The organism is Paenibacillus sp. NPDC056933 (assembly GCF_042674385.1).
In the GTDB taxonomy this organism is placed as follows: Bacteria; Bacillota; Bacilli; order Paenibacillales; family Paenibacillaceae; genus Paenibacillus.
Genome location: NZ_JBHUQN010000001.1, coordinates 530,881 through 588,551 on the forward strand (window position 1 = coordinate 530,881; position 57,671 = coordinate 588,551).

The following is a 57,671-nucleotide window of genomic DNA, read 5'->3' on the forward strand; positions in this document are numbered from 1 at the left end:
GAGATAAGGCAAATTTCTTATGGGATAAGTCTGTATCGGGAGTAAAAAGTGCGACTGGCTGGACAAAAGATAAGGCAAATTTCTTATGGGATAAGTCCGCATCGGCATGGAATCAGTTAACAGAGTGGTACAACGGTATAAATTTTAAAGAAAAGTTTAATGATTTTTTTGATTTTACAGGTACATTAAATGATTTTAAAGACTTTGGCGAAAAGCTTATTGAGTTTGGAAAAAAGAGAGGATGGGGGGTCCATTCCAAGATAGAAAACATGTGGTCAAGCCCCATAGTAAAAAAAATCAGGTCGTTTGGAAAACGAGCATTTCCAATCCTTGATATCGGGTCTTCTATTAATGATGTAGCTCAAGCTCCTACAATAGATGAGAAAATTATTGAACTTAATAAAGCTGTATTTAGCAAAGTTGGTTCTGCTGGTTTAAGTGCTGTAGGAGGATTCTTAGGTACATTAATTCCGGCACAGCCGGCGACAGTTCCTGCATTAGCTTATGGTGGTTCCTTGCTTGGTGACTATTTAGGAGAAAAGTTAGGCGAATTGAGTGGTAGAGGTTTGACAAAGATCTGGCCAAAAACTTGGTGGCCCTATAACAAAGAAAAAACTTCCAAAATCAATTCAACTAGAAATTTAAATCTGAATAACGGAAAAACACAAAACTTGGTGGGCTCTATTAATAAAAAATCTCCATCGCAGCACATTAATGTGACTTTACCCACAGGAGCAATCCAAATTTCAAATGGCAGTCACAAGGTTGATTACAATGGTATGGTTGCACAGATCAGTGCTCATTTTGTGAAAGAATTAAGAAGAGCCATGGAGAATCGAAAAACGATTATGGCCTAAGCAGAAAGGAGGCCTGTCATGACTGTATTTAAGGATAACGTGGAAGGTATCAAAATGGAATTTACCCTGATCGACGGGAAAACGAAGTTTCAATTTCCGGTGAAACCGGAGGAACTAACAATTTCACGTTCCAAAGGGTACGAAACGATTAATATGCTGGAGTATGGCGAGTTTGATTTTGCACAGGGGGAGAAGGTGAAGGAGATCACCTTCTCTTCTTTTTTTCCCAAAGAATATGATGCGTCCTATTGCATGTACGAGCCTTTGCCTGATCCGCGGGTAGCGATGAATATGCTGAATACGTTTCTGGTATCGAAAAAGCCGCTGCGCTTTATCATTACGAACACGGGAGTAAATGTGCCCGTGTATCTGATCTCTCACAATACGACCTTCCGGGGCGGCGAGAGCGGGGATATTTACTTTGACATTACGCTGCGAACGTGGCGGGATTCCAAAGTGGAGAAGGTTGGCGGTGCAACATCAGCGAGCAAGTCGGGTTCTCGTACCGATCTGAAAACGAGCAGCAAGACCTACACCGTCAAATCCGGCGATTCCCTGTCCAAAATAGCAAAGCTTGAGCTGGGCAGCAGTTCCAAATGGAACGAGATCTACAAGCTCAACGCGAAAACCATCGGCAGTGATCCGAATCGGATCAAGCCGGGACAAAAGCTGGTGATGCCATGACCTACAAGGTCATTGTCGACGACAAATATGACATCACCAAGCTGGTGGAGACGATTACGCTGAAGGACTCGCTCGACCAGATTGCGTATCAGGCCAACATCCGGCTGGCCGTGTCTGCATCTTCAGGTTTGCCTGCGATATCACCGGGTAAGGCGGTGCGGATCAGCGGGGTTCCTTTTGGCGAAAAATCAATGGTTCACTTGCTGCACCCTGCCGTCATCTGGGAAGCGGAAAGCTCGAACAGCGGTACCAAGCGGCTGTCCCTGACCGTCTACGACCGGATGATCTATCTGGAAAAATCAGAGGATGAGTTCCTGCTGCCGAAAGATCAGACTGCCACCCAGCGGCTCAAAACGTACGCCAAGGAATGGAAGATTCCATACGCCGAGCTGCCGGATACCAAAACGAAGCTGGGCAAAGCGGTGTATCGGTCGCAGACGATTTTTTCGATGATGTTTGCTGATCTGAAGGAAACGGTGAAGTCCGGTGGGGACATGTATCATCCGCGGATGACGCCGGGTGGGTTGCAGCTGTTCAAGGTGGGCAGCAATGCGAAGGTACACGAGCTGGATCGGCTGATCGATCTGACCCAGATGCGAACGCTCGAAGGCGCGGTTACCAAAGTTAAAGTAATGGCAGCGTCGGAGTCTACGAGTGGCAAAGAGGTTCCTTCCAAAGTGCTGGCGATTGAGCAGGACGGTGTAGCCGAACTGGGCACGCTGCAAAAGCTGATCGAGGACGATCAGGTCAAAACAGCGACCGCCGCCAAGAAGCTGGCGAAAAGCCGTCTGACGGGGATTCAGGAGACCTTTACGATATCTGCACCGGATGTGAATACGATTCGTGCTGGAGACGCGGTGCTGCTCAAAGGGCTGAAACTGATCGTCATGTCGGTTAGCCGTGACCTGTCTGCTGGACCCGGAACGATGTCGTTGGAGCTGGGTACTGCCGAGTTGGTAAAAAGGAGGTTTTACCTTGAATAAAGATGATCCGTACGGGCATTTTGCCGAGGTCATGCGCGGCGCGATGAGTACGCATACCCGTCAGGCCGTGAGTGGCATGGGTGCGGTGCTGGGTACGATGACATCGTCCGGCGTGAAGCTGGATGATTTCAAGCACGAAGTGCAGGATTATCTCGTGGCCGAGCTACCGGGCACGCTTGGACTGCCGGAGCGCGAAGCTGCTGGCGCGATTTCCGGTATACCTGACGTGGCAAACGGCGCAGCGACGGGCACGGGACGGTTTCTTTTGCAAAAAGGGGAAGTGGAAGAAGCGGTGTGGTCTCTTGGAAAAGGGCTGAAAGCGGGAGATCGGGTGCTGGCGATGCGGGTGAATGGCGGTAACGATATTGTAGTGCTGTGTAAGGTGGTGAGTGCGAATGCCTAGTTTGTTCCCGGAAACGGGTCTGGTATGGGGAGATGAGGAAGATCTGTCGGGTGCGGCTTCGGAAGAGGTGCGATTTGGACGGAGCTGGCGATTCGATTACGATGCAGGGGATTTTGTGCTGACCCCAAGTGGCAAAGTCGCTGCGGCAGGTGCTCGTGAAGCCTGGGTGCAGTGGTGCATCAAGGCGGTGAAGACGCCACGGTACAGGCATGTGATTTACTCTCGCAATTATGGTTCGGAGCTGGAAGAACTGGTGGGCCAGGGTGACAGCCGGGGTGTGATGGAAAGTGAGATCACCCGGATGGTTACGGAGACGCTGCTGGCTGATCCACGCACGGATTCGGTAGACCAGTTTACGTTTGATTGGAATCGGGAGCAGTGCATGTTCTCGTGCCGGGTGGCAAGTGTACAGGAAGAGATGTTTATTCTGGAAAGTGAGGTGATCTGACAGGATGGCTGAGATTCCGCGTTATTTGGAGGACCAGACGGAGGAACAGATTATGCAGCGCATGCTGGATCGTCTGCCCGCGGATCTGGACAAGTCGGAAGGTTCTTTTCTGTGGGATGCAGAAGCTCCTGTAGCTTTTATGCTGTCCGAGGCGGCATTGTGGGCACAGGAACTGCTTCGGCGGGGATTTGCGAGTACGGCGGCGAGCAGTGATCCGAATTTTCGTTCAGAGGAGCTGGATCTGCGGGCAGGAGAGCATGGCATTACGCGCCGGGCTGCTGTAGTGGCACAAGGTACGGTGAAGTTTGCTGGTACCCCGGGGAAAGTGGTGCCTGCGGGCACGGTTGTGGCTACTTTGGCAGATGAAATCTCCGGTGAGGCTTCGCTCGAATATGAAACGGTTGGTCGTGTGGAGTTGGGAGAAGATGGTCTGGGTAGTGTTGGCGTCCGAGCGCTCGTTGCCGGAAAAGAAAGTAATGTGCCTGCGGGCACCGTGACCGTGCTGTCCACACCAGTGAGTGGCGTTACCTCTGTAACCAACGTGGAGGTGATCAAAGGCGGTGCGGATATCGAGGCAGATACGGCGCTGCTGGAACGATTTTATGCCAAGGTCCGCAACCAGGGAACCAGTGGCAACAAAGCCCAGTATGTACAATGGGCCAGTGAGGTGCCAGGCGTTGGGGCAACACGTGTCATTCCGTTATGGAAGGGGCCTGGGACGGTGGGTTTGTATCTGCTGGATACGGACAAACGTGCGGCAGGCAGCGATCTGGTGGCGGCTGTGCAGAAGTACGTGGACCCGACACAGGATGGACAGGGTGAAGGCGTTGCTCCGGCAGGTCCGGTGGTGACCGTGATGCCAGCCGAGGAAGTGCCGATGAACATTCAGGTGAAGCTGACCCTTGCAAGTGATGCAACATTGGCCGATGTAAAGGCGCTAATCGAACGCGGGGTGACCGCGTATTTGAAGCAGTTGGCATTTGCCGATCCACTTGTGCGTTACACTCGCATTGCGGCGATCCTGCTGGATATTCCACCGATTATCGATTATTCGGAGCTAACCGTGAACGGTGTGAGCGACCAGAATATCGAGATGACAGCGAGTCAGGTGGCGGTGCTGGGGACGGTGGATGTGCATGAGTAGAGGCGTAATGGAGGATGAGAATGCAATTCGTGAATGCGGAGACCGAGCAAGTCTGGGAGAAGATACAAGCGTCGAAGTGAAAGGAAGGGAGGGGACAGGGCATGAGTGCTCCTTCTGCTGTAGATGTTGGATTGACGAGTGAGAAAGGGCGGGAATTGTTCTCGTATTTGCCGAGTTATTATGAGACGTCCCGTGTTATGCAGGCCGATATGCAAGCCAAAGGAACCGAGATGGACCTGCTTTATCAGGCACTGGATGAGACATTGGATCAGTTTTTTGTCCGCACGGCGACGTGGGGATTGGACTTTTGGGAGCAGGAGCTTGGCATTGAGACGGATCGTCTCAAACCTGTGGATCAGCGGCGTGCTGTGGTGGAGTCGAAGCTGCGCGGTGCCGGGAAGTTTTCAGGGAGACTGGTTGCGAACGTGGCTGAGGCATATGCCGGGGGTAAGGTGGATGTGACGTTTCAGCCGGAAGCGTGGAGTTTTACAGTGAGCTTTGTGGATACGCTGGGCATCCCGCCCAATATCGACGATCTCAAGCGGGCGATTGACGAAGTGAAACCGGCCCACATGGCTGTGGAGTATGAGTATCGATATTTGGTGTGGGACGATTTGGACAAGAAACAGAAAACTTGGGATGAACTGGACGCCGCGTCCTTGACGTGGGATGAACTGGAGGTGTGGGCGTAATGCCACAAGAAACAGATCGACTGAAATTGCCATTGCCCTTGGGGAACGAGAACGTAAACCGGGAGAGTATTAACGGGATTTTTGAAAAGATTGATGCAGGTGTAGCGACGCAGGCGGATTTGAATACGCTTCGTGAAGCGGTGAGCCAGATGGATATTCCCGATGCGTCTTTGACGCAGAAAGGGAAGGTGCAGTTGTCGAGTGCAGTGGATAGTAGTGCGGAAAATATGGCCGCTACTCCCAAGGCAGTAAAGGCTGCAGTGAGTGAAGCTTTATCGGCAAAGCAGCTTGGAGTTGAGCAAAAAGCGAATGTGGTTGCCGCGCTTAACTCCATTGGTGTATCGGCATCCACATCAGAGACATGGGCACAGCTAATCAGTAAAATGGCTGGTGTGATCCGGGCCACGGGCAATGCTACGGCTGCACAGGTATTATCGGGAGCGACGTTTAGCAATGCTACTGGTAATGGTCGAACGGGTACAATGCCCAATCGGAGCGCCCAAAGTGCCCATCAATTGGCTAAATTGACAGAGGTATGGCTCGGAGATCGTACATTTTTCATGCCTCCTGATGGCTATTACGATGGTCAATCGTGGGTATATGCCCTTACGCCCGATCTGAGTCCGAGTAATATCCGTAATGGTAAAAATATCTTGGGCGTTGCGGGTGCGTTGGTCGAAGGCAAACAATTCGCTTCTGGCTTTACCTATGCATCTAACAGTCCAAGAATAATAACGGTTAATGGTCTTTCCTTTCGACCAAAGACCGTTATCGTGACTTCTGGCCTCCCATATTTAGGGACGTTTATGAGGGGAATATATTCGGAAGACATTAATTACTACACAATATCTAATGATTGGTTTGTACCAGTGCCGTTAAATATGTATACGGAAGTATCAGCAAATCCTAACGATAACCCAACCAACATTAGGCCTTTAGACATCTCAATCACGTCTGACGGCTTTACAATAAACATTGGTGGATATAGTTCAAACCAACCGAAGATAGACTATTTATGTTTTGCATAAGGAGGAAACGGCATGAAAATCGGCCCTAAGATTTATTACGACAAAGAAACAGGAAACGTTATCGTAAACACAGGCCATCGTTCCGGCGATGTCGTTGAGACAACACGCGAACAAGACTTTGCCGCGTTTGCTGCGTTGGCAGAGCGTGTGCCCGAAACAGTTGATATGATCCAGTTGGATTATGACGCATACTCTGCGGACTACGCCGAGGGCGGCATTATTACACGTATTGATATGGAAACAATGGAACCCTTATTCACTTATCCTGACCCAGTTGACCCAGAAACGCCGCAGGAGCCGCGTCCGGCTCTCAGTAAACAAGTGGAGGCATTGGCGCAGGAAACACACTCTTGAAGGCACAGAGCAGCGCCTTGACTGAACGTGCAGATTTTGTAGAGGATGTTATTGCAGAAATGGCAACCCAGGTATACACATGATCCGGCGTTTCATTACATGGTTATTCATGAAGGGAGGTGACACAGATATGAGGGCTATGTTTTCTGCTCAACGTGTGATTTTGGGTAAAACCGAGTAAAAAGCGGTACCGACTACACTGCAACCTGACGTTAAAGAGATTTTGACCGACAGCGTTTGGAATTTCTAATCACTGAGTAACAGGCGTTCCTATATGGAGCGCTTTTTTTATGCTCTCTGGAGTGGTCAGAGGGCTTTTCTTTTTGAAAGGGATGAAGGCCATGTTTAACAGAGGGCTTTTAACCGCATAGTCTTAACCGCCAAATATCCGTTTTCGTGTTTGGCCGGGCAGTTGCTGACATTTCAGGATATGCTGTAGCTGCTGTAACGATTGAAATGATGGGATACCCTATGGAAATGGGGGATCGCACTAATGAGCAGTTCGGCAACGTATTTTTTCGGAGGCTGGTCAGGAGTGCTCGGTGTATTGCTCGTGTTCGTCATCCTTGATTACCTGACGGGCATCGCGGCGGCGGGAGTGAGTGGCAAGCTGGAGAGCAATGTATTTATTTTTGCAATGGTATCGGTGGCTCATCTGGTGGACGGTGTTCTGGGAGACGGACATTTGTTCAGGGATGCGGTCGCCTTTTTTTATATCGCAAATGGAGCTCCTGTACATCATTGAAAATGGAGGAAAACTGGGTGCGCCGATTACATCTTTCACACGACCAGTGTCCAATCGAACGTATATTTATAACACGTAAGATCGGATGCTAGTCTCTGTAAATAGGAGACCTAACTTAATTTCAATTCTCACCATATAAAAGGAGGTGAACCATGACCACAAACCAATTAACGACTGCCATCGCGACCACTCTCACAAAGAATTTCCCTAACATCCCGATCCAACCTGCAACTGGCAGCACAAGTTCCGTACCAGACGCCAAAGGCATCACCTACCGCCTGCTGTCCGCCCAACTTACCCGGGAACGCAGCGATCGCTTCGTGCAATCCCATGCCTTTGAGATCCGCTGGCTTGATGCAGGCAACATTCCATCCACCCTGCCGGACGAGCTCTTCGAAGCGCTGGAAACCATCGAAGTAGAGGGAACCCCCTATCGAGCAACGGAGCTGCGTTGGGAGACCGAGGGCACTACACCTCGATTGCTGGTGTACTACACGATGCGAACCAGCAAAGTGTCGGAGTCCGCCCCTGCCATGCAACAACTCGAACAGCGCCCAACCGCACTTAAAGCCGCGAAAGAATAACTATATAAATTGAACTAAACATTTACACGAGAATGGAGGGACAGAAATAACCTGAAGAAGCGGAGCTAAAAGCTTTCTGAAAGAAAGCTGCTTCGGAAGCATGAACTCGCCTTTATCCCCGGATTTTCCCCTTTGAAAAAGGGAATTAAAAAAATCTGGGGATAACAGCGATCGGAAGGTTGTTCTGTCATCGGAGTGGCAAATGTAAATATTTTTTAGTTGAACTTTAAATAATCAAATGAGGGATTTACATGAAAGGAATGGGAGGCGTATTGGCGATGTTTACAAAAAAGGAACCGGAGCGTAAGAGCCCCGCAACCAACCAGAAATACAGCAAAGCACAGTTCGCTGAATCCAGGCAATTGAGCCGAATGGAGAAAGACATTTTGGCAGCGGTGCTGCTGGAACAACATACGTACTCCATGGAAGAAGCACAGCAACACATCCAACAATTTATGAATGGGGAGGCACAATAATGGCTGGAGGAACATGGACGACTCAAAACAAGGTACGCCCTGGCGTATATATGAATTTTGCATCGGAGGGCTCATTGCCGGGTACGGTAGGTGAGCGAGGAACGGTGGCTTTGGCATTGCCATTGTCATGGGGACAAGCGGGCACGATCCTGACTGTACAAGCGGGTGAAGATGTACAAGCCAAATTAGGCTATGACTGGACAGCTCCCCAATTGCTGCTCATCCGTGAGGCGTTGAAACGGGCACAGACTTTGCTTCTCTATCGTCTCAATGCGGGTACAACAGCCAAAGCAACACTGGACAAACTAACGGTGACAGCTCAACACGGCGGTGTGCGTGGTAACGATTTGGCAGTTGTAATCTCAGCTAATATCAATGATCCAGACCAATTGGATGTCTCCACTTTGCTTGCGGGTAAGGAAGTGGACAAACAAACGGCATCTACCATCGAAGAACTGGAAGCCAACGCATACGTTACATTCACTGGTGCAGGAGCCCTCACAACTACAGCCGCGCTCCCACTAACAGGTGGACAGGATGGTACAGCAACCAACCAGGAGCATGCGGATTTCCTTACGAAACTGGAAGTACTGGATTTTAACACTGTCGGTCTGATCTCGGATGACGCCACATTGAAATCGGTCTACACCGCCTACATCAAGCGTTTGCGCGACACTGAGGGCAAGAAGGTACAACTGGTGCTGGCAGATTATCCGGCTGCGGATCACGAAGGAGTGATCAGTGTCAAAAACGGCGTTGTGCTCGCAGACGGTACCGTTTTGACGCCGAAACAAACGGTAGCATGGACGGCCGGCGCAACAGCGGGAGCCAATCTCAATGAATCCCTGACGTTCCGTGCCTATGACGATGCCGTGGATGTTAACGGCCGACTGACGCACAGCGAGTCGGAAGCGGCACTGCGCAATGGTGATTTCGTCTTTACGGCGAGCAGCAACCGCGCGGTGGTGGAGCAGGATGTGAATACGTTCCGTTCCGTAACACCGGATAAGGCGCGTCATTTTGCCAAAAACCGTGTTGTTCGTGTGCTCGATGGCATTGCCAACGACATGAAACGGATTTTCGAGTCCTATTTTATCGGCAAAGTCAACAACAACGAAGATGGGCGCAGCCTGTTCCGTTCCCAATGTGTCACCTATCTGAAGCAGCTTCAGGATATCGGGGCGATCCAAAATTTTGATTCCAAAACGGATATCACCGTTACTCCGGGAAATGAAACCGACAGCATCCTAATCGAAATTCAGGTTCAACCAGTAGATTCCGTTGAAAAAGTATACATGAAAGTGAAGGTGGTTTAAGATGGCATTTTTGAAAGCAAGTGACACGATCTCCGGCCAGGAGGGCCGCGCATACGCAACGATTAATGGACAGACCGAAGAAATGTTCTATGTGAAGACACTGGAAGCAACGGTGGAGAAACAAAAAGCAGAGGTCAAAACCCTTGGCCGCCGCGGTGTACAGCACAAAGCTACTGGTTGGTCCGGCTCGGGTTCCATGACGATCTTTTATACCACATCCCGTTTCCGTGAGTTGATGCTCCAGTACATGCAGAATGGCGTGGACACCTACTTCGACATTGAAGTGACCAACGAAGATCCTTCATCTACGATTGGCAAACAGACGGTGACCCTCAAAGGCGTCAACCTCGACAGTGTGATCATGGCATCCCTGGATACCGAATCCGAGGCGTTGGAGGAAGAAGTAAGCTTTACCTTTGAAGATGTCGATATGCCTGTATCGTTTAATCTGCCTAAGTAACGTAGAACTTGCAAACATATGAACAATAGATCTATAACGAGTTTGACTTTAGCAACGGGTTTGTAAAATAAACCTATTCAACTTGCCTGTGTTACGGGCTATTTGTCGTGTCCAAATTCTCGTGCAAGTTCTCTTCTTTTGAAGAGAATTTGCACATTCTCAGCACAGTACACTTGCTCTTCGCAGCTTCTTGCGGCGGGGAGCCTAACTTTAGAGGAGGAACTATACATGAGTGGATTGAGTATGTTTTTTGCACAAAATGCAGCGGCGGATACAACGGAGGAGTTTATTGTATCTTCCCGTTTCAAGGATGAGAAAGGCGAGCCGGTTGCCTGGAAATTGCGCAGCATGACCGAAGATGAGAACCAGGAGTGCCGTAAAGCAGCAACGCGCAAAATCAAAGGCAAGAACGGTGTATACACACCTGACATCGATGCCAACGATTACATGGCTCGCCTGATGAGCGCCAGCGTGGTATTCCCTGATCTGAAAAATGCGGAGCTTCAACGTTCGTATGGCGTGATGGGGGCAGAATCGCTTTTGCGGAAAATGCTGCTGCCTGGGGAATTTGCTTCATTAGGAGAACAAGTCCAGAAGCTGAACGGCTTCAATCAGGACATGAACGAACTGGTGGATGACGTAAAAAACTAATTAAAGAGGGCGATTCCGAAGCCAATCTGGCTTATTACGCTCTCCATGAATTGAACATTCTCCCGCATGAGCTAATGGCATTCTCTTTACGTGAAAGAGCGGCCATATACGCCATGATCTCCATCCGGGTGGAGGAAGAGAAGAAAGAGCGGTCCAAGAGCCGCGCCCGGAAAAAATAAAAGGGAAGGAGGGAGAAATCAATGTCCGATACAAAGATTGATGTAATCAATCCTCCATCCGTAAATAATCTGATCAACAACTTGAATCTGGTCCAGGTGAGAACAACCGAAATTTTGAACAATTTCAACCAGATTAACCGGATTAATTTGAATCAATTTAATCAGACGAACATATCCAACCACTTTAATCAAGTAAACCAGCAACTGAATGTAACCATTAATCTGATGGAAAAGCTGGAGGATACGGCTGATGATACAAGCGATTCCTTGGGTGATAATCTGAACAAGCTCTCCAAGTGGCTGCAAATGATAAAGTCGGCTGGGAGTGTCGTGTTAAAAGCGGCTGCTGAGGAAGAAGACTTCAAGTATCGTTACATGGTTGCCGCTGAAGACCCGGTGCTCGGGGAAGGCATCTATAATAAGTTTCGAGATCAAGCCTCTAAAAGTGGTCAGAACACTAATGATTCACTGAAATCATCTCTAGGCTTCTTGCCTTTGGCACAGAATACAGGTCAGGTAGATCAGTTAAATGAACTGACTCAACGTTTGAGCATGTTATCACCGGATGGTAAAAGTCTGTCAGATGCGTCAAAGGCCATTGTTAGTGCTATGAATGGAAAAAACTCAGATTTGGCAAGTCAATTTAACATTCCGGAAAGTGCATTGAATGGAGCCGGCTTGGGTGAATTTATTCAAACGAAAGACCTTGACGGCTTCATACAAGGATTGCAGACGGTTCTTGAAATGCAGGGATACACACAACAGGCCTTTGATACTATGCTTGATTCTCCATTGCAAAAATGGACGGCTCTTGTGAACCAGTTCAATGGTATATTGTCTGAAATCGGAACGAAAGCGTTGGAAGTTTTGTCTCCGGTACTTGATCGGTTAAATGAAGCAATAAGCTCAGGCCAGTTCAGTGCTTTTATTGAATGGATTGGTGGGGCATTTGCAATCATCGCTCAGGTAGTGGCGTTTATCGTGGATGGGTTCATCAATTTTGCTACAGTCGTGCAAGAAAACTGGGATATTATTGCACCTATTTTGACTGCTATCGCTATGGTGCTGCTTTACAACATGATTGTTTCGCTTGGCATTGTGATTGCTGAAGTGTTTTTGCTCGCTGTGGCATGGCTGGCTGTAAACTGGCCTATATTGCTGATCATCGCAGCCATTGCTGCATTGATTATGATTTTCCAAATGTTCGGCGCAACCGGTACGGATATTCTTGGGGCTATTATCGGGACGTTTATGATGCTCGGTGAGATCGTCAGAGTGGTAATTGCTACGGTGTGGAACATATTCGCTTCCTTGGCAGATTTCTTGATTAATCTTTTCATTGATCCTGTCTATGCAATCCAAAAGTTGTTCTATGATCTCGGTATGTTTGTGTTGCAAACGCTCTACAATGTGATGGTAGGCATTGAGGATTTCCTAAAAAAAGCTGTAGGGGCCATTAGCGATGTTGCTTCCTTTATCAATGATACCTTTGGTACGAACCTGAGTGTCATGTCCGAATCGGATATTAACATTGGCAGCAAGACCATTGCGGGTTGGATGGACACTCTGAAATCCATGGAACCAAAAAGTGACAAAGATGTATTCAAGTCGATGAGAATGGATGGAGAGTACGATCCTACAGTATATAATAAGGGACCGGAACTAGCAGAAGAGTTTGTATCCAATTTTTCTCCTACCTCGAATGCTGATTCCAAGAATAAAGGTTTGCCGGGCAATTTTGGCAAGGATTTAATACCCCAAGCACCTTCCATGCCATCCACGCCATCCACGCCAACAATTCCTGCTCCCGCAGTCGTCCCCAATAACATGAGCAACATCAACAAGATCAACAACGTGGGGCAAGTGGACCAAATTGCTGGCATAGAAGGCACAGTGGATGTGACAAGCGAGGATCTCAAACTGATGCGTGAGCTTGCAGAGATGCAGGCTATTCAGCGATTCGTCAGTCTGACACCAACTGTTCAGGTCACCACTGGGGATATCAACAGCGGACACGATATTGACAGTGTCATTAACAAAATTACGGATGGACTGAACAGTCAGATCGTCTCCAGCGCCCAGGGGGTGTATGGTTAGATGGAATATTATATCCAGCTTAGCTTCAACAACCGCTCCGAATACATGTATTTCCCGGTGACACCAGAGAGCATCGAGTTCTCGGATGCGGGGGATGGCAGTACGTTCAATGTTAGCGCGCTAGGTGAGATTAACATGATCAAATCGCCCAAGCTGCGTGAAGTCAGTTTCAGCGGGATTTTTCCGGCAGACTACAGTCCGTATCATCTGAACTACGATGCAAGCCATCCGGCAGTTCAGAAGCGGTTTTACCGTGATCCATATGAATATGTGAAAAAGATCATCCGCTGGATGCAGACGGGCAGACCCGTGAGGCTGTTCTTTTCAAGTGCCAGATACACAATTAATATGGCAGTTTCCATTGAGAGCTTCGACTGGAAGGAGACAGCGGGCACGGTAGGGGATATTCAGTATGATATCAAGCTGAAGCAGTTCATTTTCTATGCCGCCAAAAAAGTAGTGCCACTCAAGGACAGCAAGGGTACTGCTGCTTCGAAAACGAAAACCAAAGCCTCTCGGCCTAATGAAAAAATTCAACCCAAGACGATCACGCTCAAAGCTGGCGACTCCTTGTGGTCGGTAGCTAAAGCCCATTTGGGAGATGGCTCTCGTTGGAAAGAGCTACAGAAGCTGAATGGCATCAAGGATGCACAGTTGAAGAAGCTGCCGATTGGACTTATGATCAAGCTTCCGTGAAAGGAGAGGACACATGCAGCAGCAGATTAGCTTGGATAACAAGGGGAGAAACATGAAAGAGCAGCTATGGCTGGATGACAAGCAGGGTAACATCTGGGATATTAGCGAAATTGCCGGCGACATTACGTACAAAACCTCCCGCATCGGCAAGCCTTCCTCTCTGGAATTCACATTGATCAAGGGCAGTCTGTACCAGAATACGAAATTCACATATGAGAATGGATATGTCGTGAAATATATCAGCAACGAGGTAGGTATCTTTTACGGATATATCTTCTCGGTGGATAGCGGCAAGGATGAAAGTGTCAAAATCAAAGCCTACGACCAGACACGCTATCTGGCCGCAAATCAGACGTACAAGTTCGTTAACGCAACCGCTACGGATGTGATCAAACGAATTGCTACTGACTTTCAGTTGAAGGTGGGCGAGCTGATTCAGCCGAAATATGTCATTCCTCGTATGTTGTTTGATAACAAGAAGCTGATCGACATGATCTGTGAGGCTTTGGACCGGACATTGATTTATGGCGGCAAAAACTACATCTTCTACGATGATTTCGGCAAGCTTGTGCTTCGGGATGTGGAAGAGATGCCTTACGGCTTTGTCATTGGGGATAGCAGTCTGCTTACGGATTACAGCTATACGCGGTCGATTGACGACCAGACGTATAACAAGATCAAGCTGTATCGGGATAACAAGGATACGGGAAAAAGAGAAACGTTTGTTCATCAGGACTCAGGCAGCATCCGTCAATGGGGGCTGCTTTTTTTGTACCAAAAAGCGGATGACGGCCTGAACGAAGGCCAGATTGATGCCATGCTGAAAACCCTGATGACTCTCCGCAATCGCGAGACGCAGACGTTGAAAGTGGATGCACTCGGCGATTTCAAGGTGAGGGCGGGCAGTTATGTCAACATCCAGATCGAGGAACTGAAGATCAATCAATATTTTCTGGTGGACGAGTGTACGCACAAGGTACAGGGGGGCGTGCACACGATGTCACTGGATTTGAAGGTGGTGTAACGATAAATGATGCTGGACGTGATTAAAAAGGCGGCGGTGGCCGCCGTAGATGCCAAGTCTCCCGTACAGGTAATGTACGGAAGCGTGACAAACACCCAACCCCTAGAGATAACCGTTGAACAACGGCTGGCATTGGCTGAGCCTTTTCTGGTACTGCCGGAATCCGTAGCAAACAAAGCTTGGACAGTAGGTGACCATGTCTTGTTGTTACGTGTTCAGGGTGGGGACAGCTTTGTTGTGCTGGATCGGCTGGTGAAGCCATGATTCCTCAGGGTGCACAGATGAGTGCAGAAGATCAGGAAGAGGCTGCTGTTCTTCCAAGCCTGACGTATGTGCTTCAGCCATCGGGAGAGCGGATCGGGAGGCTGCAACTGGATGGAAAAGATGCGGTGAAGCAGGCCGTGTACAAAGCGTTGTCCACACGCCGCTACGAGCACCTAATCTATTCTTCGGATTACGGCATGGAATGGTCTTGGGAAGGCATGGCTGGACGATCCATGGTTGAATCGGAATTGGAACGCTGGATTCGAGAAGCGTTGCTTCCGGATGATCGCATTTCGGATGTAACCGAGTTCGATTTTGTCCACGAGGCAGATGGTGTACGGGTATCTTTTACCGTGGAAACGGATTTTGGCAGCTTCAGGCAAGAGACGGAGGTGAACATGAATGTATGAGGAGCAGACGTTTGAAGTCATTTTGAATCGAATGCTGGACAGGGTGCCAGATGGTGTGGATAAGCGTGAAGGCAGCATTATCTATGATGCGGTTGCGCCAGCGGCTGTGGAAATGGCTCAGATGTATATTGAGCTGGATGTGAACGCCAATCTGAAATTTGCAGACACAGCTTCGGGGGAATACCTTGATCGGGCTGTAGCCTGGTCAGGCATCACTCGTAAAACGGCAACCCAGGCACGTTGGGTCGGTAGCTTCAAAGATAATGGAGGCAAACCCGTTGAAGTTCCTTTGGAGAGTCGTTTTTCCACGGGGGATCGGGTGTATGTTGTTGTGGAACGCATGGCGGCTGGACAATATGTGTTGGAATGTGAAGTTGCGGGAGCGGAAGGCAATGAATACACAGGGGCGTTGCTGCCCATCGATTATATAGCTGGACTGACGACAGCCGAAATGACACAGTTGCTGGTTCCGGGTGAAGACGAAGAGACGGATCAGGCGCTATATGATCGCTATCAGGATAAAGTATCCCGTCCGATAACAAGTGCGAACAAATATCAATATGAATTGTGGGCACGAGAAAACTCTGGAGTAGGTAAAGCGAAGGCTTTTCCGCTGTGGGACGGTCCAGGGACAGTCAAAGTGGCGCTGTTAAATAATGAAATGCACGCACCCGCTGAGGCAGTGATTGAAGCAGTGCAGAATTATATCGACCCAACCCAGGATGGGATGGGCGAAGGCGCTGCCCCGATTGGACCCGTGGTCACGGTGGTGGGAGCGCAGGAAGTGCCTATTCATGTCGAGGTGCAGGTCACGCTTGCTTCTGGCTCAACGTACGAGGCAGTGAAGACACTGATTGAAAATGGTGTTACTACCTATCTGAAAGAGCTGGCGTTTGCCGATCCCCTGGTCCGTTGGACACGCATTGCCAATGTCATTCTGGATATACCGCCCGTGATTGATTATAGCGATCTGCTGGTGAATGGGGGCACGTCCAATCTGGAGATTACACCGGGTGCAGTGGCCGTTCTTGGGACGGTGAAGGTGACGTGAATAAGGCTGAGGTATTAATGTCCCTTTTGCCCCCGTTGTATGAGAATGTGCTGGAAATGCAATTGCTCACGCGGACCGAAGGAGAGGAACTGTACAAGCTTGCGGTGGGATTGGAAGGCGTTTTGGATCAGTTTTACCCGGAGTCCGCGACATGGGCATTGGATCGGTATGAGCGGGATCTGCAAATCCCCACGAATCAAGCCAAGCCAAACGATCAACGGAGATCGGTCATCATTTCCAAAATGCGCGGCAGTGGCAAAGTCTCTGGTTCGATGCTAAAAAATGTAGCACAGGCGTATGAGAGTGGCGGCATTGAAGTAGCGGTGGATTCTGGCGAATATCGGATTATGATCCGTTTTGTAGACACGTACGGTCTGCCGCCTAATCTGGACGATCTCAAGGCTGCGATTGAAGATATCAAACCTGCGCATATGACTGTGGAGTATCGTTTGCGATATTTGACGATTGCGGAGGTAGAGAGCATGACGCTGGCCGAGATCGAACAGACCCGGCAGGATAAATTTTTAGGAGGTGGAGCTTAAAATGAGTGAACCGAAGACACCGAATCTTGGATTGAACAAAATTGATCGTTCCTCTCCATCGACCACCTATTTTGATCTGGATAAGTATTTGGATCAGAACTGGGAGAAGGTTGATGATTTTGCGGAGCAGGTGGAGGAAAAGGCTGAGGGGATAGCAGCGCAGGTCAGCAGTATTCAGGAACGGCTGGATACGGAGAAGCGTAGATCGGTTACGTTGGAGCCAGGATTGCAAGTTGTTAATGCAGAACGTGCCTCAGCATTTAAGTTGGAAGGTTTGAAGGGCCGTATGCTGGTGAATTTGTTGGGGCGTGATGGTGGGTGTGAGGCTGTGAGTGACTGGTTTACAACCACTGGTGTTGCGGCAGCACTGGATTCATCGGACAAGGCACAGGGAACCAATAGTATTAAAATCACAACCAAAACTGGAAACACCGACGGGAGCTTATATTATCTCCTTGGGACGATTCTTTCCAAAAGTAAAAATTATCTTGCTATTGCAGATTTGAAGAAAGGGACATCCACGAGTGTATCGTTATCTTTATGGAATGGGACGGTAAACGTTTCGGGTACGGTAGTTACAGCGTCAAAATTCACTCCTTCCGTCCTCTTGATTCCAGCACCTGCCGTAGGGGCAGCGACTAACAATTTGCAAATTTCAGTAGGTGGAACCGAAGCCGGACAATATAGTCATGTCGATTCTGTACGTTTGTATGAAATCACCGCCGCAGAGTTAACGTCCCTATCCAGTATGACAGCGGAGCAAGTTGCAGCCAAGTACCCATACGTCGATAGTGTTCAGCCTGTCCGAAATCCGTATGCGATTCGATATGGAGAGAATCTGCTACCTCCGTTTTACGAGTGGGAAGCAGGCATTGCAGCTGGTGATAACATGTCCATTGATAATCCACACAAAGTAACGATTAACGCGACGACAGTTGGTGGGAGCTTCATTCGATACTATGTTCCCGTTCTCCCCTCGCAACAATATACATTATCCGTAACAGCTCAAGGAGCAAACGCAAGGCCGTATATCTACCTTTGTCGGAAGGACAGAACAAGGATTGACAGCGTGAAAAATCCTTTTGGGACGATAACGCCGTCTCAGGAAACGGTTTATTTGGAGGTCGTGCTTAATACATTGGACTCAAATAACATTGTAGCTACAGGTACGGCAGTCTTTACCGAAGCTTCGATGACAATTGGCAGCGCAGTCCAACCGTTCAAGCCACGTGAAGACGCCATGCTCGCGTTTCAAACGGATCTATACGCCGATCCATTAACTGGTGCGAATGCTGACGAAGTGTTCGAGAAGGATGGGCAATACTTCAAGCTGGCGAAGTGGAAGAAGATAACGGAATTATCGTCATTGTCAGGATGGATTCCTTTAGCGAATGGAACGGGGTGGAAGTCCGTAACAGCGTCGGGAGCCAATTTGCCTCCTGCTCTTATATTGGGGCCAGTCGGCGTAACGTATGGGACGAAGTTCGACGGAAAGGTGCTGAGACAATACGCATCACCGGAGACGGCGGACATGATTTGGATTGCATCCGACAATTCGGTACGCGTAGCGATCTCAAGCGCCGACAGCGGATGGGGAGATGCATACACACCGACAGCCGAAGAGATCAAAGCGTATTTCATGGGATGGACAATGTTCAACGGAGCAGCGGGTACAGGTGTGGGTAATAGTCCAGATGTGCCATCAAATAATGTATACAATGGTACAGGAACAAAATGGTGGGCACGGCGATCAGATGGAGTAGCACGTACTTGGGCAGATGCTACTAATGCATTGCCTACGACTCAAGCGCAAAACTGGACACCGTACCAACTGGTCTACCAGCTTGCAACGGCTACTGTCGAACCTGTCGCTTCTGAGGGGCAATTGACGTTTATTGAGGGGGACAATCAAATTGAGGTCGGAATGGGGATTATGTTGAGGGAGTACGCACCTATCACTAAAAATCCTCCCGTCGCTGCTGCAATGAATGATGCGTCATATCCCTCTAGATATAAAGTCAAAAAGTTTATTCGAGCTTATAAGAACGGTAAGTATGATCCAGCTTGGTACGCAAGTACGTTGAATTCTTATGGTCTTGAAAAAGCACGAATCAATTGGGCTGATTTTGACGAGACGGTAGCCTATAGAGTCACATACCTGATGATGGACACGTCTCCAACAACGTCATTTGTCGGATCGATCGCAGAAAACGAAAAGTCGTTGATTACGGACTTGGTACAGGACGTTCAACAGGCTACGGCTCGGCTTAGCGTTGTGGAGTTGAAAAAGGCCGAGAAGGACGCCCCTGCATGGATCACGCCGACGCTACTTAATGGGTGGGTTGATTACGATACTGTACGCCGTCCCGTAGGATATTATAAAGACTCAGAGGGATGGGTTCACGTTCAAGGGTTTATCAAAGGGGGGGCTACGGCCTTCGGGACTGTAATTTTTAATTTTCCAGAAGGGTATAAACCTGATAAACCCATTGAAGTTAACGCCACTTCTGCCGACCCCACAACCTCGTACGCGTCAACACTTTACGTTGGGACTAATAGTTTGCAATGTGATTTGGGAGTAAAAAACTCGTTTTTGATCCTTGATTTTAAGTATCGTGCAAAATAAAGGAGGGTCTATATGAAAGCCGTACCTAAAGTAACTACAGACGGGCTCTATATCGAGGACGTGTTGGTGGACGATGCCTTTTCTGGTGTCGTCCCTTTGTATGCCAAGTCGGAGCCTCCTGTTTTCGATCCAGAAGAGAACACAGAGGTGGAAAATCCGGTAAATGAGCCGCAAGAGCCTGTAATAGCGGGTTACATTGTAGGAGTTCCGATCACATCCGGCCTGTTCCGTCCCCTCTTTCATCTGGAAGCCTGGGAGGCTTACCAAGAATCTCCGGAAGCTGTCCCGAAGACGAATCAACCCGTACTGTGGGCAGAAGGATTAAGTCAGGAAGAGATTGACGAACTGACCAAACCGCTGCCTAAAGAACCTTCGGAGCTGGACTTGTTGAAGCAGCGTCTGGCGGAAGCTGAAGCAAAGAATGCACAGTTGACTGAGGAAAGCACGCTCAACCAAGTTGCTCTTATGGAGCTGCATGCCATGATTTTGGAGATGACTTCAGGCAATAGATCCGATAAGGGATAGGTTTGCTGATCTGCTAATCCGCTGTGGTATAGCACTCATGAGGGGTGGTGAAACGATGTTGGCTGTATATGTGATGTTGATTCAAAAGGGGATGATCTCCCTTGAGCAAGTGCCATCAGAGAGCCGTGACAAAGTGGCTGAAGCACTGGGCGAAGGGGATAGTCAGTAGTAGGAACGCCCGATCATGGAGCGTATTTTTTTGTCCATTTGGAGAGGTAAGGTTTTTTATTTTGACTATAAGGAGGTGAAACCATGGAACGATGGGACACCCTATGGAAATGGGGAATTGCACTGATGAGCAGCTCAGCAACCTACTTCTTCGGCGGCTGGTCAGGCGTACTAGGCGTCCTACTCGTCTTTGTCATCCTCGACTACCTAACCGGCATCGCGGCGGCGGGAATGACTGGTAAGCTTGAGAGCAATATCGGGATGTTTGGGATCGCGCGAAAGGTATTTATTTTTGCGATGGTATCGGTGGCACATCTGGTGGACGGTGTTCTGGGAGACGGACATTTGTTCAGGGATGCGGTCGCCTTTTTTTATATCGCGAATGAGCTGTTGTCCATTATTGAAAATGGAGGCAAATTGGGCGCCCCGATCCCGCCTGTGATCCGGCAGGCTATTGAAGTGCTCAAGGGTAAGGGAGGAAGCGGGGGGATTCCTGGTAACTATACTCCCGATTCCAAAGAATCTTTTGTACACTCAGACCATAAGGACGCTGATCAACAGACCAGAGATGAAACGAAGTAAGGACTTAGCATCCATTCAAATGTGCCTAGTAGCAAGAGATAGAGCGATTTTGGAATCGAAAGTCCAATCCATTAGCTACAAGTAGTGAAGGAGACGGAATCGATTCTGAAGAAGCGATAGCGGTCGCCTTTGTCTCCGAATTTCTACCTTTAAGAAAATGAATTAAGAAAATTTGGAGACAACAGCGATCGGAAGAACGATCCGTATCTGGAACGGTCACGTACCGACTCGGTATTTTTTCCTTAGTTGGTTGATGGAAACCCAATAGATTACCAATAGAAGTTAGATAGCAACGACATAAAATACGAAACAAATTGAGTAAGCAGCACCTAATCTTATCCAAATAGCAATACGACATAACAACATACTCACAGCCATCCGAACTTACCTTTCACCAACAATCAGGACATGCACACAAGCAACCCCTGATTCCCTAGCATTAACTATATACAAACGGCAATTTGCCGCATAAAGGGTGTGAGAAACATGCAAACCAGAAGCTCGGGCAACACGCAGGGCATTGACGTCTCCCGGTATCAGGGCACGATCGATTGGGCCAAAGTGAAGGCAAGCGATATGACGTTTGTGTTCATCAAGGCGACCGAAGGGCAGACGTATACCGACCCGAATTTCCAAAAAAATGTAAGCGGGGCACTGGCGGCGGGCATGCTGGTCGGGACGTATCATTTTTTTCGCGCAACTACTACCGACGGTGCCAAGGCCGAAGCGGCACATTATGCCACGACACTGCAAAAAGTAGGAGGCGCCAAGGCGCTGCAATTACCTCCTGTCATGGACTACGAGAATAATCCCGGTAACCTGAGTAAAGCTCAGATCAACACGGTAGCCAAAGCTTTTTTAACAGAACTTCAACGTCTCACGGGTGTGAAACCGATTATATACACGGGAAATTCATTTGCAGCTAATTTTGAACCTTCGATGAGCTCATACGATCTATGGATCGCGCGTTACAGCAACACGCGTGTTCCAGATAAGCAGCCGGCATGGCAACGTTGGACGTTCTGGCAGTATACGGACTCGGGCAAGGTGAGCGGGATCAGCGGCAACGTGGATATGAACGAGTTCGAAGGATCGGCAGCGGAATTGAGAGCAAGATATGCAACTGCAACACCAAAACCGCCAGAGCCATCCGAACCAACCAATCCCACGAATCCAACCGAACCACCGAAAGGGGGCGAACCGATGACAGCCGAAGAGAAAGCAGCGTTTGATGCGTTGAAATCCCAGGTCGATAAACTGCAGGAGCGCCAGCAGATGGAAGTTCCGGTCTGGGCGAAAGCGGCCGTGGATGCAGCACTGGCGTATGATACCAAAAATCCATTGTTCAGCATCGATAATGGGGCGAGTTATGATTTTTACCGTTTTATCACGGTCATGCACCGCAGAGGTTTATTCAAAAAATAAGCTGACCTAACTTAAAATATAAGTTGGGCTTAGGTTATATAAGAGAGAACACAACAAGGGACACACGACGCTTTTTGTCGAATGGTGTTCCTTTTTTGTGTTTCATGTAAATGATATTGACATACATAATAAAGTTGAAGACTTATGTCCGTAAATCTCTTGTCTAATTGATGAATGTGATGTAAAGTAAATTACACGAAATCGATTTTCACCACTGTTTAATTTCATAATCCTCCTCATCATGACAAGACTTTAACATGCAAAGTTAATTTAATGTCTCCCTGTTGTAAAATCCAACATCTGTAGATCAATCTCACAACGTATGACACAATCCAATCCAACCTGCATAGTGGACCACTAAAATGTCCTGTTTAACCTACTTTGTATATTATCATTTAATCGCCACCATCAGGTTTTTGCCCATTACACTCTAGCCATGACGATCTAACTCCAAGCCACATCCCAGGCCAAACTCCACACCAGACAAAACGACCGTTCTCTCTCAAATCAGCCTTAGTCGATCGTCACCAAGTCGGTACCATTCTATTGTTGCTTATTGACCTAAGTTCAATTATTGCGCAACAACCACTACAGAATCTATTACCGATAACGTGTTCCATAAATTCTAACAAAATGTGTACGGTTACATCCGTTTTGCATTTTATATTTAAGCCTCAACATATCCAAACTTCTAACACAGGTATCGCAGGCTTCTAAAGCCTTTCATTTGATACAAAGCACCAAACCGCCATCATTGGAGTTTTTTCACGCCAGTATCACACACATTATGAGACAGGGAAGGGTGTTGTACGTATGCGAATGAGAAAAAAATGGTTATCCGGTGTCATGGCCATGGCCATGAGTACAGTGTTGATTCTCTCGGGCTGCTCCAGCGCAAGTAACGAGGGTACAGGTAATTCCCCTGCTCCGGCGGAAGGCAGCGAGCCTCCGGCAGAGGTGGCAGCACAAGATACGATGATTATGGGACGCGGCGGAGATTCCGTGGCATTGGACCCGGCAATCGTTACAGATGGGGAGTCACTGAAGATTGGACATCAGGTATTCGACTCGTTGCTGGACTACAAGGAAGGTGGAACCGAGGTTGTTCCTGGACTGGCTGAGAGCTGGGAGATTTCGGCGGATGGGCTCAAGTATGACTTCAAGCTGAAGTCCGGCGTGAAATTCCACGATGGTACCGACTTCAACGCAGAAGCTGTGGTGTTCAATTTCAACCGATGGAGTGATCCGGCCAGTGAATATAAATTCGAGGGAGATTCCTTTGACTATTACGATTCCATGTTTGGTCCGGAGGATGCGCGTGTGATCAAGGAAGTGAAGGCGATTGATGAGACAACGGTCGAGTTCACCCTGAACCAGCCGCAAGCGCCTTTCCTGCAAAACATTGCGATGACGCCATTTGGCATTGCAAGCCCAACCGCGATCCAGGAGAAAAAGGAGAATTTCAAGAGCGAGCCCGTAGGCACAGGCCCATTTGTATTCAAAGAGTGGAAGCGAAATGACTCCATCACCCTGGAGAAGAATCCGAATTATTGGAAAGAGGGCCTGCCGAAGCTGAACAAGGTGATTGTGCGTTCCATCCCGGATAACACGGCTCGCTTCAATGCACTGCAAAACGGCGAGATTGATGTTATGGAGGATCTGAACCCGGATGACCTGTCCATCCTTGAAGGAAATAGCGAGCTGCAAAAGATCGATCGTCCACCCTTTAACGTGTCATACATTGGTTTCAACTTTAAGAAAAAACCGTTTGATAACGTGAAAGTAAGACAAGCCCTGAATCATGCAGTGAACAAACAGGGCATTATCGATGCCTTCTTTGCCGGACAAGCACAGCCAGCGGTGAACCCGATGCCGCCAACACTTTGGGGGTATAACGACAGTATTGAGGACTACGCTTATGACTTGGAAAAAGCAAAAGCGTTGCTTGCCGAAGCAGGTTATCCTGACGGATTGCCCGACCCGGTAACATTCTATGCCATGCCGGTATCCCGGCCGTATATGCCTGATGGCAAGAAGGTGGCCGAAGCGATCCAGGCTGATTTTGAGAAAATCGGAGTGACCGTCAACATCGAATCACCGGAGTGGGCAACGTATCTGGATGATGCCAAAGCCGGGGAGAAAGACGACATTTACATGCTCGGCTGGACCGGTGATAACGGTGACCCGGATAACTTCCTGTACACGCTGCTTGATAAGGATGCGATCCCTGGCAACAACCGCAGCTTCTACGTAAACGAAGAATTGCATACGTTGCTGACGAGTGCGCAGAAAGAAACGGATCAGGACAAACGTGCAGAACTGTACAAGCAAGCGCAAGTGATTATTAAGGAAGATGCTCCATGGATACCACTTGTGCACACCACGCCAATTCTGGCAGGGAAAGCGAACCTGAAAGATTTCGTACCTTCCCCATTGGGAACGGAATCCTATGCCAATGCCTACTTCGAATAACTGATACATGAGCTGAAATCAATTAATGTCACAAAAACGGAGAGTGCGGAACCAATCTGAAGAAACGAAGGGTTCGCCTAAAAGTTTTCTTTAAGAAAGCTACGTTAGAAGCATAAGCTATCCCCAGATTTCTTCCTATTTGAAAAGAATCAAAACCTGGGGATAATAGCGATCGGAAGATGGTACTGCAATCGAAATGGCTAGTGTAAATTGATTAGTTCAAAACGTTGGCGTTCACGCATTGCTTGGCAGAACCCGCATCCGGATGAAACTACCCAAAGCATGTATGTCCGCCAGCGTTTTTTTATAATTGCATCTTGTATGAATTTTGCTTGATACATCGAAGGCAGGTGAATGAGGAGTGAACAGTTACATCGTCAAACGTGTGCTCGTGTTACTGCCCGTACTGCTGGGCATGACCCTGATCGTCTTTTCCATCATCCACGCCATTCCGGGTGATCCGGCTGAGACCATACTCGGACAAAAGGCAACCGAACAATCCAAGCAGGCTTTGCGTGACCAGCTCGGGCTGGACAAACCATGGTTTCAACAATATTTCGCCTATCTGGGCGATCTGTTTAAGGGAGATCTGGGCACATCCATCCGAACCAAGGTTCCTATTGCCCAGGAAATTGTGCCATATCTGACGGCGACCCTCGAATTAACGATGGCGAGTATGCTGTTTGCGATCATCATCGGTGTGAATGCCGGGATCGTTAGTGCGTGGAAGCATAACTCGTGGTTTGATTACTGCTGCATGGTCATTGCACTGGTAGGTGTGTCGATGCCAATCTTCTGGCTGGGATTGATGGAGCAGTGGCTGTTTGCGAATAAACTGCACTGGCTGCCGTCCATCGGCAGGATGAATGCGCGTGATCCAGTTGAAGCCATCACGGGCTTGTATGTGCTGGATACGATGATTGCTGGACGCTGGGATCAGTTGTGGACGGTAACGAAACACTTGCTGCTGCCTAGTATCGCACTCGGCACGATTCCGATGGCTGTTATTGCCCGGATGACCCGCTCCAGCATGCTCGAAGTGATGAGTTCAGATTATATCCGTACCGCGAAGGCGAAGGGGCTCGGACCGTTTTTCGTCGTCTATGGACATGCATTGAAAAATGCATTTATTCCTGTGCTCACCGTCATCGGCATACAAACCGGATCTTTGCTGGGTGGAGCCGTGCTGACCGAAACGATCTTTGCTTGGCCTGGAATCGGTCGCTATATATATGAAGCCATTAGTTCGCGGGACTATCCGGTGATCCAGAGCGGCATTCTGATCGTGGCGTTCTTTTTCGTGGTGATTAATCTGATAGTGGACTTGTTGTACGCCGTATTCGATCCGCGGATTAGTTATAAATGAGCATGAACAGAAGGGAGACGCCGCATGGCCAAATTATCGACCAATACCGGAGCGCCAATTGATACCGCGTCTGCACCTGCATCAGGTCCATGGCGGGAAGCCTGGCGAACGTTTCGGAGAAATCGGCTAGCGCTCGCAGGTTTGATCATTATCGTTTTTTTCATCCTGTTGGCCTTTGTTGCTCCATATATTGCGCCGTATGACTACAAAGAGCAGGTACTCACAGATCGTCTGCAAACCCCTTCGGCCGAGCATTGGTTCGGTACCGATGATCTCGGGCGTGACGTATTCTCCAGAGTTCTGCACGGGGCGCGCATTTCATTATGGGTTGGTTTTTTCTCCGTGATTGGCTCTATTGTGGCGGGCGCGTTGCTTGGACTGATTGCGGGGTTTTATGGAAAATGGGCAGACATGCTCATCTCGCGTTTGTTCGATATCCTGCTTGCTTTTCCGGCTATTCTGCTGGCGATCGCCATTGTGGCGATTCTCGGTCCATCCTTGCAAAATGCACTGCTCGCCATAGCCATCGTGAACATCCCGACCTACGGACGGCTGGTTCGTTCAAGGGTACTTAGTTTGCGACAGGAGGAATTCATTACGTCGGCGCGTACGCTAGGGGCTAGTAATATGCGGATTCTGTTTAGGCACATTTTGCCAAATAGTCTTACCCCGCTCATCGTACAAGGTACACTGGGCATTGGGACAGCGATTATTGAAGCGGCTGCTCTCGGGTTCCTTGGCATGGGGGCGCAACCCCCTGACCCGGAATGGGGCAAAATGCTGTCAGATTCCCGCCAGTTTCTGCAAAAGGCGCCGTGGACGCTTATTTTTCCCGGTCTTTCCATCATGTTCACCGTGCTCGGTTTCAACTTGCTTGGTGATGGTTTACGCGACACCCTTGATCCGAAGATGGCCAAAAAGTAGAAGTTTGCATCTCTGGTTGCTTTTCTAGTTTCAACTCTAGTTGCATCTCTACCTAAGTCTCCGACTCTGTTCCAAATCTAACGAACCTAGGAAGCCTTATTCTGCGATTTCCTGCCAATTCCCCAGTCTAACGAATGATACACACGCTATGTTGCGAAAAACCTGCGGAAAGTCTCGGAAGGTCGGCTAAAGGTTAGAAATAGCGTGTCTACGATTCTTTAGATTATGAAATCATCCTAAAAAGGCCAATTAACGTCTGTGAGGTTCGTTAGCGTGTGATTTGCCAATGCTGCACATACTCATTGCCATCTGCCTCCAAGCCGTTTCGAACTTTGGTTCGGAGCGGCTTTTGTGTTGCATGATGTATTGAGCTAAAATGGTTAGAGATGTGCCAAACTTGAAGTGTTATTCGATGATTTTGTTAAAATAACAGGCTTCGTATTGACACCCAATTTTCCCATATGTTATATAAAAGGAAGGGTTTAGCACTCCGGTCATCAGAGTGCTAACAAATGATGTTTTGACTACACGACTACATATGGAATGATTCTGTTTTTGAATATGGATAAAGTGAAACTTGAATAGGACATGCGAGTTGAGGGCTAGAAAAGGCCTGGCACGCGAAAGGTTGATCAATAGATTTTAAATTGATAAAAAATCTCAATGTTTAAAATCAGTTGGTGAATGGCGCGGCAATAGTGAAGGGAACGAAATCGATTCTGAAGAAGCGAAGCGTTCGCCTTTATCTCCTAATTTCACCCTTTTTAGAAGGGGATCAAGGAAATTAGGGGATAACAGCGATCGGAAGAACGATTCGTAACCGGAACGGCTAGACCGCAGAAAATCATGCACTTATTTTAAATGAGCGATTGAGTGAATCAAAAAAATCTGTGGATCAAAGCGATTGAAGGCTTGTCTAGCAACGTAACGTTCGGCATGGAGTATTCAAAGGTTTAATTTCTATATTCAATCTATTCATTCGATATCCAATTTGAAAGGAGACACCCATTCATGGCTAAGAAAGAATTTCAGGCTGAATCCAAACGCTTGCTGGATATGATGATCAACTCCATCTACACCCAAAGAGAAATCTTTTTGAGAGAACTGATCTCCAACTCCAGTGACGCCATTGACAAAATATATTACAAAGCACTGACCGACGACACACTCGTCTTCAACAAAGAGGACTACTACATCAAGCTCACCATCGACAAAGAGAATCGTACGCTCACGCTGACCGATACCGGAATCGGGATGACCCAGGAAGAGCTGGAGAACAATCTGGGGGTTATCGCGAAGAGCGGCTCGCTGGCGTTCAAGAAAGAGAATGAAGCCAAAGACGGCCACAACATCATCGGACAATTCGGGGTTGGCTTCTACTCCGCATTTATGGTGGCGGACAAGCTGACCGTAACGAGTAAAACGCTGGGCAGTGACGAGGCATGGAAATGGGAATCCGAAGGCGCGGATGGATACACGATCTCTCCAGCCGAGAAAGATTCCGTGGGTACGGAAATCGTCCTGACCATTAAGCAAAATACCGAAGAAGATTCGTATGACGAATTTTTGGAAGAGTACCGCCTGAGATCCATCATCAAGAAATACTCCGACTTCATTCGTTACCCAATCAAGATGGATGTGACAGGACAGCGTCCGAAGGAAGGTACGGAAAATGAGTTCGAGGAGTACAAAGAAGAGCAAACCGTGAACAGCATGGTGCCGATCTGGCGTAAAAATAAAAGCGAATTGACCGAAGAAGACTACACGAACTTCTATATGGAAAAACGCTACGGTTTTGACAAACCGCTCAAACACCTGCACATTAGCGCAGATGGCGCAGTGGTATACAATGCAATCCTGTTTATCCCGGAGAACACACCGTTTGATTATTATACAAAAGAGTATGAAAAAGGTCTGGAACTGTACTCCAATGGTGTATTGATCATGGACAAGTGCGGTGATCTGTTGCCGGATTACTTCGGATTTGTCAAAGGTATGGTAGATTCGGAAGATCTGTCCCTGAATATCTCCCGTGAAATGCTGCAACATGATCGTCAGCTCAGCCTGATCGCGAAGAACATCAAGAACAAGATCAAGAGCCAACTGCAGAGCCTGCTCAAGGACGAGCGTGAGAATTACGAGAAGTTCTACCAAGCGTTTGGCCGTCAACTGAAGTATGGCGTATACAGCGACTATGGTGTGAACAAGGACACGTTACAGGATCTGCTCCTGTTCTCCTCTTCCAAAGAGAAGAAATTGGTGAGCCTGGACGAGTACGTTTCCAGAATGCCGGAAGATCAGAAGTACATCTACTATGCATCCGGTGAATCCATTGAACGGATTGAAAAGCTGCCACAGATCGAGGGTGTACTCGACAAAGGCTATGAAGTCTTGTTCTTCACCGACGACATCGATGAGTTTGCAATCAAGATGATCATGAATTACAAAGAGAAAGAATTTAAATCCATCTCCAGCGGTGATCTGGGCATTGAGGACAATGCAGACAAAGAAGAGACGGACGCGCAGGACAACGATAACAAAGAGTTGTTCGAAGCGATGCAAGCACAGCTCGGCGGCAAAGTAAAAGCCGTTAAAGCTTCAAAACGTCTGAGAAGCCACCCGGTATGTTTGTCCACGGAAGGCGAGCTGACGATTGAGATGGAAAAAATCCTGAAAGCCATGCCGAACAGTGAGAATGTACAGGCGGATAAAGTGCTGGAGATTAACGTCAATCACGATGTTTTCAAATCCCTGAAAGACGCATTCGCACAGGATAAAGAAAAACTGAACCTCTACACAAGCCTGCTGTATCATCAAGCATTGCTGATCGAGGGACTGCCGATTCAAGACCCGGTAGAGTTCACCAACGACATCTGCAAGGTTATGGTCTAATCCACCATCTTCACTCCGACAGGGCATTTCCGTCCTGTCGGTTTTTTTATTTTCACCTTACCCATATCGGGTAGGGGGAGGCAGAGGATCGTATAAGTGCCTGAAGGCTTATAGATATCAGATGAAATGGATTTAAAATATACATGATAACGTAGAAGACAGAAAGGACCTGGAGAAGCGAAGCGCTCGCCTTTATCACCGAATTTCTCCCTTTTAAAAAGGGGATCAAGGAAATTTGGGGGTAACAGCGATCGAAAGGTTTTCTGTCTGCGGAGTGATGTAATGTAAATTGTGATTTCATTTTATATCATTATCATTTAGGTGCACGAATGATAGTCTGGCAGGGTATAATAAAAAGAAGATGACTGTGCTTCACAAGTTGATGTGAGAAGAGATGACAATCGCAGATAGGTTTTGCTTTTCGAAAACGCTGATTATGTGTATAATCACTCAAAATAGAGACAGTCGGCTAGGAGTGATCAACATGCAATGGAACGATCTGAGAGAACATAGACAATACCCTGAACTGACCAAACTGGATGGAGCTCGGGCGGCATATGAGCGGGACTATTCCAGACTGATCCATTCACCGACCTTCCGTCGGTTGCAAGGCAAATCGCAGGTATTTGGCGCTGGAACAGGCGATTATTATCGCACACGATTAACCCACTCCCTGGAGGTAGCACAGATTGCACGGGAAGCGGCACGGAGCCTGCTTCGTCGGTTTCCGGAGGTAGACTGGAGTCAGGCGGACAACCCCGGATTGATTATTGATTCGGAAGTGGTGGAGTGTGCGGCGATTGCACATGATTTCGGCCACCCTCCCTTTGGACATAAAGGTGAAGAAGTGCTGGACGGCATTCTTGATGATCTCATCAACACTGAGGTCAAGAAAATCATGAAGAAGAGCCGCGGAGCCAAGTCCCCCCAGCAGGAGCCGGAGATTCGAGCGGAGTTGAAGCGGAAATATGAACATTTTGAAGGCAATGCTCACAATTTCCGCCTTATTATGTATTTGGAGAAACGCGAGGATATCGACGGACTGAATCTGTCCGATGCAGTGCTGCTGGGAATCAACAAGTACCCTTACCCCGGCACGGAGAGCAAGAAGGGCATGTATCACCATGAATGGCAGTACATCCACGAGATTCGCAATCGTTGGCACATTCCGGATGGCAAGAAGACGCTGGAAGCACAATTGATGGATCTTTGCGACGATATCGCGTACTCTGCGCATGATCTGGAGGATGGTATCAAAGCTGGCAAGATTGAAGTGCATGAGCATTTCCTCCAAGATCCGCATATCAATCGGCTGATTGTGGATAAGATTACCACGCTGGAGGATCTGTTCTGGAACGGATGGACAAGGGAAGCAATCGGGCAAAAGGTAGAAGAAGTGCTCGCTTCGTTTCTACGTATCTGGAATGAAAAGATGCCGTTCTGCGAGCATGATTACTCACGTACCCGCCGTGAGGTCAAGGCCTACTGGGTCAGCCTTTTTGTCGCTAGCCTGGGGGTAATTGATAACGGCGACTGGAAGAAGGTCACGTTTGTCCGCGAGGGTGCTGAGGACCTCGACATGCTTCGTACGGTGAGTGTGCTCAAGAGCTTCGCCTGGGTGACCATGATTCGGGACCTGCGAGTCCAGCGGCTGCAAAAGCGCAGTGAATGGATGATCAAACGTTTATGGGATGCTTTCCTTGATCCGGAAACGTCCAAATCCATTATTCCATCCGATTGGCTGCAACGGTACGAGAAGGACCAGGCAAAGGCTAATCCAATCTGGACGTGGGAACATATGGTGATCGATTATATTGCCGGAATGACAGATGCTTTTGCCGAGAAAATATATAATGAACTTTACGGTCTCAAGGTCGGTTCCATTTACGATCTGGACTAGACAAGCGAGATGGAGGGGATGAGCCGCTTGGGTGTGAACATCAGTGCAAAATACAATCTGGGCGTACTTGACCTTGTTCCAAGATTGGAAGGTGCTACGGCAGAGCAGGCCCTACAGCAATCGGTTATCCTTGCGCAGCGTGCCGAGACTTGGGGGTATTCAAGGTATTGGACGTCTGAGCATCATGATATGGACGAACTTGCATCGGCATCACCGGAAGTGTTGCTTGCTCATATTGGGGCGAGAACCAGCACGATCCAGCTTGGCTCTGGAGCTGTGCTTCTTCCGCACTATAGCCCGCTTAAGGTAGCAGAGTCATTCCGAATGTTGGCGGCGCTCTACCCGGGGCGAATTGAACTCGGATTGGGGCGTGCTCCAGGCGGTGGTCCTCATGCAACGATGGCTTTGAGTGGCAATTACTTGCAACATGTGTCCAAGCTGCCTGAATCTCTCGCTGCACTGACGGAATTGCTGGAGGATCGTTATACTTATGAGGAGCATCCGGTGACCGCTCGCCCGATTCCTGAGCTGCCTTTATCTGTATGGATGCTTGGGACTAACGTAAAGAGCGCTGAGTTCGCTGCCCGTTTCGGTATGGGGTATGTATTTGGTCAATTCATGAGTGATGCAGATGGTACAGAGGCTGTGCGTCGTTACCGGGAGGGGTTCATCCCAAGTCCCCATCGGAAAGAACCGGAGGTCATGGTCGCTGTCAGCATTCTGTGTGCGGAGACAGAGGAAGAGGCGCTGTCTTGGAGTCATGAAATGACGAAGAACCGGAGAGCGGGAGGAAAAGAGGTTCCAACCCAGCCTGATCCCCATACCACTCCTGACACGAAAGCTCATAATTTGGACAATGCCAACGAAACGGAAGCACAACGTCATTATGCAGGCACACCTTTGCAGGTTTGGGAAAAGTTACAGCAGGTGAGCGACAGACTGGGTACCAATCGATTGCTTGTGGTTACGGCTGGACCGGATTACGGGCGTAGGTTGTCCTCTTACAGGTTGCTGGCTGAAGCGTGATGTACATCAGCTTACTCCTAACCTGCTTCCTAATTTTGTTTCAAAATCTAAAGAGCTGCAGATCGAGCAATTCCGTATGCTGCAGCTCTTTTTCAATTTGTTATCAATTCACAATCTTTTACAAGATAAAGCATGTTCTTAACAAAAGAATGTTATAATACTTTACGTCTGTTTTTCGAAAAAATAATATAGAAAGAGTATTTTGCAAGATGCCAAAAGAAGGGTAAAACAACGACAAAAGAACCTAAATTTGGAAGCAACCGAAGATGGGCCAAGGAGGAAATCATATGTTTAGCAGATTCAAGATCAAGAGTATCGGTCTGCGTATCAGCATCGCGTTCTATCTATTAATCCTCTGTTTAATTCTTCTTAGCGTCACAATTGTTACACAGATGAACTCCATGGAAAGAAACACAAATAAAATTACCGATACCTGGATACCTTCACTTCAACAGATTAACCGTTTGAACTATACGACAGAACATATTTTATCATTGAGCTATCGCCATTATGATGCACAGGCCGGGGACAAAGCGGCCCTTGGGGAAGAGCGTACCAAGTACATTCGGGAAACGGCCCAGGCCATTAAAATATACGATCAACAGGAAAAGACACCGGAAGAAAAGGAACATTGGGATGCATTCAAAACGAAGTGGGAAGCTTACCTCAAGATCAACACGCAATCCATTAAGCTGAGTGATGAAGGACAGGAGCAATTGGCCAAGGAAGTATCTGAAAAAGGGGCCGATTCCTTCGATGCCATGCAAGTCGATCTGGACTATATGGTGGAATACAATCAGGAACAATCCAGCATCTCTGCTGCGCAGACGATTCGATCCGTGCAGGATGGAAGAATGATTATTATTGTGGGTGTACTGGTGATGATTCTCATCACGGCCATCAGTATTCCAATTATTCGTTCACAAGTGGTTAAACCGCTGCTCCGGGTGATCAGTGCCGTGAAACTGATTGCGGAAGGTCAATTGAATGTTCAGGATATACATACCAAACATGAAGATGAAGTTGGTGTGCTTGCCAAAGCGGTGAATGACATGAAAGGTAACCTCACTTCGATGGTACTGAATGTCAGACGAATCGCCGAAGCCGTTAATCGCCAAAGCAGTGAATTGGCCATCTCCTCCGAAGAGGTTAAGATCGGCAGTCGCCAAATTGCCATAACGATGGAAGAGTCGGCAAAAGCGGCAGAGAGCCAGGCGGAAACGGCTGTAGAATCCGCTCGCACTGTTGAAGGATTGAACAACCATATCCAGGAGCATTCCGAGCAGGGAAATCAGCTTCGACTGATGTCAGACCTTATTTTGAAACAGGGGCTCAATGGTCGCGAGTCGATGGAACAATCCGTAAAACAGATGCAGCAGATCGCTGGGGCAGTGTCGTCATCCATGAACAAAATGGAACAGCTTGACCGCAAAAATGAAGACATCTCCCAGCTGGTTCAGGTAATCCATGATATCGCCCGCCAAACCAACCTGCTTGCATTAAATGCTTCCATTGAGGCTGCCCGTGCAGGGGAGAGCGGACGCGGATTTGCAGTCGTCGCAGCGGAAGTGCGGAAGTTGTCCGAAGCCGTTCAAACTTCGGTGGAAGAGATTACAGTCATCACAGAGGACATTCAGCGGGATTCCCAGGGAGTCGTTGAGGAATTGCGTGCAGGTGTACTGGAGACAGAGCGGGGGCAACAGCAAGTACGTAATTCCGGCAATCTGTTCCATACGATTAGTGAATCGGTCGAGGGTATGGTTCAGGTCATTGCCACGATGACGGATGGCTTGGAGGGCATGCAGGAGGCGAGCGGACGCATGAATGATTTTAGTCAACAGATTTCGGCAGTGTCGGAGCAATCTGCTGCGAGTGTAGAGGAAGTGTCTGCTTCGGCCGAAGAGCAGGTGAGTTCGATGGAAACGATTAGCGGGAACATTCAAACCTTGAAAGAATTGTCCGATGATCTGCTGGCTTCCATTGAAAAATTAAAAATATAAACCTCTTCTTATAATAGAAGAAACATGAAGGACGGCTACCATGTTGAGCACTGCAAACAGCAAAAATTCAGTTAACGGAAGTTATGTGTATACCTTTGCTTGTCATGAAAATGAACGTGCATTATGTGAACTGGAGCTAACCACGATGCTCGTTCCTGATATAGATATCAATTCCGGCGAGCGCGCCTATATTCGCTCCCATGTCTGCATTCCACCGGGCAGAAGTCCATTTGTCCGGGGTAGACTGGATGTGATGGCCGAGGCGGTTACGGTGGCAGATCTGAAGCCTGCTGCTTCACAAATCAATCTGTCTACTGGTGAAACGTTCAAGGTGGTCTGCCTGAAAGAAGGAGATCATATGCCAGACTATGTGCATTCCCGTCAGCTGGAAAAAGAGCTGGGCATGTGTATTAAGGGCAAGGCGCTGATGAAACAGCCCGATGTGACTTTTGGACTAATTCATGCAGACGGAAAATGGATCCTGGGCCAGTGGATCGAAGCCGATCGTTCGTGGCATACCCATCACCAGAAGCCGCAAAATTATTCCACAGGCCTTGGTGTTACACTCGCCAGAGCGCTGGTCAATATAGCGGTTCCGCAAGTGGAGGGTCATCAGTTACTCGATCCGTGCTGTGGAATGGGAACCGTCGTCATTGAGGCTTTATCGATGGGGATCGAGGCGATTGGCAATGATTTGAATCCTTTGGCGGTACAGGGGGCGCGCACTAATCTTCCTCATTATGGGTATGATCCGGCTAGAATTACTCTCGGGGATATGAATGATTTGGAAGGTTTTTACGATGCGGCCATATTGGATATGCCTTACAATTTATGCTCTGTTCTTCCCGATGAGGAACAACTTGGCATGTTGAATAGTTTGAAGAAGCTTGCAGGCAGAGCGATTATCGTTTCCACCGAAAGGGTAGAGGGGAACATTTTGGATGCCGGGTGGAACATTGATCAGTATCGAACGGTGAGCAAAGGTACGTTTATACGTCACATTTGGCTTTGCACGTAGCATCAGCATCACTGAACAATAGAAGAAACCTCCAATCAGGAAAGATTTTTTTCCGAATTGGAGGTTTTTGTTTGGATTGGTAAGGGAATACCTAAGTAAGGATTTGTACAATTTCGCATAGAATAAAATGGATATTTTAGTACTTATGACTATAATCCACTAAATTACGCGGAAGAGTTTTACCAGCGACATAAGCTTCCAGGTTTTGCACGAAAATATCAAGTGCCCGTTCAGTGTATTGCTCTGTACTGCCGGCAATATGCGGCGTAATCAGAACGTTGTCTTTGCCCCATAATGGATGATCGGAAGGGAGAGGTTCCTCCTCGAATACGTCAAGTGCCGCAAAGGCAACCTGTCCGCTGTCCAATGCACTAAGAAGAGCTTCCGTATTTACACTTGGACCACGCCCAACATTGACAAAGCAGGCACCGGACTTGAAATGTTCGAATGCAGTCTGATCATAGATATGATGGGTTTCATCCGTAAGTGGCAAAATATTGATGACATAATCGCCCTGCCTCAGAGCTTCATGGAAGCCGGACATGGTGTACATGTGGTCTACATTCGGAACATCTTTTCCGGAGCGGCGCACTCCGATCACCTTCATACCTAAAGCTTTGAGAATGCGCGCGGTTTCTGATCCAATCTCTCCGACGCCGACGATGACTGCTGTTTTGCCGTGCAGTTCAGGCAGTGGCTTGCCTGGCGATTTCCACTCTGCCTGTTGCTGGTGCAACATGGCTTGTCTCAGCCAGCGGCTGTGGGATAACATCATACCCAGAATAATTTCGGTAATGGGAATGGCGTGTACGCCATTAGCACTGGTTACCAGTGTGTTTTTTGTTTCCAATTCGGAGAAAGGAAGGTTGTCCACACCTGCAGACCAGACCTGAACCCATTTCAGAGAACTGTCTTTTTTCAGCGCATGCTCGGTCACCAAAGGAGACCAGCCAACGATGATTTCGGCTTCCTTTAACTCCGATGAGTCAATCTCCTTGGCTTTGCCAACCGTAAGTGAGTAGCCAGGTGCAGCGTTCAGAATACGTTGTCGCTGTTCCGTGGATAATGAAGGGAAACATACAATTTTGCCCATGGGTAATGGCCTCCTGAATTTCAATTGTGTTGTATTTTTAGTGTAGCAGAAAAGAAGATGATGTGCGTAAAAGGCAGGAATGCAGCCTCATGTGCAAATCCCAGAAATTGTGTCACTCTATATTTAACCAACTTGAAACCATAGAGACGACTGTGAAATAATAAAACGAACTTTAGAAGAGGTGTCTACCATGAATAAGTACTCATATAATGACCTTCCGTCACGACGGGAAAGATTATTTATTGCACTTCAGTTGCCGGCACATATTCAACATTCACTTCGCCTGTCTGCCGAACTCGTGCAGGGAAAACTTGATTTTCGCAAATGGACGGATCATCGGGATTATCATATTACATTGCAATTTCTGGGGGATACCCTTGTTAGTGACATTGGGCAACTTCGCAAAACCTTGCGCTCGGCAGGCGCCGGATTCCAGCCTTTTGAGCTGCAAGTCTCCGGGTGGGGAACGTTCGGTTTGGAAGAAGCACCGAAGGTACTATGGAGAGGTGTTGAAGGGGAACTGGGGCAACTGAATCTGTTGCAAAAACGAATCGTGGAAGCGACTTCAACCCTTGGATATGAGGCGGAATTGAGACCTTATTCTCCGCATATTACCATTGCGAGAAAATTTCTGGGACAGGTCCCAGTAAATGAGGATAAAGGAATATTTGGGGTTCTTCCTGAACAGGATTTGGGTGTTAATTCGTGGTTGATCCAAGATTTTGTGCTATATGTGACACAGCCAGGTCAGACGCCTATGTATGAGGCCGTGGATGCGTTTTCTTTTTCCTGAAACTCATTATTATGACATAAAATCACATTGACATTACGTTATTCCCTATGTAATATTAGCCAACGTTATTCAAATTCTTTTTTTGTGGTTACTTAGATTAGGGAATTGTTTCGACAGGAGGAATCTTCGAATGGATATTATAAGCAAGAATCGTTGGGTGGCACCGATGTTATCTGTGCTGCTTGTATGTATAGTGGGGGCTAATGTCGTTCAGGCGACTGGAAAGTGGAATGAGGCAAGTGATAGCAAACAGATGACCGAACTCGCGGCTTCTGTGGAAAATAGCGAAAATTCTTTTAACGGGGACAGGCGAATGATGCAAGACGGGACAAGTCTGTCTGCTGATGGGTCTATCCAGACTAGTAACTGGACTAATTCGCTCCCTGCCAAGAACTGGCTGACGTCTGCTCAGGAAGAGCAGGAACTGAAGGAAGCCAAAGCTAAACATGCGGCCCGAGCTGCAGCTGCGGCCAAAGCAAAGAAAGAGGCTGCTCTGAAATTGGCAAAGGTAGAGCGTGCCAAAGCGGTAGCTGCAATTACCACTCCCCCCAAAAAACTTTACTTTACGCGGACCAAACTTCTGAATCAGGAAGACTCAAAACTTGCGACCTGGTCATACAGTGTGTCCGATAAAGAGCTGTTTCTGCTGCAAAAAATCGTCATGGCAGAGGCGGAAGGTGAACCGTACGAAGGCAAAGTGGCAGTTGCCAATGTTGTCTTAAACCGGCTGCGGTCAGCCAATTTTCCCGATACCATTTACAAAGTGATCTATCAGAAATCCCAATTTAGCCCTGTAGCGAATGGGCGCTTGAAGCGTGTAACTCCCAATGAGGACACGGTCAAGGCAGTGAACGCGGCGTTAAATGGGAAAAAGGAAGTAGCCGATGATACGTATTATTTCCTGTCATTGACGCTCGCAGATGATCTGACAGTGGCTCATTCCCAGAAAAAAGTGAAAACCATCGGGCATCATACTTTTTACAAGTAAAATACCTATAAATTCTGCAAACAGGCAGGGTAGTTAACTATGTTCTGACAATATCAACTCTTGAGATGCCTTGAACGCAGTTTTATTTCGTTGTTTTTATTTTATTTTTGATGAGGGTTTGTTATTAACATTACCCTTTTTTTCAGTAAATCATACGGAAAAATGAATGAAAAAAGAAGGTTCCCTTCCAGTTAACGGAGGGGAACCTTCTTTGTATATGGCCTACGGATATGAAATACCCTCGTAGAACGTCTTGAAGGGGTCATAGAGCTGCTAGAATGGGATTCGGGTACCTGACAGTGAAGTGGCTCCTATCCCGGCTGTGAAGCGCTCCTTGGGCGCGGATGTCAGTTCGGCTGTAGCCGGGAACAATAAATCATGGACAGCCTGGGCACAGCACGTCGGATCATAGCTGGATTTGTTGCTGGGTTTGTGCATTGCTTTCAGCTGACTTTCAGCTTGAACTGATGCAGTTCCGTCACATAACTCTCTGAAACGGTTGGTAATGACGTCAGCAGAGTGAATAACCTGACCGTATCCGGCTTGTACAAAATATTCACAGTTTTCTTCTTCCTGACCAGGCAACGGAGGTACGAATAGCATCGGTAATCCTTTTGCCAGTGCCTCTGTACAGGTCATGCCGCCTGGCTTCGTAATCAGTACATCAGATACATCCATCAGTTTGCTGACTTCCCGGGTATACCCTAGAATGCGTATATTCGGATGCTGGAAGCAGGACATCTCCTTCAGCTTTGCAATCATTTTCTCATTGCTTCCCAGACAGAACAGCAACTGAACGCGATCCGCCCAGGAGGTGAGGGCCTTCATATGCTCTTCATCAAAAGAAAGTCCCCATCCTCCGCCCATTAGCAGGGCAGTAGGCATGTTCTGGAGGCCCATTTCCTGCCGTAGACCCACCTTGTCTCCTGCTTCCCAGAAGTCGGGATGTACAGGAATACCGGTAATTTGAATTCGTGAGGGTTCAACACCTCTGATTTCAAGCAGAGCCTTTACCTGTGGTGTGGAAACCAGATATTTGTTCACCTCGGGATTGATCCAGGTTGCATGTACGTCGTAGTCTGTGACGAGCGTGTACAGCGGAATATTGAGCCCCTGGCGCTTAAGCCGGGAGATGACTGCATTCGGAAAAGGATGCGTGCAAATGACGGCATCGGGCTTCAATTGGGACACGACTTGAGCAGTCTGCGTATAGAAAATCCGGTGCAATGCCAATTTCGTGAATCCGTTCAGCGATTTGTTATACTGCGTCCGATACAGCAGACTGACCAGCTTGGGCTGAACGGATAGTGTCTTCCGGTATGCGGACAGAATAAGTGGAGCCATCGTTGGATTCAAAAATTTGCCGAGCTCAATCACCCGGCTATGCACATGTGGACTAATTTTTTTAATGCCGCTTGCGAGCGCATGGGCGGCCTGTGTGTGACCGGTGCCGAAACCTTCGGATAACAAGAGCACTCTTGGTTTTCGCATGAGTTCACCTTTATTCATCAATTTAAATTTAATGTTCATACCGCACGATGCATTACTACATGAATATACAGCGAAGCGGAAAATCATGTTCATTCGTTACATATTTACACTACAGTTAATGTTCTGATACATCGAAACTTCGTCTTTACCCGTTTATTGGAGTCATCATACACTATAGACGAGGATAGAAGCAGTTTCCACTGCATTTCGGTTAAAAAAAATTAACACAAATTTTTAATGTTAGGGTTGCAATCTGATAATGAGAGTGGTAATCTTGTTTTTGACCGAGTGACTGAATTGTATTTTTGGTCATTCAACAGGACGATCAATGAAAATGAGGAGGGATATGATGGCTCCGATTGACAGGAGACAGCAGGTCATTCATGCAGCCGCGCAGTCGTTCGCCATGTTTGGATACAAGGCAACCACGATGGATCAGGTAGCGAAGATTGCAAACGTTGGTAAGGGAACGATCTACACTTTCTTTACGAATAAAGAACAATTGTTTGACCAAATCCTGGTGGAAGTGATTCAGGAAATGAAGAACATTGCTCACCGTGAAGTTCATCAGGAAAGTGCCTTTTTTGATAATCTGTTTCGTGTGCTTGATTCGTTGCTGGAATTTCGACGTGATCACGATTTGCTGGTTAAGTTGTCCCAGGAGCTTAAGGATTTTGGTACACTTCAGGCCAAGGAAGGTTTGGAAAAAGTGGAGAAGGTCATCTCCGATTTTCTGGCTCGTGAGCTTGAGAAGGCAAGAAGCAATGGAGAGATTCGCGACTGCGATCCACAGGTAGTAGCCTTTATGATGATTCGTTTGTACATCGCCCTCACTTCAGACTGGAGCAAGCAACACGAACCGCTGAGCAAGGAGGAAATCAAGAATTACTTTCGCCTTTTCTTAATGGAAGGAATTGCTGCCGCAACGTAGCCCTGATTTTATTCTACTATAATATGGGTTAGTCATTTGCACGAAAGCAGTGAGGCTTGTCGGGAGACAGGTTTGTTTTTTGCTCTAAAATGACCGTTTGAGTAAAGTGGTCAATAAGTGTTTCGGTAAATTTCTGGAACACATCAAATTAATTTCACTATGGTTACCCTGCTCTTGGAGCAGAGAGAATAAGGGGAGAAAATGACATGAAATCTTTATCCGTGTTTTTCAAGGATGTGGGATCGGCCGTGAGAAACCCGAAAGTATTGATCCCCGTTATCGCCATTATGTTTATTCCGATTCTGTATAGCGGTATCTATTTGGCCGCTTACTGGGACCCGTACGGTCATGTGGATGAAATGCCTGTTGCCGTTGTCAATATGGATAAGGGCGCCGAGTTGGAGGGCAAGTCGCTGCATGTAGGGAACGACCTCATTGATGAGCTGAAGAAAAATGCAGATTTTAAATGGGACTTTGTCAGTGCCAGTCAGGCCAGAGAAGGCATGGAAAATGACAAATATTATATGCAAATCACGATCCCGGAAAACTTCTCATCCCAGGCCACCACGCTGCTTGATGACAACCCAGAGCCAGCTGACCTGATCTACGAACCGAATGGTAATTACAGTTTCGTGGGCGCACAGATTGGCAAGACGGCAATCAAGGATCTGAAAGCCAAGGTGTCGGCCAAAGTTACAGAATCCTATGCGGAGACGCTGCTCGACAAATTCTCCGAAGTATCCGACGGATTGGCTGAAGCTGGCGACGGCGCAGGCGAGTTGAATACAGGTGCAGGCAAGTTGGATGACGGAGCTGTGAAGCTCAAGGATAATCTGGCGAAGCTGGCTTCTGGAACACTGGAACTTCAGGAAGGATTATCCCCATTAAGTGATGGAGTCAATGCACTGCACACGGGTGCAACCAAACTTGAAAGTGGAACCACGAATCTGGTATCCGGGTTGCAGCAGCTTCAAGCGGCGGCTACGAGTCAGCTTCAGAGCGGTGCAGACCAGTTGAAGGATGGTAGTGCAAAGCTCGAAACCGGACTGAAATCTTCCGTGGATGGCGCAGGCAAGTTGCAAGCAGGGTTGCAGTCGTCCGAGCAGGGCAGCGCGAAACTGTCCGAGGGTCTGCAAAGTGCAGTACAAGGCAGCGGCACATTGGCAACTGGTCTGCAATCGGCAGTAGACGGCAGCAGCAAGGTGGCTGACGGTGCTCAGGGCGTTGCTGACGGGTTAAAGCAGCTTGCTGCATCGAACCCGGAACTGGCAGCCAGCGAGGATGTGCAGAAGTTGCTTGCAGCCAGCGCAGCTGTTGCAGACGGAAGCAAGCAGCTGCATGAGAGCGAGCAGAAGCTGGCAGCGGGTGCGGATCAACTGCACCAGGGAAATCAGCAGCTGGCAGCAGGTGCAGCCGAGCTGCATGGAGGGCAGAAGCAGCTTCTGGCGGGTGCGAACCAACTGGTGGATGGTCAGCAGCAATTGCTGGCAGGCGCCGGACAGCTTAGCCAAGGCGGAGCAAAGCTCACCGATGGCCTCAAGCAGTTCAGTGGCAAGCTCGGCGAAGCTGCAAGTGGCGGTACGCTGCTCGCAGATGGAGCCAAACAACTGGGCTCGGGAACAACTGCCCTGCAAACGGGTGTAGGTAAGCTTAGCGGTGGCGTAAGTTCACTCACAGACGGTTCCAAGCAACTGGGTGACGGAGCAGGCAAACTGGCTGACGGTCTCACTGAGCTGAAAGATGGATCGAATGAGCTGGCTACCAAGCTGAATGATGCAGCTCAAAAAACGTCAGAAGTCAAGAAAACAGACGACGTGGTAAACATGTTCGCTGAACCTGTGAATACGTCTGAGGACACCGCAGAGAATGTGAGCAATTACGGTACAGGGTTGACGCCGTTCTTCCTGTCCATCGGTTTGTTTGTAGGATCACTGATTTCTACGATTGTGTTGAAAATGCGTGAAACCTCTGTACCGGGTGCAACAGGCTGGAATCGTTTTGTCAGCCGTACATTGGTATTTGGCTCCATGAGCATTTTCCAATCGGTGATCGTTGCAAGCTTCATGTTATACGGTCTTGGACTGGAGATACACAGCGTTCCGCTGTTCTATCTGTTCACGATCATTACGGGACTGACCTTCATGTTGATTGTTCAGGCCCTTGTAACTTGGCTTGATCTGCCTGGACGTTATGTCGTCATATTGTTGTTGGTCTTCCAGCTGGCAGCAAGTGCGGGAACCTTCCCGGTAGAGCTGATTCCATCGTGGCTGCAAGCATTTAGCCCTTGGTTACCAATGACGCACAGCATTATGGGCTTCAAGGCCGTTGTATCGAGTGGCAATTTCGATGTGATGTGGCATCAGGCTGGAATTCTGGCCATCTATGCGGGTGTATCTGTGCTGTTAACCTTGGCTTTCTTCCTTTGGAACGGCAGACGTCCCAAAAAAGAAGTCGAAATGGCCGAATCCGGTCAAGTCGTGACGGCTTAAGCGGAATTGGACCCGGAGCAGGACAAAATGTTGAAAATAAACTTTGGACTTAAGTATCAAAATTATGCAATATAGTAGTCAAATAGTGCAAAGAGTCTGTGACCCAAAAATGGGTTGCAGGCTCTTTTTGTATACAAATGCATAGGGATGCAGAAATTCTCTTGAACAAGGTTTGAAGATTTGACCGGAATATGGATAAACACAGGCCACATATGGAATGATTTTCTTTTGACTGTAATTAAAATCAGTTGTACTCTGACATAAAATGTGTATAATTATTCGAAAAAGAGATGAATTTAAACGTCATTACACTAAAGCTGTACTGCAAAACATTTCTTATCAGAGGTATTAAAAAGTTTAAATTGCGCTGATGTTAGCTCGGTGTTAAAATAATAGAACTATAATCAAAAAACGTCGTTTTATTTCAGCGACCGTGCCAGCGGTTGTATTGTTGTTATACTAGGCTGTTTGTCGGATTGTCCGATCAGCTCATCTCAATTCATGGTGTCTGCCTCAATAGCAGCGCTCTTAACCGGGACAGTGACAACTGTCGCCCTCGTTCATTCAGCAGGCTCTTATCGAAAGGCCAGCTCCTCCCGTTTCATTGTTGCCTGTTGCCTATGTTCTTGATCTTTCCGAAAACTTCATTATAGAAAGGTTGCGTTCCATGAGACACATCGGATTACCTCCCAAACAGGGTCTGTATGACCCACAGTTCGAAAAAGATGCATGCGGCATGGGTTTTGTTGCCAATATCAAAGGAGTACCTTCACACGACATCGTAAGTCAGGCACTGACCATGCTCAGTAACATGGAGCACCGCGGAGGACAGGGAAGCGAGCCCAATTCCGGTGACGGAGCCGGTATTCTGATCCAGATTCCACACCGCTATTTTGCACAGGAAGCGGAACGTCTCGGCTTTGCATTGCCAGAACAGGGATTCTATGGTGTGGGGATGCTATTCCTTTCCCAGAACCCTGAGATTCGCAGCGCACATGAAGAGAGCCTCAAGAACATCATTGAAGAAGAAGGCCAGACGTTCCTGGGTTTCCGTGATGTACCTACTTTTGATGAAATGCTGGGACGCTCTGCACTTGCGGCGAAGCCTTATGTACGTCAGGTGTTCATTGGCAGATCGGCGGATATTAAGGATGAATTGGGATTTGAACGGAAGCTGTACGTCATTCGCAGACGTGCAGAGCTGGCTATTCGTTATTCGGCGGATGAAGCAGAAGGTGGTTCGTTCTACCTGCCAAGCTTGTCCTGTCGCAAAATCGTATACAAAGGCATGCTGACAACCGAACAGGTTGGACAGTTCTACCTGGATCTTCAGGAAAATCTCGTGGAATCCGCGATTGCGCTCGTTCACTCCCGCTTCAGTACGAATACATTCCCGAGCTGGGAACGTGCGCACCCGTATCGTTTCATGATCCACAACGGTGAGATCAATACGATGCGTGGCAACGTGAACTGGATGCATGCACGCCAGTCGTTGTTCGAGAGTGAATTGTTCGGTAATGATATCTCCAAAGTAAAACCGGTTATCAATCCGGATGGTTCGGATACGGCGATGTTTGATAACACACTGGAGTTTCTGTATCTGAGCGGCCGTTCATTGCCACATGTGGCCATGATGATGGTTCCGGAGCCTTGGAGCACAGACGAGGGAATGGACCCTGCCAAAAAGGCATTCTACGAATACCACAGCACGATGATGGAACCTTGGGATGGACCGGCAGCGATGGCCTTTACCGACGGTTTGCAGATCGGAGCAATACTTGACCGTAATGGCCTGCGTCCTGCACGTTATTATGTAACAAAGGACGACCGCATTATTTTGTCCTCCGAGGTTGGGGTGCTTGATATCGCACCAGAAGAAATTCTCTACAAAGACCGCCTGCGTCCAGGACGTATGCTGCTTGTAGATACAGAGCAAGGCCGCATCATTGCTGATGAGGAAGTAAAAGCACTCATTGCAGCAGAAAATCCATATCAGGATTGGCTCGATGAGCATCTGATGGATCTGAATGAGCTGCCGGACGCACCGGAGCTGCCTGATCCAAAACATGATAACGTGACCCAGCTTCAACTGGCCTATGGATATACATTTGAAGAATTACGCAAAGTGTTGGAGCCGATGGCTTCAACAGGAATGGAAGCTACGGGTTCCATGGGTTATGATGCACCGCTGGCGGTACTGTCGGATCGTCCGCAGCGGTTGTATAACTACTTCAAGCAAATGTTTGCCCAAGTCACCAACCCGCCGATTGATGCGATTCGTGAAGAGATTGTCACGTCAACGGCAACAACGATTGGACCTGAGCGGAACTTGCTGAACCCTGAACCCGAGAGCTGTCGCCAGATTCGTCTGGATACACCGGTATTGTCGAATGAGGACTTCGCGAAGATTCGCCACGTTCGTCGTCCGGGCTTCCGTTCGATGACGATCCCGATCTTCTTTACAGCCAAAGAAGGCGCAGAAGGACTTCGCAAAGCGATGGAACTGCTCTTCGAAGCTGCGGATCGTGTCATTGACAAAGGTCATAACATTCTGATCCTATCCGACCGTGGTGTGGACGCCGAGAATGCGGCTATTCCAGCATTGCTGGCAGTAGCAGGTTTGCATCACCATCTGATTCGTAAAGGAACCAGAACCAAAGTCAGCATTTTGCTGGAATCGGCAGAGCCGCGTGATATTCATCACTATGCCTTGTTGCTTGGTTACGGTGTAAGTGCCGTGAACCCGTATCTGGCATTTGAAACGTTGGATGACATGATTCAGCAGGGACTGCTGCGTGGCATCTCGCATGAAAAAGCTGTCAAAAACTATATTAAAGCCGCTACCAAGGGCGTTATTAAAATATTGTCCAAAATGGGAATTTCGACGATTCAATCCTATCGTGGAGCTCAAATCTTTGAAGCCGTAGGTCTGAAATCGGACTTCGTTGACCGTTACTTCACCTGGACGCCCTCCCGAATTGGCGGGATTGGACTGGAAGAAGTGGCAGCAGAAGCGTTGACCCATCATAACCGTGCCTTTACGGACAAAGACGGCAATGACAAAGTGCTGGACTCTGGCGGTGAATACCAATGGCGTAACGACGGAGAGGAGCATCTGTTCAATCCGCAAACGATCCATACGCTGCAGCATGCAGTACGTACCGGGGATTACAAACTGTATAAAAAGTATTCCAAACTCGTGCAAGGCGAAAATGATCAGTTGCTGACCATTCGTTCCATGCTGAAGCTGAAACCGGTCGGTCCTGCAATTCCATTGGATGAAGTTGAATCCGTGGAAGACATCATGCGCCGCTTCAAAACAGGGGCAATGTCCTTCGGTTCGATTAGCAAAGAGGCACACGAAGATCTCGCTATCGCCATGAACCGTGTTGGTGGTAAATCCAATACAGGTGAAGGCGGGGAAGATCCGGCTCGCTTCATTAAAGACAGCAACGGTGATTCTCGCCGCAGTGCGATCAAACAAGTGGCATCCGGTCGTTTCGGAGTTACGTCCAACTATCTGGTCAATGCCGACGAGATTCAAATCAAGATGGCACAGGGAGCGAAACCAGGTGAAGGTGGACAGCTGCCAGGACGTAAAGTGTATCCTTGGGTTGCTGAAGTTCGTGGGTCCACACCAGGTGTAGGTCTGATCTCTCCACCGCCGCATCATGATATCTACTCGATTGAAGATCTGGCAGAATTGATCTATGACTTGAAAAATGCCAATCCTCGTGCAGAGATCAATGTAAAACTCGTGTCAGAAGTCGGTGTGGGTACAATCGCTGCAGGTGTTGCCAAAGGACGTGCCGACATTATTCTTGTCAGTGGTTATGACGGGGGTACGGGTGCATCTCCACAAGGTTCGATTCGTCACGCGGGGATGCCTTGGGAGTTGGGCCTTGCAGAGACACATCAAACACTGATGCTGAACAATCTGCGTGACCGTGTCGTATTGGAAACGGACGGAAAAATGCTTAACGGTCGTGACCTGGCCATTGCAGCACTGCTTGGAGCCGAAGAGTATGGTTTCTCTACAGCTCCACTCGTTGCACTTGGCTGTATCATGATGCGTGTTTGCCAAATGGATACATGTCCAGTCGGTGTAGCGACACAAAATCCGGAGCTGCGTAAAAATTACACAGGTGATCCAGCTCATGTCGTCAACTTCATGCGTTTTGTTGCGGAAGATGTTCGCGAAATTATGGCTGAGCTTGGTTTCCGTACTATCCAGGAGATGGTAGGCCGTACAGATTGCCTTGAAACCGTGGAAGCTGTCGATCATTGGAAGAAAAAAGGTGTAGATCTGTCTGTCCTGCTGCATGTGCCTGAAATGCCGGAAGGCTCTGCACGTTACCGTACACAGCATCAGAACCACCAGTTGGAAGAAACGTTGGATATGCAAAAGTTGCTGCCATTGGCACAGCCAGCGCTCGAATCCGGTCAGCCGGTAGAAGCGGTACTTCCAATTACAAACGTTAACCGTGCGGTAGGTACCATCTTGGGCAGTGAGATCACTCGCAAATATGGCCTCGCAGGATTGCCGGAAGATACGATTCAATTCAAATTTGTCGGCTCTGCCGGACAAAGCTTTGGAGCCTTTGTACCTAAAGGCATGACCTTGACCGTTGAAGGGGACTCCAATGACTACGTGGGTAAAGGATTGTCCGGAGGTAAACTGATTGTGATGCCTTCACCAAAAGCAACATTTGATGCAGAGGATAACATCATTATTGGTAACACTGCTCTGTATGGAGCAACCAGTGGTGAAGCCTACATTCGCGGAATCGCAGGTGAGCGGTTCGCCGTGCGGAACTCGGGGGCCAAAGTGGTTGTCGAAGGTGTGGGTGACCATGGCTGTGAATACATGACGGGCGGACGTGTCGTCGTTCTGGGGGATACAGGTCGTAACTTTGCAGCCGGGATGTCTGGAGGGATTGCTTACGTTTATGATCCGGAAGGTACATTCCTGAAACGTTGTAACCTGGAAATGGTACTTTTGGAGCGTATCGAAGATGTGTCCGAAAGTGCAGATCTAAGGGGCATGATCCAGCGCCACGTTGCCAATACAGGCAGTGCGGCTGGTCAGCGCATTCTGGATAACTGGCAGCAATCGGTTGATCAATTCGTTCGGGTTATACCGAAGGACTTCAAACGGATGACTGAGCAGATTGAACGGATTCAGGCGACGGGTCTGACCGGAGAGGCGGCCCTGCTGGCTGCCTTTGAAGCCAACATGCGTGAACTCGCACGTGCTGGTGGTTAAATCACCACCCCTGTTCGAATGCATGAACAGGTTGTCTTAAGAATTAAGGAGCTTTATGGCCGCCAAACCGGCGCCGTAGAGCTCCTATTTTGTTTTCGACAAAATTAGAACCCATACAAAAAACGCTATCGCCATGAGACGACAACATTGAGGAAGTTTCTCAAGTATAATAAGGCTAGTTTTGGAGTGCAGGGAAAGTATAAAGATAAGAGAGGTTAGCGGAATGAATATGAAGCATCCCAGGGGCGATCGTAAGCCGACAGGTAAATCAGTCGAAGCAACTCAGATGGACATCATGAAAGTTTTACTGCAATGCGGAATCGACCCGGAGCGTTGGAACCATTTCGTTTCCTCCGACAATAAAAAGCGCCCTTGACAACCATCGACAACGAGAGAATGGAGGGAAATGAAGACAGTAAAAAAGCCCAGCAACCGGAAAGTAAACTTCTCGGACTGGGTCTTCTTTACGAAATTAATCCATACTGCGTTCCATCCGGACAAAAGCAATGAAACGACGAGCCTCTTCTTCGGTCAAGGGTTTACCATCAATCATCAGGCCGAAACGTTCCAGCACTTCCTTATCCGATAATTCAAGGGAGTCGACAAATTCCCGAACATCCTCATCCATGACGACATCACTTTGTTTGGTACGACCAATGAGATAATCAATGGATACGCCAAAAATGTCAGCAAGCCTCGTTAACACTTCGAAATCCGGTTTACGTCGGTTCTTCTCGTAGTGGGAGAGAGCAGCTCTTGTAATATGAATGGAGCTCGCAAGTTCTTCTTGAGTAAGTCCCCGCTGTTCCCTTAATTCAGCAATGCGATTTCCGTAGCTCATAAGCTATTTCCCCCTGAACGCCATCAAATATATATTGAAACAATCCTGAGCCAAGTTTTTGATCAGGGCAGCTTTCCTGCATAATTGTAAAGCCTTAGAAGTACGAGTTGTATATAGGTCTGTCTAAGGACATCTCATATTGTCGTAAATCAAAAGAACCATGTCCAAATACCGCTTGACATGATACGTATTGTATCGTAAATTGGACGTATGGAGTTACAAAATGTATCATTTGGATATTTTAAGTATGAACAAGTTACCTGATCCATATACCTGTGAGAAGGAATAGAGGTAACTCTTGCAAGTTAATCCATTCTAAAAGGAATGAAGCCATGAATTCAATGATCCAGGAATGGGCTGATCTGAAATTAAATGTCCATATGTACATTCAGGAGTTTCATGGCCAATTGGTAGACCGCAAAAGACGCCCTGTGCTGTTACTTGGAATGGACACACGAGCGATCACCTTCCTGAGCGACCTGAATCTGCCGATCTCATCAGAGATGCTGATTGGTTTGGATGTAGAAGATAGTCATGTATGTGTACGACTCCACGCAAGGTTGCAATGGAAACAGCCTTTCGGTGAGCTCACATTGTATCATTCAAGCTTGCATATTCAGCAAGAGCAGACACTATATATAACTGGACAGTTAAATGCAATGATTCGTGAAGTTCAGTTTCCTACGGTTTCCCGTTTTCAGTATGAGAAGGCATCGGAACAACCTGCCTTGCAAGAAAGCTATCATTATATTGATTTTACCATATGAGTTGAACACATTCTAAACATATTCTGAACAAGCATGTACTTAACGCCATTTTACTATATTTCATAGCGTTATGCATTAGTTCTTTAACACCAAAAGCATTTTGCGCAATGAATACAGGGGCGAGGGGGATCATACATTGAGGAAGTTTGGATATGGTTGAAATGCACTGCCACATTTTATCCGGTCTGGATGATGGCCCTGTTCATATGGAACAGTCCATTGCGATGGCTGAGAAGGCGGCAGCCTCAGGAATTACCTCGATCATTGCTACTCCGCATCACCTGAACGGGCAGTACAACAATCAACCTAACGTGGTCAATCAGGCAGTGGATCTGCTTCGAGCAGAACTTCGCAAAAGCAACATTCGCTTGGAGATCCGCCCCGGACAGGAGATCAGGGTGCATGACAACCTGATTGGAGACTTATATGCAGGAAAATGCTGCACACTCGCCGGGAGTCGTTATATGTTGCTGGAATTGCCCTTTGGCCATATTCCCTCGCAGTTCCCCGGGATACTCCATGAACTTAGAATAGCGGGTATCATTCCAATCATCGCTCATCCCGAACGCAATCGTCTAATTCAAAATAATCCTGATTTGTTGGTTGAATATTTTGGGCAAGGTGCTCTATGTCAAATTACGGCCCAATCAGTCCTGGGACTTTTCGGACGAAAAGTTCAGAGATGGTGTTTTCATTTTTGCAAAGAAAACGGATTTCATTTCATTTCATCAGATGCTCACAATATGGAAGAGCGGACGTTTACAATGAAAGCCGCGTATCACCTGCTTGAACGCCGATTTGGAAATCAACTGGTTCAAAACTTGCAAAATAATGCGCGCTCGGTATGGAATAACCAAATCGTAAAGCTTGAAGTGCCGGTGATTAAGAAACGCAGCGTATTATTCTGGAAACGGGCTAAACATGTATAGAAGACACGTTCTTCATCATCATTGCTGACTTATATAGGAGGAATACGAGATGGAGCTAAAAGAGTACATGCAAATTTTGCGCAAACGAATTTGGATTATCATTGCTTTTGTTGCTGTTGCTTGTATTGGCGCAGGTGTTAAAAATTATTTTTTGACTGTACCGATTTATGAGGCGAATGCCAAATTAATAGTTAACCAGGCATATAATGCCCAAGGTGTGCCAAGCCTTGATATTGGTTCAATTCAAACCAACATTAAAGTGATTAATTCCTATATGGAGATCATTAAATCTTCGGCAATCCTCGATAAAGTAGCTGCTACATACCCCGATCTTGGCATGAACAGCAACCAACTGGGCCAAAGTATTCGGGTAACCACCGCGAATGAATCCCAGGTTATGAGTTTGACCGCCACCGGTTTATCTTCTGAAAAAGCGGCGAAAACCGTAAATGCAGTTGCCAAAGTGTTCAAATCCCAAATCCCCGTAATCATGAAAGTTGACAACGTAACTATTTTGAGTGAAGCCAAACCTACAGATTCCTCCAAACCCATCAATGTAAATCCAGTTATGAACATCCTGATCAGTTTCCTTGTTGGCCTTCTATTATCTATAGGATTTATATTCCTGTTGGAATACCTGGACGACACCATGAAGACGGAGGATGAATTGGAGAAAGAACTGGGTATACCTGCACTTGCTGTTATCTCCAGAATCAGAAAAGAAGAAGCTCGTTTTTCCAGGCAATCAACAACATCTCAAAAACAGGTAGGTGATGGCCAGTATGCCACGGTTAACCAATGAAAAAGGGACCCTTGTAACAATGGCTAATCCTAAGTCTACTTCATCTGAGGCTTACCGGAAGTTAAGAACTAATATCCAATTTTCATCTATTGATAGTCAGATCCAGACGATCATGATTGCTTCGGCATTGTCCGGTGAAGGAAAAACAACAACCATTGGTAATCTTGCAGTTACCTATGCTCAGGAAGGGAAGAAGGTTCTGCTGATGGACACGGATTTACGTAAACCTTCGGTACATCGCATGTTTAACGTGCCCAACCATGTGGGACTGACCAGTGTATTGTCCAGCCAATATAAGGTTACAGAAGTACTTCGGGAAACCGGGGTGGAAGGGCTGCATGTTCTTTCCTCTGGTCCTATACCACCTAATCCTTCAGAGATGATTGGTTCTCGTAAAATGACAGCCCTGCTCCAGGATTTAAAAGAAGAATATGATGTTATTTTGTTTGATACACCACCTGTTCTGGCCGTTACGGACGCATTGATTATTAGTTCGTTGTGTGATGGTGTCATCCTTGTTGTAAGTGCGGGCAAGGTGAAGAAGGATCTGGTTAAAAAGGCAAAAGCCCATCTTGAACATGTGAATGCACGTATTCTTGGAGCCGTTTTAAACAACGTACAGGTGCCAAAGAGCCGTAGTGCTTACTATGGAGAACAAGCATAGCGAAGGTATGGATTGATTCACAAATATGATTGTCAAGGTCATGTCTACTATACCTTTATCAAGGTAGGCACTCGGTCACACTGTGGGTAGTGTACCTTAGACGTAGATCGTCGAGGGTGTGATGTGAGGATGGGTTTAATGCCCTTTTATGAAATTAAAAGTAAGAATTGCATCAATTTATTTCATGGTTTCATGGATTTAAATGGTCCAACTCATGCTTTTAAATAAAAAAATTAAATGGATAGGGTGGTATTTATGACTAAAGTGAGGAAAGCAATCATTCCCGCAGCCGGATTGGGGACCCGATTTTTACCCGCTACAAAGGCAATGCCAAAAGAGATGCTCCCTATTGTGGATAAACCGACCATTCAATACATCGTTGAAGAAGCTGTGGCTTCCGGAATTGAGGATATCATTATTGTAACAGGCAAGGGAAAGCGTGCTATTGAAGACCATTTTGACAGCGCGTTTGAACTGGAGCAAAATCTGCTCGATAAAGGAAAGCTCAGCTTACTGGAAGAGGTCCGGAAATCCTCCAACGTTGATATTCATTACATAAGGCAGAAGGAAGCGCTTGGACTTGGGCATGCAGTCTGGTGTGCTCGGAATTTTATAGGCAATGAACCGTTTGCTGTATTGCTTGGCGATGATATTGTGGTTTCTGAAGTACCTTGCACAAAGCAGCTCATTCAGCAATATGAGAAGGTTAACCAATCTGTACTTGGCGTAAAAACGGTTAGTCCAAGCGAAACCTATCGCTACGGAATTATTGATCCCCTGCATACAGAGGGACGTTTATCTTCTGTAAACAGCATGGTAGAGAAACCTCCACTGGGTTCAGCACCTTCCAACTTGGCCATCATGGGTCGTTACATTTTAACACCTAAGGTATTCGAATACCTGGAAGAACAAAATGTGGGGGCTGGTGGCGAAATCCAGCTCACAGATGCACTTCAAATGTTAAATCGGGATGAAGGCATTAGCGCATATGATTTTGAAGGCTCACGGTTTGATGTCGGTGAGAAGCTGGGTTATATTCTGACCACACTTGACTTTGCTCTCAAAAATAAAGAGTTGCGTGCCCCGGTTCTGATGGCGATTGAAGAGATATTGATGAAGGAACAATTGAAACAAATGCTTGTAGCTGGAGGGGATAGTCTGTGAAACTTTCAGGGCCGGAATACTTTGGGAGTGGGGAAACCATAGTCAAGGAAGGTGCTGCAGCAGTGCTTGAGCAGCCTTACTCACAACGTGTTGGCGGGTATACTGATGTGATGAAACCGTTCATCGATTTTGTTATAGCAGTTGTGCTACTGCTGATTACATCACCGGTCATGCTGGTTGCAGCAATGATGATCAAACTTGATTCCAAAGGACCTGTAATTTTCAAACAAGAACGTTACGGGAAAAACGGAATCAAATTTAATATCTATAAATTCAGAACAATGCGTACAGACGCTCCGAAGTACAGTGCCTCCCCAACGGCAAGCAATGATCCGAGAATTACACGGCTGGGTAGAATACTTCGCAAGACCAGCCTGGATGAATTACCGCAATTGCTTAACATTATCAAGGGGGATATGAGCTTTATAGGTCCGAGACCTGAAATGAAGCTCATTGTTGAAGAAAGCTACACGGATCTGGAGCGCAGACGTTTTCTGGTGAAACCAGGGATTACCGGATTGTGGCAGGTAAGCGAGGCTCGCAAGGAGCCCATTCATCATAATCTGCAATATGATTTCCACTACATCGCCAATGTCTCACTGAAAATGGATATGATGATTATCTTTAAAACGGTCGGCGTGATGATTAAAAGTAATACGTTTTAACCTACTCTTTATATCATATGGAGCGTGATCCAATTGAAACATATTGTAGTGACGGGTGCGGCCGGGTTCTTGGGCTCACATCTGGTCAAATCATTAATTCATCAGGGACATCAGGTTACCGGAATAGATAATCTTTCAACAGGCGTTGCTAGTAATCTGCAAGAGGTGGCTCATAGCCCCCTCTTTTTTTTCCATGAAGCAGACGTTACGCTGCCCGACTCACTGGATTTCCTGGTTGAACAACCTGTGGATGAGGTTTATCATCTGGCTTCACCGGCCTCACCCAAATTCTATCAGGCAGATTCGATCGGTACGATTTGGGTGAATACCCGAGGAACCTACCATTTACTTGAACTGGCACGGATCAAGGGAGCAAAGTTCCTGTATTCGAGTACAAGTGAAGCTTATGGAGATCCCGAAGTCCATCCACAGCCCGAGAGTTATCGAGGGAACGTAAATACTTGGGGCCCCAGAGCCTGTTATGATGAGGCCAAGCGTTTGGGCGAAGTTTTCTGCTATGAATACTACACGAAACACAGTGTTTCCGTGAAGGTGGCGCGTATTTTTAATACGTACTCATCCGGACTCCGGAATGATGATGGTCGGGTTATTTCCAACTTTGTGACACAGGCGCTGACAGGCCAGGATATTACGGTGTACGGGGACGGATCACAGACTCGCTCGTTCTGTTATGTGGATGATAACATCCGGGGATTACAGCAATTGATGGCTGAAGATCAAGCGAACGGGGAAATTATCAACATTGGTAATCCCACGGAATATAGCATACTTGAAGTTGCTAATTTGGTTAAAGAACTTACGCAAACGGACAGTAATCTCGTATTTTTGCCATTGCCGGAAGACGACCCCAAGGTTAGACGTCCGGTGATTGACAAGGCTCGGGAGATTTTAAATTGGGAACCGGAGGTTGGTCTGGAAGAGGGTTTAAAACTCACCATTGACCATTACCGGGCCATGCTGCAGGAAACTTCATGAAGCTGAATAAAGTGAGTTGAGATGCGTGCAAAAAATAGTGATTGCCCACAGTTTGTATCCGCCGCATGTTATTGGAGGGGCTGAAATATCTACACAGATTCTTGCCCAGACCCTTGAACCCAGTTATGACGTTAAGGTCATTACGGTAGGTGGACACAAGGAAGGCGAAGTGCGGACAGATATCGTTAACGGTATCGAAATTATGAGATTGCCATATAACAATCGTTACTGGATTGGTGATTCTGCGAGGCAAGTATCTACTTCTGACAAAGTGTTATGGCGAGTACGGGATATATTCAACATCAGGCAGTATCGACATATTAAACGATATCTTGCGCTGACACGTCCGGCTGTCATTCATACTCAGAATATTACGGGACTCAGTCTGGCAATTTGGAAAGCGGCCTTTGAACTGGATATTCCGGTGGTGCATACACTTCGAGATTTCTCACTAATTGAGCCTATTCAAATATCAGCATATTCCAGATTGTACAGACAAGTCTCCAAGAGATACAGCCGCTCGATCTCGTCGGTAATTGGCATATCCGAACACATACTTAAGACGCATACAGCACTGGGGTTCTTCGAACACGCCTCCAAACATGTCATCCATAATATTGTAGAAAATAATGATCAGGTCCAGGAACTGTATGCTGGCAAAAAAGTTCGTCATGATCAGCCGCTTAACATCGGATATTTTGGACAATTGACCGAAGTAAAGGGTGTTCAATATTTGATCGAAGCTGTGAAAAAATTGGATGAGAAGGTTGCGGGGAAGCTGTTCATTCATGGGGATGGTCCAATGCTTCATCAGCTGCAGGAACTCGCCGAATCAGAACCACGCATCATTTTTGTGGGCAAAGTGGATAAAACACAGATCGCCCCTCAGATGAAGGAGATGGATCTCACCATCGTTCCTTCCACATGGGATGAACCTTTTGGGAGGGTGGTCATCGAATCGTATCAGGTAGGCACCCCCGTATATGCCTCAAAGGTGGGAGGCATGCCGGAGATTCTGCTGGATATCGAAAAATTTTCATTCACTGCTCATAGTGCTGATGCCATTTGTAAGGCGATCCTCCACTATTATGAGCTGTCCGAGTGGGAAAAAAGTCAATTAAAGCTTCAATGTTATGCACACAGCCAGTCTTTTAATGAAGATTACCTTCTCAAGGAACATGCCAGCATCTATGAGAAGCTAATCAGGTGTGGAGGTTAACATGTACATGACTTCTTTGGATGCCAAATCTCATCCGTATGTCCAGGTGAGATCCGAATCTCCGTCTTCCCTATTTACGGTGTCCATTCACTTTTTACTCATCTATCTATCCATCTACGGTTTGATATCCATATATGTAGATAATATTGTGATTCGTTCGTTGAAGGATGTAGGCATGGTGCTGATTTCCTTATTCGCACTTACTAGAGTATATCGTCAGCAGATAGCTTTCTTAAACCCGTTCCTGTTTATACTGGCATCCATTATAGTCCTGGGAGCACTGAACGTACTCATGGGTTCCAGCGTGGTCACTTTGATCTATGGAATCAAAATTACGTTTTTACCTTTGGTAATGTTATTTGCAGGTATGCTTACGGCGCAATATGGTGGAATCTACGCATTTGCCAGAACCAATCTGATTATTTTTATAATGCTCATTGCAGGATGGTTAATTCAATACGCTCTGGGCATTGAAAAGCTGATCACGATGGGGTTTGTATACGGAGTAAACATCAAAAATTATCTTGAGGGTGTACCACGTTTGTCTTCCATTACGTATTC

General features: G+C 47.5%; 52 protein-coding genes and 1 pseudogene (1 of these 53 running past the window's edge). 50 read left to right on the forward strand and 3 right to left on the reverse strand.

Annotated elements, in window-relative coordinates; all coding sequences use genetic code 11:
* The 35 genes and pseudogenes from ACFTRD_RS02235 to ACFTRD_RS02405 all read left to right on the forward strand — a co-directional run.
* A partial coding sequence (locus ACFTRD_RS02235; RefSeq protein WP_379377556.1) for a hypothetical protein occupies window positions 1–857 on the forward strand: 857 nt, incomplete at its 5' end.
* A 54-nt stretch (window positions 858–911) separates the two neighbouring features.
* Window positions 912–1,541, forward strand: coding sequence for a LysM peptidoglycan-binding domain-containing protein (locus ACFTRD_RS02240; RefSeq protein ID WP_053783515.1), 630 nt, complete (start codon window positions 912–914; stop codon window positions 1,539–1,541).
* Window positions 1,538–2,524, forward strand: a complete 987-nt coding sequence (locus tag ACFTRD_RS02245; RefSeq protein WP_379377557.1) for an XkdQ/YqbQ family protein — start codon at window positions 1,538–1,540, stop codon at window positions 2,522–2,524. The genes ACFTRD_RS02240 and ACFTRD_RS02245 overlap by 4 nt, the downstream gene beginning before the upstream one ends.
* Window positions 2,517–2,927 (forward strand): hypothetical protein, encoded by a 411-nt coding sequence (locus tag ACFTRD_RS02250; RefSeq protein ID WP_379377558.1) that lies wholly within the window; start codon window positions 2,517–2,519, stop codon window positions 2,925–2,927. Before ACFTRD_RS02245 ends, ACFTRD_RS02250 begins: the two co-directional genes overlap by 8 nt.
* Complete coding sequence (locus tag ACFTRD_RS02255; protein WP_379377559.1) at window positions 2,920–3,375, forward strand: DUF2634 domain-containing protein; 456 nt, start codon at window positions 2,920–2,922, stop codon at window positions 3,373–3,375. The genes ACFTRD_RS02250 and ACFTRD_RS02255 overlap by 8 nt, the downstream gene beginning before the upstream one ends.
* A 4-nt stretch (window positions 3,376–3,379) precedes the next feature.
* A complete protein-coding gene (locus ACFTRD_RS02260; RefSeq protein WP_379377560.1) occupies window positions 3,380–4,519 on the forward strand; it encodes a baseplate J/gp47 family protein in 1,140 nt (379 codons plus the stop codon).
* A 101-nt stretch (window positions 4,520–4,620) separates the two neighbouring features.
* Window positions 4,621–5,211 (forward strand): YmfQ family protein, encoded by a 591-nt coding sequence (locus tag ACFTRD_RS02265; RefSeq protein WP_379377561.1) that lies wholly within the window; start codon window positions 4,621–4,623, stop codon window positions 5,209–5,211.
* Window positions 5,211–6,239: a tail fiber protein gene (locus ACFTRD_RS02270; RefSeq protein ID WP_379377562.1), complete on the forward strand. Its 1,029-nt coding sequence runs from the start codon at window positions 5,211–5,213 to the stop codon at window positions 6,237–6,239. The genes ACFTRD_RS02265 and ACFTRD_RS02270 overlap by 1 nt, the downstream gene beginning before the upstream one ends.
* 12 nt (window positions 6,240–6,251) lie before the next feature.
* The gene (locus tag ACFTRD_RS02275; RefSeq protein ID WP_379377563.1) at window positions 6,252–6,593 is read left to right on the forward strand and encodes a hypothetical protein; all 342 of its coding nucleotides are present in this window, start codon (window positions 6,252–6,254) and stop codon (window positions 6,591–6,593) included.
* A gap of 493 nt (window positions 6,594–7,086) precedes the next feature.
* A pseudogene (locus ACFTRD_RS02280) lies at window positions 7,087–7,417 on the forward strand (phage holin family protein).
* Window positions 7,418–7,490: 73 nt separating this feature from the next.
* Window positions 7,491–7,922 (forward strand): phage tail terminator family protein, encoded by a 432-nt coding sequence (locus ACFTRD_RS02285; protein WP_379377564.1) that lies wholly within the window; start codon window positions 7,491–7,493, stop codon window positions 7,920–7,922.
* A 278-nt stretch (window positions 7,923–8,200) separates the two neighbouring features.
* A complete protein-coding gene (locus tag ACFTRD_RS02290; protein ID WP_192264621.1) occupies window positions 8,201–8,398 on the forward strand; it encodes a YqzN/YkzM domain-containing protein in 198 nt (65 codons plus the stop codon).
* The gene (locus ACFTRD_RS02295) at window positions 8,398–9,714 is read left to right on the forward strand and encodes a phage tail sheath family protein (RefSeq protein WP_379377565.1); all 1,317 of its coding nucleotides are present in this window, start codon (window positions 8,398–8,400) and stop codon (window positions 9,712–9,714) included. Before ACFTRD_RS02290 ends, ACFTRD_RS02295 begins: the two co-directional genes overlap by 1 nt.
* Window position 9,715: 1 nt before the next feature.
* Window positions 9,716–10,174 (forward strand): phage tail tube protein, encoded by a 459-nt coding sequence (locus ACFTRD_RS02300; protein ID WP_145320645.1) that lies wholly within the window; start codon window positions 9,716–9,718, stop codon window positions 10,172–10,174.
* Between the two features lie 228 nt (window positions 10,175–10,402).
* Window positions 10,403–10,825: a phage tail assembly chaperone gene (locus ACFTRD_RS02305; RefSeq protein ID WP_379377566.1), complete on the forward strand. Its 423-nt coding sequence runs from the start codon at window positions 10,403–10,405 to the stop codon at window positions 10,823–10,825.
* 200 nt (window positions 10,826–11,025) lie between these two features.
* On the forward strand, window positions 11,026–13,101 hold the full coding sequence (locus ACFTRD_RS02310; RefSeq protein ID WP_379377567.1) for a phage tail tape measure protein: 2,076 nt from the start codon (window positions 11,026–11,028) through the stop codon (window positions 13,099–13,101).
* The gene (locus ACFTRD_RS02315; protein WP_379377568.1) at window positions 13,102–13,797 is read left to right on the forward strand and encodes a LysM peptidoglycan-binding domain-containing protein; all 696 of its coding nucleotides are present in this window, start codon (window positions 13,102–13,104) and stop codon (window positions 13,795–13,797) included.
* Window positions 13,798–13,810: 13 nt separating this feature from the next.
* Window positions 13,811–14,821, forward strand: a complete 1,011-nt coding sequence (locus tag ACFTRD_RS02320) for an XkdQ/YqbQ family protein (RefSeq protein WP_379377569.1) — start codon at window positions 13,811–13,813, stop codon at window positions 14,819–14,821.
* A gap of 6 nt (window positions 14,822–14,827) precedes the next feature.
* Window positions 14,828–15,085 carry a DUF2577 family protein gene (locus tag ACFTRD_RS02325; RefSeq protein ID WP_379377570.1) on the forward strand — a complete coding sequence of 86 codons (258 nt, stop codon included), beginning with the start codon at window positions 14,828–14,830 and terminating at the stop codon, window positions 15,083–15,085.
* Window positions 15,082–15,495, forward strand: coding sequence for a DUF2634 domain-containing protein (locus ACFTRD_RS02330; protein ID WP_379377571.1), 414 nt, complete (start codon window positions 15,082–15,084; stop codon window positions 15,493–15,495). Before ACFTRD_RS02325 ends, ACFTRD_RS02330 begins: the two co-directional genes overlap by 4 nt.
* Window positions 15,488–16,546: a baseplate J/gp47 family protein gene (locus ACFTRD_RS02335; RefSeq protein ID WP_379377572.1), complete on the forward strand. Its 1,059-nt coding sequence runs from the start codon at window positions 15,488–15,490 to the stop codon at window positions 16,544–16,546. The genes ACFTRD_RS02330 and ACFTRD_RS02335 overlap by 8 nt, the downstream gene beginning before the upstream one ends.
* The gene (locus ACFTRD_RS02340; RefSeq protein ID WP_379377573.1) at window positions 16,543–17,088 is read left to right on the forward strand and encodes a putative phage tail protein; all 546 of its coding nucleotides are present in this window, start codon (window positions 16,543–16,545) and stop codon (window positions 17,086–17,088) included. Before ACFTRD_RS02335 ends, ACFTRD_RS02340 begins: the two co-directional genes overlap by 4 nt.
* Window position 17,089: 1 nt before the next feature.
* On the forward strand, window positions 17,090–19,714 hold the full coding sequence (locus ACFTRD_RS02345) for a hypothetical protein (protein WP_379377574.1): 2,625 nt from the start codon (window positions 17,090–17,092) through the stop codon (window positions 19,712–19,714).
* A gap of 12 nt (window positions 19,715–19,726) precedes the next feature.
* Window positions 19,727–20,239 carry a hypothetical protein gene (locus tag ACFTRD_RS02350; RefSeq protein WP_192264643.1) on the forward strand — a complete coding sequence of 171 codons (513 nt, stop codon included), beginning with the start codon at window positions 19,727–19,729 and terminating at the stop codon, window positions 20,237–20,239.
* Between the two features lie 55 nt (window positions 20,240–20,294).
* Window positions 20,295–20,408, forward strand: a complete 114-nt coding sequence (locus ACFTRD_RS02355) for a CD1375 family protein (protein ID WP_379377575.1) — start codon at window positions 20,295–20,297, stop codon at window positions 20,406–20,408.
* An 83-nt stretch (window positions 20,409–20,491) separates the two neighbouring features.
* Window positions 20,492–20,989 (forward strand): phage holin family protein, encoded by a 498-nt coding sequence (locus ACFTRD_RS02360; protein WP_379377576.1) that lies wholly within the window; start codon window positions 20,492–20,494, stop codon window positions 20,987–20,989.
* Between the two features lie 486 nt (window positions 20,990–21,475).
* Window positions 21,476–22,414 (forward strand): glycoside hydrolase family 25 protein, encoded by a 939-nt coding sequence (locus ACFTRD_RS02365; protein WP_379377577.1) that lies wholly within the window; start codon window positions 21,476–21,478, stop codon window positions 22,412–22,414.
* A gap of 819 nt (window positions 22,415–23,233) precedes the next feature.
* The gene (locus tag ACFTRD_RS02370; RefSeq protein WP_379381130.1) at window positions 23,234–24,886 is read left to right on the forward strand and encodes an ABC transporter substrate-binding protein; all 1,653 of its coding nucleotides are present in this window, start codon (window positions 23,234–23,236) and stop codon (window positions 24,884–24,886) included.
* A gap of 361 nt (window positions 24,887–25,247) precedes the next feature.
* The gene (locus ACFTRD_RS02375) at window positions 25,248–26,252 is read left to right on the forward strand and encodes an ABC transporter permease (protein WP_379377578.1); all 1,005 of its coding nucleotides are present in this window, start codon (window positions 25,248–25,250) and stop codon (window positions 26,250–26,252) included.
* 24 nt (window positions 26,253–26,276) lie between these two features.
* Window positions 26,277–27,176, forward strand: coding sequence for a nickel transporter permease (nikC, locus tag ACFTRD_RS02380; RefSeq protein WP_379377579.1), 900 nt, complete (start codon window positions 26,277–26,279; stop codon window positions 27,174–27,176).
* A gap of 1,011 nt (window positions 27,177–28,187) precedes the next feature.
* Entirely contained in the window at window positions 28,188–30,068 is a 1,881-nt protein-coding gene (htpG, locus tag ACFTRD_RS02385; RefSeq protein WP_379377580.1) for a molecular chaperone HtpG, read from the forward strand.
* A gap of 484 nt (window positions 30,069–30,552) precedes the next feature.
* Window positions 30,553–31,968 carry a deoxyguanosinetriphosphate triphosphohydrolase family protein gene (locus tag ACFTRD_RS02390; protein WP_379377581.1) on the forward strand — a complete coding sequence of 472 codons (1,416 nt, stop codon included), beginning with the start codon at window positions 30,553–30,555 and terminating at the stop codon, window positions 31,966–31,968.
* An 18-nt stretch (window positions 31,969–31,986) separates the two neighbouring features.
* Window positions 31,987–32,994 carry an LLM class flavin-dependent oxidoreductase gene (locus ACFTRD_RS02395; protein WP_379377582.1) on the forward strand — a complete coding sequence of 336 codons (1,008 nt, stop codon included), beginning with the start codon at window positions 31,987–31,989 and terminating at the stop codon, window positions 32,992–32,994.
* Window positions 32,995–33,281: 287 nt separating this feature from the next.
* Entirely contained in the window at window positions 33,282–34,994 is a 1,713-nt protein-coding gene (locus ACFTRD_RS02400; RefSeq protein ID WP_379377583.1) for a methyl-accepting chemotaxis protein, read from the forward strand.
* Window positions 34,995–35,034: 40 nt separating this feature from the next.
* Window positions 35,035–36,012 (forward strand): TRM11 family SAM-dependent methyltransferase, encoded by a 978-nt coding sequence (locus ACFTRD_RS02405; protein ID WP_379377584.1) that lies wholly within the window; start codon window positions 35,035–35,037, stop codon window positions 36,010–36,012.
* A gap of 136 nt (window positions 36,013–36,148) precedes the next feature.
* Here the strand turns inward: ACFTRD_RS02405 and ACFTRD_RS02410 are convergent, their stop codons facing one another.
* The gene (locus ACFTRD_RS02410; protein WP_379377585.1) at window positions 36,149–37,105 is read right to left on the reverse strand and encodes a D-2-hydroxyacid dehydrogenase; all 957 of its coding nucleotides are present in this window, start codon (window positions 37,103–37,105) and stop codon (window positions 36,149–36,151) included.
* A 190-nt stretch (window positions 37,106–37,295) separates the two neighbouring features.
* Here ACFTRD_RS02410 and thpR point away from each other — a divergent pair, with 190 nt between their 5' ends.
* Both thpR and ACFTRD_RS02420 read left to right on the forward strand, forming a co-directional pair.
* Window positions 37,296–37,898, forward strand: a complete 603-nt coding sequence (gene thpR, locus ACFTRD_RS02415; protein ID WP_379377586.1) for an RNA 2',3'-cyclic phosphodiesterase — start codon at window positions 37,296–37,298, stop codon at window positions 37,896–37,898.
* A 130-nt stretch (window positions 37,899–38,028) separates the two neighbouring features.
* Window positions 38,029–38,886, forward strand: a complete 858-nt coding sequence (locus ACFTRD_RS02420) for a cell wall hydrolase (RefSeq protein WP_379377587.1) — start codon at window positions 38,029–38,031, stop codon at window positions 38,884–38,886.
* Window positions 38,887–39,159: 273 nt separating this feature from the next.
* Here ACFTRD_RS02420 and ACFTRD_RS02425 read toward each other — a convergent pair whose 3' ends face one another.
* On the reverse strand, window positions 39,160–40,377 hold the full coding sequence (locus tag ACFTRD_RS02425) for an MGDG synthase family glycosyltransferase (protein ID WP_379377588.1): 1,218 nt from the start codon (window positions 40,375–40,377) through the stop codon (window positions 39,160–39,162).
* Between the two features lie 349 nt (window positions 40,378–40,726).
* Between ACFTRD_RS02425 and ACFTRD_RS02430 the strand changes: the two genes are divergently transcribed.
* The 4 genes from ACFTRD_RS02430 to ACFTRD_RS02445 all read left to right on the forward strand — a co-directional run bounded on the left by ACFTRD_RS02430 (window position 40,727) and on the right by ACFTRD_RS02445 (window position 49,439).
* Window positions 40,727–41,308 carry a TetR/AcrR family transcriptional regulator gene (locus ACFTRD_RS02430; protein ID WP_062323809.1) on the forward strand — a complete coding sequence of 194 codons (582 nt, stop codon included), beginning with the start codon at window positions 40,727–40,729 and terminating at the stop codon, window positions 41,306–41,308.
* Between the two features lie 206 nt (window positions 41,309–41,514).
* A complete protein-coding gene (locus ACFTRD_RS02435) occupies window positions 41,515–43,797 on the forward strand; it encodes a YhgE/Pip family protein (protein WP_379377589.1) in 2,283 nt (760 codons plus the stop codon).
* A 667-nt stretch (window positions 43,798–44,464) separates the two neighbouring features.
* Complete coding sequence (gene gltB, locus ACFTRD_RS02440) at window positions 44,465–49,063, forward strand: glutamate synthase large subunit (protein WP_379377590.1); 4,599 nt, start codon at window positions 44,465–44,467, stop codon at window positions 49,061–49,063.
* Between the two features lie 223 nt (window positions 49,064–49,286).
* Window positions 49,287–49,439: a hypothetical protein gene (locus tag ACFTRD_RS02445; protein WP_379377591.1), complete on the forward strand. Its 153-nt coding sequence runs from the start codon at window positions 49,287–49,289 to the stop codon at window positions 49,437–49,439.
* A 96-nt stretch (window positions 49,440–49,535) separates the two neighbouring features.
* Here ACFTRD_RS02445 and ACFTRD_RS02450 read toward each other — a convergent pair whose 3' ends face one another.
* Window positions 49,536–49,904: a helix-turn-helix domain-containing protein gene (locus ACFTRD_RS02450; protein WP_062323802.1), complete on the reverse strand. Its 369-nt coding sequence runs from the start codon at window positions 49,902–49,904 to the stop codon at window positions 49,536–49,538.
* Window positions 49,905–50,236: 332 nt separating this feature from the next.
* Here ACFTRD_RS02450 and ACFTRD_RS02455 point away from each other — a divergent pair, with 332 nt between their 5' ends.
* From ACFTRD_RS02455 to ACFTRD_RS02495, 9 genes are all read left to right on the forward strand, one after another.
* Window positions 50,237–50,671: a hypothetical protein gene (locus ACFTRD_RS02455; protein WP_379377592.1), complete on the forward strand. Its 435-nt coding sequence runs from the start codon at window positions 50,237–50,239 to the stop codon at window positions 50,669–50,671.
* Between the two features lie 152 nt (window positions 50,672–50,823).
* Complete coding sequence (locus ACFTRD_RS02460; protein WP_379377593.1) at window positions 50,824–51,600, forward strand: tyrosine-protein phosphatase; 777 nt, start codon at window positions 50,824–50,826, stop codon at window positions 51,598–51,600.
* Between the two features lie 49 nt (window positions 51,601–51,649).
* Window positions 51,650–52,402 carry a YveK family protein gene (locus tag ACFTRD_RS02465; protein WP_379377594.1) on the forward strand — a complete coding sequence of 251 codons (753 nt, stop codon included), beginning with the start codon at window positions 51,650–51,652 and terminating at the stop codon, window positions 52,400–52,402.
* The gene (locus ACFTRD_RS02470) at window positions 52,383–53,066 is read left to right on the forward strand and encodes a CpsD/CapB family tyrosine-protein kinase (RefSeq protein WP_062323795.1); all 684 of its coding nucleotides are present in this window, start codon (window positions 52,383–52,385) and stop codon (window positions 53,064–53,066) included. Before ACFTRD_RS02465 ends, ACFTRD_RS02470 begins: the two co-directional genes overlap by 20 nt.
* Window positions 53,067–53,321: 255 nt before the next feature.
* Window positions 53,322–54,230: a UTP--glucose-1-phosphate uridylyltransferase GalU gene (gene galU, locus ACFTRD_RS02475; protein WP_379377595.1), complete on the forward strand. Its 909-nt coding sequence runs from the start codon at window positions 53,322–53,324 to the stop codon at window positions 54,228–54,230.
* Window positions 54,227–54,895 (forward strand): sugar transferase, encoded by a 669-nt coding sequence (locus ACFTRD_RS02480; protein ID WP_379377596.1) that lies wholly within the window; start codon window positions 54,227–54,229, stop codon window positions 54,893–54,895. The genes galU and ACFTRD_RS02480 overlap by 4 nt, the downstream gene beginning before the upstream one ends.
* A gap of 33 nt (window positions 54,896–54,928) precedes the next feature.
* The gene (locus tag ACFTRD_RS02485; protein ID WP_379377597.1) at window positions 54,929–55,891 is read left to right on the forward strand and encodes an NAD-dependent epimerase/dehydratase family protein; all 963 of its coding nucleotides are present in this window, start codon (window positions 54,929–54,931) and stop codon (window positions 55,889–55,891) included.
* Between the two features lie 25 nt (window positions 55,892–55,916).
* Window positions 55,917–57,110, forward strand: coding sequence for a glycosyltransferase family 4 protein (locus ACFTRD_RS02490; RefSeq protein WP_379377598.1), 1,194 nt, complete (start codon window positions 55,917–55,919; stop codon window positions 57,108–57,110).
* 7 nt (window positions 57,111–57,117) lie between these two features.
* Window positions 57,118–57,671, forward strand: the start of a protein-coding gene (locus ACFTRD_RS02495) for an O-antigen ligase family protein (protein WP_379377599.1). Its footprint extends 754 nt past the window's final position; the window shows 554 of its 1,308 coding nt (coding positions 1–554); its start codon is at window positions 57,118–57,120; the stop codon falls past the right edge of the window.

What these genes read in the sequence shown, in the direction of transcription:
- ACFTRD_RS02355 (WP_379377575.1), top strand. Translation starts at nt 20,295, where the DNA reads ATGTTGGCTGTATATGTGATGTTGATTCAAAAGGGGATGATCTCCCTT.
- ACFTRD_RS02320 (WP_379377569.1), top strand. Translation starts at nt 13,811, where the DNA reads ATGCAGCAGCAGATTAGCTTGGATAACAAGGGGAGAAACATGAAAGAG.
- ACFTRD_RS02345 (WP_379377574.1), top strand. Translation starts at nt 17,090, where the DNA reads ATGAGTGAACCGAAGACACCGAATCTTGGATTGAACAAAATTGATCGT.
- nikC (WP_379377579.1), top strand. Translation starts at nt 26,277, where the DNA reads ATGGCCAAATTATCGACCAATACCGGAGCGCCAATTGATACCGCGTCT.
- ACFTRD_RS02430 (WP_062323809.1), top strand. Translation starts at nt 40,727, where the DNA reads ATGGCTCCGATTGACAGGAGACAGCAGGTCATTCATGCAGCCGCGCAG.
- ACFTRD_RS02470 (WP_062323795.1), top strand. Translation starts at nt 52,383, where the DNA reads ATGCCACGGTTAACCAATGAAAAAGGGACCCTTGTAACAATGGCTAAT.
- ACFTRD_RS02410 (WP_379377585.1), bottom strand. Translation starts at nt 37,105, where the DNA reads ATGGGCAAAATTGTATGTTTCCCTTCATTATCCACGGAACAGCGACAA.
- ACFTRD_RS02450 (WP_062323802.1), bottom strand. Translation starts at nt 49,904, where the DNA reads ATGAGCTACGGAAATCGCATTGCTGAATTAAGGGAACAGCGGGGACTT.
- ACFTRD_RS02460 (WP_379377593.1), top strand. Translation starts at nt 50,824, where the DNA reads ATGGTTGAAATGCACTGCCACATTTTATCCGGTCTGGATGATGGCCCT.
- htpG (WP_379377580.1), top strand. Translation starts at nt 28,188, where the DNA reads ATGGCTAAGAAAGAATTTCAGGCTGAATCCAAACGCTTGCTGGATATG.
- thpR (WP_379377586.1), top strand. Translation starts at nt 37,296, where the DNA reads ATGAATAAGTACTCATATAATGACCTTCCGTCACGACGGGAAAGATTA.
- ACFTRD_RS02365 (WP_379377577.1), top strand. Translation starts at nt 21,476, where the DNA reads ATGCAAACCAGAAGCTCGGGCAACACGCAGGGCATTGACGTCTCCCGG.
- ACFTRD_RS02400 (WP_379377583.1), top strand. Translation starts at nt 33,282, where the DNA reads ATGTTTAGCAGATTCAAGATCAAGAGTATCGGTCTGCGTATCAGCATC.
- ACFTRD_RS02370 (WP_379381130.1), top strand. Translation starts at nt 23,234, where the DNA reads ATGAGAAAAAAATGGTTATCCGGTGTCATGGCCATGGCCATGAGTACA.
- ACFTRD_RS02425 (WP_379377588.1), bottom strand. Translation starts at nt 40,377, where the DNA reads ATGCGAAAACCAAGAGTGCTCTTGTTATCCGAAGGTTTCGGCACCGGT.
- ACFTRD_RS02270 (WP_379377562.1), top strand. Translation starts at nt 5,211, where the DNA reads ATGCCACAAGAAACAGATCGACTGAAATTGCCATTGCCCTTGGGGAAC.
- ACFTRD_RS02465 (WP_379377594.1), top strand. Translation starts at nt 51,650, where the DNA reads ATGGAGCTAAAAGAGTACATGCAAATTTTGCGCAAACGAATTTGGATT.
- ACFTRD_RS02275 (WP_379377563.1), top strand. Translation starts at nt 6,252, where the DNA reads ATGAAAATCGGCCCTAAGATTTATTACGACAAAGAAACAGGAAACGTT.
- ACFTRD_RS02310 (WP_379377567.1), top strand. Translation starts at nt 11,026, where the DNA reads ATGTCCGATACAAAGATTGATGTAATCAATCCTCCATCCGTAAATAAT.
- ACFTRD_RS02420 (WP_379377587.1), top strand. Translation starts at nt 38,029, where the DNA reads ATGGATATTATAAGCAAGAATCGTTGGGTGGCACCGATGTTATCTGTG.
- ACFTRD_RS02285 (WP_379377564.1), top strand. Translation starts at nt 7,491, where the DNA reads ATGACCACAAACCAATTAACGACTGCCATCGCGACCACTCTCACAAAG.
- ACFTRD_RS02315 (WP_379377568.1), top strand. Translation starts at nt 13,102, where the DNA reads ATGGAATATTATATCCAGCTTAGCTTCAACAACCGCTCCGAATACATG.
- ACFTRD_RS02335 (WP_379377572.1), top strand. Translation starts at nt 15,488, where the DNA reads ATGTATGAGGAGCAGACGTTTGAAGTCATTTTGAATCGAATGCTGGAC.
- ACFTRD_RS02255 (WP_379377559.1), top strand. Translation starts at nt 2,920, where the DNA reads ATGCCTAGTTTGTTCCCGGAAACGGGTCTGGTATGGGGAGATGAGGAA.
- ACFTRD_RS02405 (WP_379377584.1), top strand. Translation starts at nt 35,035, where the DNA reads ATGTTGAGCACTGCAAACAGCAAAAATTCAGTTAACGGAAGTTATGTG.
- ACFTRD_RS02350 (WP_192264643.1), top strand. Translation starts at nt 19,727, where the DNA reads ATGAAAGCCGTACCTAAAGTAACTACAGACGGGCTCTATATCGAGGAC.
- ACFTRD_RS02330 (WP_379377571.1), top strand. Translation starts at nt 15,082, where the DNA reads ATGATTCCTCAGGGTGCACAGATGAGTGCAGAAGATCAGGAAGAGGCT.
- ACFTRD_RS02240 (WP_053783515.1), top strand. Translation starts at nt 912, where the DNA reads ATGGAATTTACCCTGATCGACGGGAAAACGAAGTTTCAATTTCCGGTG.
- ACFTRD_RS02395 (WP_379377582.1), top strand. Translation starts at nt 31,987, where the DNA reads ATGAGCCGCTTGGGTGTGAACATCAGTGCAAAATACAATCTGGGCGTA.
- ACFTRD_RS02435 (WP_379377589.1), top strand. Translation starts at nt 41,515, where the DNA reads ATGAAATCTTTATCCGTGTTTTTCAAGGATGTGGGATCGGCCGTGAGA.
- ACFTRD_RS02445 (WP_379377591.1), top strand. Translation starts at nt 49,287, where the DNA reads ATGAATATGAAGCATCCCAGGGGCGATCGTAAGCCGACAGGTAAATCA.
- ACFTRD_RS02295 (WP_379377565.1), top strand. Translation starts at nt 8,398, where the DNA reads ATGGCTGGAGGAACATGGACGACTCAAAACAAGGTACGCCCTGGCGTA.
- galU (WP_379377595.1), top strand. Translation starts at nt 53,322, where the DNA reads ATGACTAAAGTGAGGAAAGCAATCATTCCCGCAGCCGGATTGGGGACC.
- ACFTRD_RS02300 (WP_145320645.1), top strand. Translation starts at nt 9,716, where the DNA reads ATGGCATTTTTGAAAGCAAGTGACACGATCTCCGGCCAGGAGGGCCGC.
- ACFTRD_RS02305 (WP_379377566.1), top strand. Translation starts at nt 10,403, where the DNA reads ATGAGTGGATTGAGTATGTTTTTTGCACAAAATGCAGCGGCGGATACA.
- gltB (WP_379377590.1), top strand. Translation starts at nt 44,465, where the DNA reads ATGAGACACATCGGATTACCTCCCAAACAGGGTCTGTATGACCCACAG.
- ACFTRD_RS02290 (WP_192264621.1), top strand. Translation starts at nt 8,201, where the DNA reads ATGTTTACAAAAAAGGAACCGGAGCGTAAGAGCCCCGCAACCAACCAG.
- ACFTRD_RS02325 (WP_379377570.1), top strand. Translation starts at nt 14,828, where the DNA reads ATGATGCTGGACGTGATTAAAAAGGCGGCGGTGGCCGCCGTAGATGCC.
- ACFTRD_RS02390 (WP_379377581.1), top strand. Translation starts at nt 30,553, where the DNA reads ATGCAATGGAACGATCTGAGAGAACATAGACAATACCCTGAACTGACC.
- ACFTRD_RS02455 (WP_379377592.1), top strand. Translation starts at nt 50,237, where the DNA reads ATGAATTCAATGATCCAGGAATGGGCTGATCTGAAATTAAATGTCCAT.
- ACFTRD_RS02260 (WP_379377560.1), top strand. Translation starts at nt 3,380, where the DNA reads ATGGCTGAGATTCCGCGTTATTTGGAGGACCAGACGGAGGAACAGATT.
- ACFTRD_RS02360 (WP_379377576.1), top strand. Translation starts at nt 20,492, where the DNA reads ATGGAACGATGGGACACCCTATGGAAATGGGGAATTGCACTGATGAGC.
- ACFTRD_RS02265 (WP_379377561.1), top strand. Translation starts at nt 4,621, where the DNA reads ATGAGTGCTCCTTCTGCTGTAGATGTTGGATTGACGAGTGAGAAAGGG.
- ACFTRD_RS02245 (WP_379377557.1), top strand. Translation starts at nt 1,538, where the DNA reads ATGACCTACAAGGTCATTGTCGACGACAAATATGACATCACCAAGCTG.